We start from the raw sequence: 56,821 nt of genomic DNA, 5'->3' as shown, positions 1-56,821 counted from the left end.
GCTGCCCGACCTCGACCGCGATGCTGTCCTTGCGCATGTGGCAGTACTGGCTTTCCCAACCGCCACCGTGGTCAATCACCACTCCGTTGCCGCAATCCTGCCCATCTGAATGGTCGAACGTGGCCGAAAAAAACTGGTCCGCGCCCCCGTCACGCAGCCGACGCACCACGCCGGGTGCTACCGGGGTGACATCAACGCCCGCCTGCGCGGCCATATCCGATGTCAGCGCGATGTCCGTTCCCTGATGCCCGTCATAGGACAGCACACCGCAAGTGAAATCCGCCGCCCCATTGCTGGGGTCGGCATCCACATAGCTCTGAATGAAGCAATCTTGCCCCAGCGCGCACGCAACCGGGAAGCTGAGAACGGGATCACGCGCCGCAACCGGGGTCGCGGCGCATGTTATCAGTGTTGCAGCCCAAAGGGCGTGCATCAATCGGCGGGCAGAAGCGGGGGCTTCTTGCGGCGGCCGATGCGCGGCGCTTTGGGTTCTTCGTAGCGAAGCTCCAACTTGCCACCTTTGATGCCGACCTGAACCAAGCCACCTTTTGCCAACTTGCCGAACAGAAGTTCCTCGGCCAGCGGCTTCTTGATGTGCTCTTGGATCACGCGGCCCAAGGGACGGGCACCCATCCGGTCGTCATAGCCCTTGTCGGCGATCCATTCGGCGGCGGCTCGGGTCAGTTCGATATGCACGCCGCGGTCCATCAATTGGGCCTCAAGCTGCAGCACGAATTTCTCGACCACTTGCAGGATCACCTCTTTGCCCAGCGGCGCGAAGCTGATCACGGCGTCCAGACGGTTGCGGAATTCCGGCGTGAAGGTGCGCTCGATGGCGGCGGTATCCTCGCCCTCGCGACGGTCACGGCCAAAGCCGATGGCGGCCTTGGCTTGCTCGGACGCGCCTGCGTTCGAGGTCATGATCAGCACCACATTGCGGAAGCTGACGGTGCGGCCGTTATGGTCGGTCAGTTCGCCATTATCCATCACCTGCAGCAGGATGTTGTAGACATCCGGGTGCGCTTTCTCGATCTCGTCCAGCAGCAGCACGCAATGCGGGTGCTGGTCAACGCCGTCGGTCAGAAGACCGCCCTGATCAAACCCGACATAGCCCGGAGGCGCACCGATCAGGCGGCTGACGGCGTGTTTCTCCATATATTCGGACATGTCGAAACGTAGAAGTTCCACACCCAGATTGTCGGCCAGTTGCTTGGCAACCTCGGTCTTGCCCACACCAGTCGGCCCGGCGAACAGATAGTTGCCGATGGGCTTTTCAGGCTCACGCAGTCCGGCGCGCGCCAGTTTGATCGCCGAGGACAGAGCCTCGATCGCGTTATCCTGACCGAACACAACGCGCTTCAGCGATTTCTCGAGATCGCGCAGGACTTCCGCGTCGTCTTTCGAGACGTTCTTTGGCGGAATGCGGGCAATCTTGGCCACGACAGCCTCGATTTCCTTGGTGCCGATGGTTTTCTTGCGCTTTGAGGCGATTAGCAGATGCTGGGCCGCACCCGCTTCGTCGATCACGTCGATGGCTTTGTCCGGCAGCTTGCGGTCGTTGACATAGCGGTCCGACAGCTCGACGGCCGACTTGATCGCATCGGCGGTGTATTTCACGCCATGATGTTCCTCGAAATAGGGCTTCAAGCCCTGCAGGATCTTCACCGCGTCATCAACCGTCGGCTCGTTCACGTCGATCTTTTGGAAACGACGCGACAGGGCGCGGTCTTTTTCGAAATGCTGGCGAAATTCTTTGTATGTGGTCGAGCCCATGCAACGCAGCTTGCCGCCTTGAAGCGCAGGCTTCAGCAGGTTCGAAGCATCCATCGCCCCGCCAGAGGTCGCACCGGCACCGATCACCGTATGGATTTCGTCGATGAACAAAACGGCGTCGGGATGATCCTCAAGCTCTTTCATGACGGCTTTCAGACGTTCCTCGAAGTCACCGCGATAGCGGGTGCCAGCCAACAGCGCGCCCATGTCGAGCGAGTAGATGGTGGTTTCCGACAGGATCTCGGGTGTCTCACCGCCTACGATTTTGGTCGCCAGCCCTTCTGCAATGGCGGTCTTGCCTACGCCCGGGTCGCCCACCAGAAGCGGGTTGTTCTTGCGGCGGCGGCAGAGCACCTGAATGCAGCGTTCCACCTCGCTGTCGCGGCCGATCAGCGGATCGATATCACCCTCACGCGCCTTTGCGTTCAGATCGACGCAGTATTTCCCAAGCGCGCTGTCGTTTTCTTCGGCGGGCTGCGCGTCTTGCACGTCCTCGTCGTCGAAGTCCGGCGTGCCCGAGATCGAGCGGGACTCGCCAAAGCCGGGCTCTTTCGCGACACCGTGGGCGATATAGTTCACCGCATCATAGCGCGTCATGTCCTGCTCTTGCAGGAAGAAGGCCGCGTTCGATTCGCGTTCGGCGAAGATGGCGACCAGCACATTGGCGCCGGTCACTTCGGTCCGGCCCGAGCTTTGGACATGGATCGCGGCGCGTTGGATCACGCGCTGGAATGCGGCGGTCGGGACCGCTTCGTTGCCTTCGATGTCGGTGATCAGGGTGGTCAGTTCTTCGTCGATGAACTCGACAAGTACTTTGCGCAGCACGTCCAGATCGACCGAACACGCCTGCATTACGCGTGTCGCGTCTGGTTCGTCCAGAAGCGCCAGCAGCAGGTGCTCAAGCGTCGCAAGCTCGTGCTTGCGGTCGTTTGCCAAAGCCAATGCCTGATGGATGGCTTCTTCGAGGGGTTTTGAAAAAGATGGCATGTTGCGCACTCCTCGTAAGTTCAGCGGTGGACATCGCTGGCGATTTCTTCGCCTTTTTACCGTTGCCTCATAGTATTAAGGTTCGGTTTTCCTTGCGTCGCTATCAAGACCCTTTTGGTCAATTTCTGCTCGCACAAGCGTGATTTCTTGAGAATCGCCTTAGAAATCGTCTTTCCGGGCGCGGATCTCGGCAAAGACCTGGGCGTCGGCTGCGGCTTCCATATGTAGGGCGGCTTTGACGGACGACAAGTGCGCGCGCAGAAAAGGGTTGGTTTCCAGTTCGTCCGACAGCAGGGACGGGACGGTGGGCTGGCGCTCGGCGCGGGCGGCTTCGACCCGCTCGCGGCGTGCGCGCAGGGCGTCATTTTCCGGCTCGATGGTCAGCGCGAACGAGATATTGCCGCCGGTATACTCATGACCCGAGCAGATCAGCGTATCAGCGGGCAGCGCCATAAGGCGTTGCAGGCTGTCCCACATCTGTTCGGGACGGCCCTCAAACAAACGTCCGCAGCCCATCGCCATCAAGCTGTCACCTGTGAAAGCGGCCTTGGCGGCAGGGACATAGAACGCGATATGGCCGATCGTGTGGCCGGGCACGTCCAGCACCAGAACCTCGTGGCCTGCGAAGTCGAAACCGGTTCCTGGAACCAGGGCTTGATCTAGCGGAGGTAGGCGGTGCGCGTCGGCTTCGGCACCGATCACGCGGGCACCAGTGGCGGCAACTAGATTGGCAACACCGTCAATATGGTCCCAGTGGTGATGGGTCAGCCAGATCTCGGACAGGGTCCAGCCGCGCTGTTCCAGTTCGTCCTCGATGGGCAGGGTTTCGGGCGCATCGATCAGCGCTGTCTTCCCTGACTTGGCGTCATGTAGCAAAAATGCATAATTATCCGAAAGGCAGGGAATTGTGACGAGTTCGAGCATATTGGTTCTCCGTGGTGGTGAAACAGTCTTGCTCAAACACACCCGAGCCTCAATACTGGTAATGCGCCCGAGGGATAAAAATGGCGGGAGAAAAACCACATTCGATCGCGCATGAGCGCGGAGATGGCCGCATGTCAGCGCCATCTGCGTCTCGAAATTTGTTTCCGATTTTAGACGCCATGAGGCCATATGTGCCGAAACAAGGCGTCGCGCTAGAGCTTGCCTCGGGTACGGGCGAGCATATCGTTGAATATGCCAGACACTTTCCGGGTGTGATCTGGCAACCGACCGATGTTGACCCCGCGCGCCTGAACAGCATTGATGCATGGCGCGCCGAGAAAGGGGTCGAAAACATGCGTTTGGCGCAGTGGCTGGATGCCAGCGCTCCGTCGTGGCGCACCGGACCAATGTCGATGATCGTGACCGTAAACCTGATGCACCTGATCGATGCGCCCACCTCGCGTGCCGTGATTGCAGGCGTTGCGCGCAATCTGGCGCCCGGGGCCTATTGGTTCCTGTACGGGCCGTTCCGAACCGGTGGGGTGTTTCGCAGTGAAGGGGACGAGACATTTCATGCGTCTCTGGCAGCGCATGATCCGCAGATCGGCTACAAGGATCTTGAGAAGGTCGAGGCGTGGGCCGCGGACGCTGGGCTGCGCCGTGCCGATCTGATCGAGATGCCCGCAAACAATCTGGCACTGGTTTTGCGTCGCGCCGCGCGGTGAAGATGGCCATTCCAATTTTTGGGCGTTCGGGTAGTCTCGGCCTTGAACTGACAAGGGCCGAATGACGCGTCATGCATCTTGATGTGCAGGATCTGAGGAATTTTTATTACCGCAGCATGTTGGGGCGCGCGGCGCAAAAGGCGATCCGTGACAAAGTGGTCAGCCTGTGGCCTGAAACACAATCCAAAGGGCAAACCGTCGCTGGCTATGGATTTGCCGTGCCGTTGCTGCGCCCCTACCTGCCGACGGCGCGTCGGGTGGTCGGGTTGATGCCCGCGCCGCAGGGGGTGATGCCGTGGCCTGCGGGTATGCCCAATGTCTCGGTTCTGGTGGAAGATACCTTGTGGCCCTTGGACACCGGGGTCGTGGATCGCCTTGTGGTGATGCATGGGCTTGAGACATCTGATACGCCCAGTCAACTGCTTGAAGAATGCTACCGCGTGCTTGGCCCCGGCGGGCGTGCCATGTTCATTGCCCCGAACCGGGCCGGACTGTGGGCGCGTTCGGATGCAACGCCGTTTGGCTTTGGGCGGCCCTATTCGCTGGGGCAGCTTGAAGGCCAGCTGCGCGAGCATGGGTTCAAGATCGAACGGCACCTGTCGCTGCTCTATCAGCCGCCTTCGTCCAAGCGGTTCTGGTTGAAGACAGGGACTTTCTGGGAACGGGCAGGACACCAACTTCCCGTCATCCTTGCGGGCGGTGTCCTGATGGTCGAGGTGACCAAGCAGGTGCCGGCCCCCAAACGCCCCGGCTTGGCGCAGGCTGTGCGCCGTCCACTGAAGGTTCTGGAAGGGCTGGGCGTCCCCGAGCCCAGCACCCCGCGACAAGGACTGCTTTAAGTATAGAATCAGTCCTGTGCCGACCCAAGTTCTTTGGTCATCACGATGCCCGATCCTCCTTGATTCTCTCGCAAACCCTGTTTCGGTATGCAAATGTATTCCGTTTTATGTGGCCCGAGTTTCACCCCGTGATCGGCAAATTGTCCCTAGGGTTAAGGGGTATGCGCGGATTGGCGGCGAAATCTAACGAAACCTAAGCAGGAAATGTTGGCGATAAACCCGCGCAAGCCTGTTGCGAGGTGGGGTATTCCCTGCTACATGCGACGACGATTTAGATAGTGCGCGCGAAAGTGCGGCTTCTGTAGGCCGCCCCGGTTTGTCCAAACAAACCACAATGGGGCATAGTACATCGGAAGGGTGGACGTGTCCGAACCAGTCTCGATCTCAACTGGCATTGCCCAACGTTATGCCACGGCCATCTTTGAGTTGGCCAAAGAGGGCAAAGAACTGAAAGCAGTTGAAGCGGATGTTGCCGCTATTGATGCTGCTCTCGCCGATAGCTCTGATCTTGTCGACCTGATTAATTCGCCGGTGTACACCCGCGATGAACAGGCCGCCGTGATTGCAGCTATCGCCAAGAAAATGAAACTTTCGTCAACGGTCGCAAACGCACTGAGCCTGATGGCTCAGAAACGTCGTTTGTTCGTGCTGCCTCAGCTTCTGGACGCCATGCGCGCCCTGATCGCAGAGGATAAGGGTGAGATCACCGCAGAGGTGACCGCAGCCAAAGCCATGACCAAGGCGCAACAAGACAAACTTGCCAAGGCTTTGAAAGCCTCAACCGGCAAGGATGTAAACATCAACCTGGCCGTCGATGAAGCACTTATCGGTGGCCTGGTCGTGAAACTGGGCTCGCAAATGATCGACACGTCGGTCAAGGCCAAGCTCGATGCACTTCAGAATTCCATGAAAGAGGTCGGATAATGGGTATCCAAGCAGCAGAAATTTCTGCGATCCTGAAGGACCAGATCAAGAACTTCGGCCAGGAAGCCGAAGTGGCCGAAGTTGGCCGCGTTCTGTCGGTCGGTGACGGTATCGCTCGTGTATACGGTCTGGACAATGTTCAGGCAGGTGAGATGGTCGAATTCCCCGGTGGTATCCGCGGGATGGCTCTGAACCTTGAAGCTGACAACGTTGGTGTTGTTATCTTCGGTTCCGACCGCGACATTAAAGAAGGCGACACTGTAAAGCGCACGAACTCGATCGTGGACGTGCCCGCAGGTGACGAACTTCTGGGTCGCGTTGTTGACGGTCTGGGTAACCCGATCGACGGCAAAGGTCCGATCAAAACCAAAAAGCGCAACGTTGCTGACGTTAAAGCACCGGGCATCATCCCGCGTAAATCGGTTCACGAGCCGATGGCAACCGGCCTGAAATCGGTTGACGCGATGATCCCGATCGGCCGTGGCCAGCGAGAGCTGATCATTGGCGACCGTCAGACCGGTAAAACTGCCGTTGCTCTGGACGCGATCCTGAACCAGAAGTCGTACAACGAAGCCGCTGGCGACGACGAGAGCAAGAAGCTCTACTGCGTCTACGTAGCTGTTGGCCAGAAGCGCTCGACTGTTGCGCAGCTGGTGAAGAAACTGGAAGAAACCGGCGCGATCGAATACACGATCGTCGTTGCTGCAACCGCTTCGGACCCCGCTCCGATGCAGTTCCTGGCACCCTATGCCGCAACCGCCATGGCCGAGCACTTCCGTGACAACGGTCGCCACGCCCTGATCATCTATGATGACCTGTCGAAACAGGCTGTGTCCTATCGTCAGATGTCGCTGCTTCTGCGTCGCCCGCCGGGCCGTGAAGCTTACCCGGGTGACGTTTTCTATCTTCACTCGCGCCTGCTGGAACGTTCGGCCAAGCTGAACGAAGACTATGGCTCGGGCTCGCTGACCGCTCTGCCGGTTATCGAAACCCAGGGTGGCGACGTGTCGGCCTTTATTCCGACCAACGTTATCTCGATCACCGACGGCCAGATCTTCCTGGAAACCGAGTTGTTCTACCAGGGTATCCGCCCTGCTGTGAACACCGGTCTGTCGGTTTCGCGTGTTGGTTCGTCGGCTCAGACGAAAGCAATGTCGTCGGTTGCCGGTCCGGTTAAACTGTCGCTGGCTCAGTATCGCGAGATGGCCGCCTTCGCTCAGTTCGGTTCGGACCTTGATGCCTCGACCCAGCAGCTGCTGAACCGTGGCGCCCGTCTGACGGAACTGATGAAGCAGTCTCAGTATTCGCCGCTGACCAACGCTGAGATCGTCTGCGTGATCTACGCCGGTACCAATGGCTACCTGGACAAGATCAACGTGTCGGAAGTTGGTCGTTTTGAAGCTGGCCTTCTGAACCACCTGCGTCAGAAACACGCTGATCTTCTTGCCGACATCACCAACAATGACCGCAAGGTTAAAGGTGAGCTTGAGGACAAGGTCAAAGCAGCGCTGGACGCGTTCGCCGCTGACTTCGCTTAAGGGGGCTCAGACAGATGCCCAACCTTAAGGACCTCAAAAATCGGATCGAAAGCGTCAAGTCGACGCGGAAGATCACGAAGGCCATGCAGATGGTGGCCGCCGCGAAACTGCGGCGGGCACAGGAAGCGGCCGAAGCAGGTCGTCCCTACGCAGAGCGGTTCAACGCCGTTCTGGGTGGGCTGGCAGCTTCGTCGGGGGGCGACAGCGCTCCGAAACTGCTTTCGGGTACGGGTTCGGATCAAGTCCACATGCTTGTGGTCATGACCGCCGAGCGCGGCCTTTGCGGTGGCTTCAACTCGTCGATCGCCAAATTGGCGCGTGCGAAAGCTGAAGAGCTGATCGCTTCTGGCAAAACGGTTAAAATGCTGACCGTTGGCAAGAAGGGTCGTGAGCAACTGAAGCGCGACTTCGGAGACCAGATGGTTGACCATGTGGATCTTTCGGCTGTGCGCAATGTTGGATACGACAATGCTCAGGCAATCGCCAACGATCTTATCCATCGTTTCAACGAAGGTGAGTTCGACGTCGCGACGATCTTCTACAACAAGTTCGAAAGCGTGATCAGCCAGATCCCGACTGCCCAGCAGGTTATCCCGGCCAGCTTCGACGCCCCTGCAGAGGGTGCGGAAGAAGTGTCGACCGTTTATGACTATGAGCCGTCGGAAGAAGGCATTCTTGCAACGCTGCTGCCTTCGGGTGTGGCCACGCAGGTCTTCACCGCGCTGTTGGAAAACGGAGCCTCGGAGCAGGGCGCGCGGATGTCCGCAATGGACAACGCTACCCGCAACGCAGGCGACATGATCGACAAACTGACCATTCAGTTCAACCGTTCGCGTCAGGCCGTGATCACCAACGAACTTATCGAAATCATTTCGGGCGCCGAGGCGCTCTAAGGAACCGGAGAAACAACAATGGCTAACGCTAAAGGTAAGATCACCCAGGTGATTGGCGCCGTTGTGGACGTTCAGTTCGAGGATGAACTTCCCGCAATTTTGAACGCCCTGAACACCGACAACAATGGCAACAAACTTGTTCTTGAAGTGGCACAGCACCTTGGTGAAAACACCGTCCGCTGTATCGCTATGGACGCGTCCGAAGGTCTGGTCCGCGGTCAGGAAGTAACTGACACCGGCGCACCGATCTCGGTGCCGATCGGCAACGCAACTCTGGGCCGCATCCTGAACGTCATCGGCGAGCCGGTTGACGAAAAAGGCCCCGTGAAATCGAAAGAAAGCCGCCCGATCCACGGCGACGCGCCTGCTTTTGAAGATCAGTCGACCGAGACCGAAATTCTGACCACCGGCATTAAGGTTATCGACCTGCTGGCCCCCTACACCAAGGGTGGTAAAATTGGTCTGTTCGGCGGTGCCGGCGTTGGTAAAACCGTTCTGATCATGGAACTGATCAACAACATCGCTAAAGTGCACTCGGGTGTGTCCGTGTTCGCTGGTGTTGGTGAGCGTACCCGTGAAGGCAACGACCTTTACCACGAGATGATCGAATCGGGCGTTATCGTTCCCGACGATCTTGAGAAGTCGAAAATTGCGCTGGTCTACGGCCAGATGAACGAGCCTCCCGGTGCACGTATGCGTGTTGCTCTGTCGGGTCTGACCCTGGCGGAACAGTTCCGTGACGACACTGGTTCGGACGTTCTGTTCTTCGTCGACAACATCTTCCGCTTCACCCAAGCTGGTTCGGAAGTTTCGGCTCTGCTGGGTCGTATTCCTTCGGCGGTTGGTTATCAGCCGACGCTGGCCACCGACATGGGTGCCATGCAGGAACGTATTTCGTCGACCAAATCGGGTTCGATTACTTCGGTTCAGGCCGTGTATGTTCCCGCAGATGACCTTACCGACCCTGCACCTGCAACCTCGTTTGCTCACCTTGATGCAACCACCGTTCTCGACCGTTCGATCTCGGAAAAAGGCATCTACCCGGCGGTTGACCCGCTTGGTTCGACCTCGCGTCTGCTTGACCCGCTGGTCATCGGTGAAGAGCACTACAAAGTTGCCACCGACGTTCAGGAAATCCTTCAGCGCTATAAATCGCTGCAGGACATCATCGCCATCCTTGGCATGGACGAACTGTCGGAAGAAGATAAGCTGACTGTTGCGCGCGCTCGTAAGATCGAACGCTTCCTGTCGCAGCCCTTCGACGTGGCAAAAGTGTTCACCGGCTCGGACGGTGTGCAGGTTCCGCTGGAAGACACCATCAAGTCGTTCAAGGCTGTTGTGGCTGGCGAATACGACCACCTGCCCGAAGGCGCCTTCTACATGGTTGGCGGCATCGATGAAGTGATCGCTAAAGCCGAAAAGATGGCGGCAGACGCTGCTTAAGCTGAACCGCTGAAGGAGGGCCTCTGATGGCTGATACGATGCAATTCGACCTGGTGTCGCCCGAACGGAGCCTCGCTTCGCTTCAGGCGACTGCGGTCCAGCTGCCGGGTGCCGACGGTGACCTGACGGCGATGCCGAACCACGCACCGACGATCACGACGCTGCGTCCCGGTATCGTTCGCGTCGAGTCCCCCGAAGGCAATGCCGAGTTCGCAGTCACGGGCGGTTTCGCCGAAGTGACCGCCAACGGCACCTCGGTTCTGGCTGAACGTGCCCTGCCTGTTTCGGAAGTGACACAGGACGTTCTTGATGGCTTCGTTTCGGATGCGGCTGCCGCATCGGAAAACGCAACCGCCGAGAACTTGGACGAGCTGGCCAAACGCACGGTAGATATCGCTGCAATGGCAAGCGAGCTGGGTCTGTCCGTGAAAGGCTAAGCCCACGGAACATGATTATCGAAAAGCCCCGCCCAACCGGCGGGGCTTTTTGCATTTGCGCTTTCCCACGCTTCGGGTCACAGATATGCGCAAAGGAGCGCGACATGCAAAAACGCGGTGCAATTTGGTTCATCCTGGCCACCATCCTGCTGGATGCGGTGGGCATTGGCATCGTGTTTCCCATTATGCCGGACCTGATGGAGCGTGTTGGGGCTGCCAACACGGCTGATGGTGCGTTCTGGGGTGGCATTCTGATGGCCTCATATGCGGCAATGCAGTTTCTATTCGCGCCGATCATCGGAGGGATTTCGGACAGCCTTGGGCGTCGCCCCGTTTTGCTTCTGGCGCTGGTCGCGCTGGCAGTGGATTATGTGGTCATGGCTCTGGCCACCACGTTCTGGTGGCTGCTATTAGGGCGTGTTCTGGCTGGAATTGCTGGCGCGACCTATATCACTGCGACGGCCTATCTGGCGGACATATCGAAGCCCGAGGAACGGGCCGCAAACTTTGGATTGATCGGGGCCACGTTCGGCATCGGGTTTGTCATGGGTCCTGCAATCGGTGGACTGGTTGCCGGCATTCACATAACAGCGCCGTTCTGGCTTGCGGCGGTTTTGGCTACGCTAAACGTGGCGTTCGGCCTGTTCTTGTTGCCTGAAAGCCTGGCACCCGAGAAGCGTCGTGCCTTCACAAAGCGAGACTTAAATCCGTTCGGCTCGATCTTGGATGCATTCCGTCTGCCCGGTCTGATGCTGCCATTGATCCTGATCTTCGCATTCGAGTTTGCCAACATGGTCTATCCGACCCTGTGGGCTTTTTGGACACGAGAAGTTTTTGGTTGGGGAACCGCATTGATTGGTATCTCGCTGGCGTCGTACGGGATCGCAGTGGCCTTCACGCAAGGTGTCGTCATGCGGTTCATGCTGCCCAAGCTTGGCGAGTACCGAACCCTGATCTTCTCGATCATCTGCGCGATTGCGGCATTCGTAGCGTTCGGGCTGACTGGAAACGCCTGGGTGATGTTCTCGTTCATCATCGTCGCGGCATTAGCGGACATGGCGCCTCCGACCATGACGGCCATGATGGCCAACATGGTGTCTGAAGATCGACAGGGGTTGTTACAGGGCGTCATCGCAAGTCTTGGCTCAATCGCGGCCGTCATTGCGCCCATGGTGGTGACAGGTGTCTTTCAGTTTTTCGCGAATGCGAACGCCCCGATCTACTTGCCTGGTGCGCCATTCCTGCTGTCCGGGCTTATGGTTTTGATCCTTCTGCCCTACTTTTTACGTTTGAAAACTCAGCCTTAACTTGTTTTGAACATAGTTTTAGGCAAGAATTGTCCTAATTTTATGGACGACGTTAAATTATGAAGAGAATTAGACCCCAAATGCTGGGCGTGGATCAGGGCAGCAAAGTTCTGTTCTCGGATTTCGAGGACGATGGCGAGATGTGGACAGGCAGTGGTCCACGCAAAACGCGGATAGCGATCCGGTTTTCTGAGCCCTTCCTGACGCCACCCACAGTCACCGTGTCGATGTCGATGTGGGACATTGCTGGTGAAAGCAACCAACGGGCAGATATCATGGCCGAGAACGTGACGACCGAGGGGTTTGATATTCTGTTCCGCACTTGGGGGGATACGCGGGTCGCGCGTGTCCGCACGGACTGGCTTGCCATCGGCGAAGTTGTCGACGACGAGATGTGGGATGTTTGACGACAAACCTGACCACTAAAAAAGGGCCCCGTGGGGCCCTTTCGCGTTTCTGGCATCCAGAGTGGATCAGGAGTACATGCCTTCGTAAAGCGGCTCTAGCGTGTCGTGGTCGAACAGCGACGACACTGACGTGCCACCCCAGATGTTCAGGATCGCTTGTGCAAACATCGGGGCAGTCGGAACCACGCGGATGTTCTTAGCGTCCAGAACCGGCTGGGTCGGCTCGATGGAATCGGTGATCACCAAGGATTTCATCACCGAATTCTGAACGCGCTCGACCGCCGGGCCGGACATGACGCCATGGGTAATGTAGGAATGCACTTCCTGCGCGCCTTGCTCCATCAGCACTTCGGCTGCTTTGCACAGGGTGCCTGCGGTATCGCAAATGTCGTCCACGATGATGCAGCGCTTGCCTTCCACGTTGCCGATCACGGTCATCTCGGCCACTTCACCGGCTTTCTCGCGACGTTTGTCGACGATTGCCAGCGGGGCACCGATGCGTTTCGCCAGTTCACGGGCGCGGGCCACACCGCCCACGTCAGGCGAGATCACCATCACTTCGTCCAGGCAATCCTTGAAGTGATGCTTTACGTCCAGCGCGAAGATCGGGCTGGCATAGAGGTTGTCCACCGGAATGTCGAAGAAACCCTGGATCTGGGCGGCGTGCAGGTCCATGGTCAGAACCCGCTCGATGCCCGACTGGGCGATCAGGTTGGCCACCAGCTTGGCCGAGATCGGCGTGCGGGCCTTAGTGCGACGATCCTGACGGGCATAGCCGAAATACGGGATCACGGCGGTAGCAGACCGGGCCGACGAGCGGCGCAGCGTGTCTGCCATGATCAGCAGTTCCATCAGGTTGTCATTCGCCGGGTTCGAGGTCGACTGAATGATGAACATATCCTCGCCGCGGACGTTCTCGTAGATCTCGACGAACACCTCTTGGTCGTTGAAGCGTTCGACGCGAGCGTCGACCAAGCCGACACTCGCGCCACGATGCATGGACATGCGTTTGGCGACAGCTTCGGCCAGCGGGCGGTTGGCATTGCCCGAGATGAGTTTCGGTTCGGTGATGGAAGGCATGGCAGCAGATCCCAGAATTGCTCTGTATGACAGAATCGTGACGTTGACACCCAATAGCATCGGGATAGATTTCGGGAAACAGCATTGGCGCAACAGGAGGCCGAAAAATGGGCCATATTGACTATTATTTCACGGTACTTTCGCCGTGGGCTTTCTTTGGCGGCAAGCGGTTTGCGCAGATCGCGGACAAGCACGGGGTGTCGGTCACGTTCAAGCCGGTCGACATCGGGCAGCTTTTCACTCGCACCGGGGGGCAGTTGCCCAAGGATCGCCACCCCTCGCGCATGGAGTATCGCATGCAAGAGCTGAAGCGCTGGTCCAAGGCGCTGAACATGCCAATCAACTTTAATCCGGCGCATTGGCCGACCAATGGCGCGCCTGCGTCTTATGCGATCATTGCGGCTCAGAATGCGGGAGCCGGGGATGTCGCTGCTCTGGTCGACGCCCTAATGCGCTCGATCTGGATGGACGAGAAAGACATCGCCGAGGACGCGGTCATCAAGGACTGCCTTTCAGAGGCCGGGTTTGATCCGTCTCTGGCGGACAGCGGTCTTTTGATGGGGGCCGAGACTTATGCGCGAAACTCCGACGACGCGGTGAACGCTGGCGCGTTCGGCTCGCCCTTCTATGTCTGCGACGATGGCGAGAAGTTCTGGGGTCAGGACCGCCTTGACCTGCTGGATGCACATCTGGCCGAGCGGGGCTGAACATGCTGGAAGAACTGGGCAGCTGCCCGACCTATTGGGACCGGCAGGGTTCGGGCCCGCACGAGGCGCTGTTCATCCACTGCTCGTTGGCGCATTCCGGTGCCTGGCGCGGTGTGCGGACGGTGTTGGGCGATGATCTGACGTCGCTTGCCTATGACCTGCCGGGACATGGGCGCAGTGCGGATTGGGACGAGCAGGGTGATTATCAGGACACCGCCACGCAGGCCGCGTTGGATCTGCTGGACCGCCACGCGCATGGGCCGGTCGATCTGGTTGGGCACAGCTTTGGCGGCACGATTGCTTTGCGCGTGGCCCAGATGGCACCCGAAAAAGTGCGCAGCCTGACCCTGTTCGAACCGGTCCTGTTTGCGACCGCCAAGGACGACCCTGCTTATGTCGAGAACAACACCTATATGAATGGCGTTTTTGCGGACGCCATGCGCGCGGGCGACCGGATGGAAGCCGCCCGCCTGTTCAACTGCCAATGGGGCAGCGATGCGGGGTGGGAAGCGCTGCCCGAGCGTCTGAAAGCCGATATGGCAAAGCAGATCCACCTGATCCCGGCCGCGCGCGGTGTGACGCATGAGGACGTGCACGGGCAGGTCGCGCCGGGCGCGTTGGAGAAAGTTATCCTGCCGGTTCTGCTGCTGGAAGGTGAACGCTCGCCCGATTTGGTGCGCGCGGTTCATGATCGGATGCAGGCCCGGTTCCCAAATCTGCGCCGCAAGGTAATCGCGGGCGCAGGGCATATGGGGCCGATCAGCCATCCGCGTGAGGTCGCCGCTTGCATTCGCGAGCACGTATCGCAGGCTGAAACTGACTGACCAATGCGCGGTGCGGGATTATCCCCGCGCCAGCGCGATAAACCGATCGATATTCTCGTCCGACATCGACCAGTCGGCCACCATGCGGGCGATCAATATTTCGTCGGGGTCGTCGCCTTCCAGCTGACCTTCCCAGACATAGTACGCCGCGCCGGCGTCATGCAGGCGCTGATGGCCCGCGCGGGTCCAGCCAGCAAAGCTCATGTTGGCGTCAGGTTCATGCGGGAAGACGACGCCGTCGATCTGCTTTAGTCCGCGCACCAAACGGGCGTTCGCCGCGTTCGACTGACGTGCCAGATCAAGCCACAAATCGCCGTCCAGATAGGCCAACATCTGCGCTGCCAGATAGCGGTTCTTCGAGAACAGGTGTCCGCCGCGTTTCCGGCGGAGTTCGAATTCCCACGCGTGTTTGGGGTCGAAGAAGATCACCGCCTCGACACCCATACAGCCGTTCTTGGTGCCGCCGAAGCTAACCACATTCACGCCGGCCTTCCATGTCATCTCGGCGGGGGTACACCCCAAAGCAACGAGTGCATTGGCAAAGCGCGCACCGTCCAGATGGACGGGCAGATCATAACCCTTGGCAACGTCGCATAGAGCCTCAATCTCGGCCACGGAATAGACCGTGCCACGTTCGGTCACGTTGGTGATCGACACCGGTCCACGCTGCGGACCATGCACGCCGCGACTTTCCTCGCCCACGATAGACGCGCTCAGCGCGTCAGGCGACATTTTCGCGTGCTTGGCAGGGACCAAAGTTAGCTTTGCGCCGCCGGTGTAGAACTCGGGCGCGTTGCACTCATCCTCGTGGATATGCGCTTGCGGCGAGCAGAAGATCGTGTCGAAGGGACGTGTCAGGGTCGCCAGAGAAATCGAGTTCGCCGCCGTGCCCGTTGCCACCAGATAGACCGCCGCCTCGGGGGCTTCAAAGATCTCGCGAATGCGGGACGTGACCTGTGCCATGATGTCGTCAGCCCCATAGGGCATGGCGTAACCTTCGTTGGCGCGCGCCAGCGCGGCCATCACATTCGGGTGCACGGGCCCCGTGTTGTCAGAGGCGAAAAACATCAGTGTGGCTCCTCGATCAGGTGGTCTTCCCATTCGTCTTCCGGGACTTCGAATTCCGGCACCGTCCAGCCCTGAACGCTGCGCCCGGCCTTGTGCACGCTGTCCGGATCGCCCGACACCAGCGGGTGCCAGTCATACAAAGGCTTGCCTTCGTGACGCAGGCGATAGGCGCAGGATGCGGGCATGAAATAGGCGGTTTCGCCGATGTTCTCCGGTGTCAGATGGATGCATTCCGGCACGAATTGCAGGCGAATATCATATTGCGAACATTGGCAGGTCTCGCCATCCAGAAGGCGGCAGGCCACGCGGGTAAAGACGACCTCTCCGGTCTCTTCATCTTCCAGCTTGTTCAGGCAGCATTTGCCGCAGCCATCGCACAGTGCTTCCCATTCCTCAGGCGTCAGCTGATCCAGAGGATGTTCCCAGAATTTCTTACGCAGGGGCTTGCCCATCAGTCGGCCAGAAAATCGGCCGCAATCCGCATTTCGCGCAGGGGGCGGACGCGGGCAATCGATTCCTGATAGATCGGATGCGCCTTATAGGCGGCCAACTGGGCCTCGTCTTCAAACTCGCCATAGACGACCACGTCGGGCGAGGGGCCGGGGATCGGATCCTCGAACCGGTTCTCGGCGATTTCCAGACGGATGCAGTCGGGGATGCCTTTCAAAAGCTCCAGACCTTCGCGAACGCGGTCGCGGTCTTCGGGGCGTTTGGCAGTGAAGAAAACGATATGGCGGATCATGGGCGGCTCGGAAGTTGAGAGAGTATGTCGCGCGCACGGGCGCAGTCGGCGTCCATCTGGGCGATCAAGGCATCGAGCCCGTCGAACACCTCTTCCGGGCGCAGATAGTCGATCAAGGCAACCGACAGCTGTTCGCCATAAATGTCGCCCTTGAAATTGAAAATGAAGCTTTCGATGTTGGGCAGGTTTTCCCCAAACATCGGGCGCGTCCCCATCGAAGCCGCGCCGCCATAGACGCCCTGATGCGGGCCGGTCAGGATCTCGACCTCGACCACATAGACGCCGAATTTCGGTGGGTGCAGACCCGCGATGGACATGTTTGCGGTGGGATATCCCAGATCGCGACCACGCTGGTCGCCTCGGATCACTTCGCCGTCGATGCGATGCCAGTGGCCTAGCATCCGGGCCGCATCACCCGGGCGGCCCTCGGTCAGGGCTCTGCGGATCGCGGTCGAGCTGACCTCGCCCACATCATCTGACATGAGCGGCGCAACGGTGACACCAAAGCCCAGCTCTTTGCCAAGCGCCACGAGCACTTCGGGTGTGCCAGCGCGATCCTTTCCGAAATGGAAATCTGCGCCAACAAAGACATGGGTCAGGCCCAGCCCGTCGACGATCACGTCACGGGCGAACTCTTCGGGTGTCAGGGCGGACAGGGTGTCGTTGAAGCTGAGTTCAAACAGCGCCTCGATCCCCAGCTTCTCAAGCCGGTGCGCGCGCGTGTCGGCGTTCATCAGGCGAAACGGAGGGGCCTTCGGCGCGAAATACTCGCGCGGGTGGGGTTCGAACGTCATCACGCCCAAAGGAGCGCCCAGTTCGGCTGCTTTCTGACGGGCGATGTTGATCACATATTGGTGGCCCAGATGGACACCGTCGAAATTGCCGATGACGGCTGTGGCGCCTCGGTCAGATGGGTCTACAAACTGATAGTCACGAATGATCCGCATATGCTGGCCTTAGCGGTCTGGCGGGGCCTGTGCAAGCCCAAGGCGGCTTGCAGACCGAATTCGTGAGAACACCTGCCCACTGTCGCAGCATAGCCGTGCTTCGCCCGGCAGATTTAGTGCCTCCGGCGGGGATACTTACGACAAGAAAAAAGCGGCGCATTTTCTTGTTTCAAATATCTTGGGGTGAGAGCCGCAGGCTCGAGGGGCAAAGCCCCTGATCCATCAGTCCAGCTTGGCGGACGGCGCCAGAACCTTGGCCTCGCCCTTCAGGACAGGCTTGCCATCGACCAGACATTCGGTCTTCAGCGTCACGCGACGTTTGGCATGGTCGATGTCCATCACGGTCACTTCAGCGCGCACGACGTCACCGGGGCGCACAGGGGCCAAGAAGGTCAGTTGCTGGCCCATATAGATGGTGCCGTGCCCGGGCAGCTGTTCGCCAATCACGGCCGAGATCAGGCCAGCGCTAAGCATCCCGTGGGCGATACGGCCCTGAAAGATCGTATCTTTCGCAAAGTCGTCATCCAGATGCACCGGATTGCGGTCGGTCGAGACCTCGGCAAACAGTTCGATGTCACGGTCGGTCACCTCTTTGACGATGTGGCGCGACATACCGATTTCCAGCTCTTCAATGCAGATCGTTCCGCGCGGGAAATTGTCCAACATTTTGTCCTCCGGGTAACAAATGGACGAATTGTCGTCCGTATCGGTAATAACATTACTTTGCAGTTGCAGAAAAAATCAAGGGGTAATCTGCGTAGAAATACCGCATGACGCCCGCGTCAGGTGGACGCAGTGGCGCGGAAATCGACCGGACGGATCGAGAGGAATAGTTTTAAATCAGGTGCTTAAGTCAGCGCAGATAGCCGATTGCATATGTCGGTGTGATCATCTGCGACTGGATATATTGATCCAATGCGTCTGGATCGGGCTGCGCGCGGGTTTTCGTCTCGTCCCGCGCGAGGCCGCCGGTGATGAAAAGAGAATCGATATCTTCGCCCAAGGCACCTTTGATGTCGGTCGCGATGCCGTCGCCGATGGCAAGGATGCGGTTGTCCGGTGTCGACCGACCTTCGGCCACCATGCGGCGGTGGGCGAGGTCATAGATCGGCGGGTGAGGTTTGCCGAAATAGAGGCTTTCGCCACCCATCTCAGAATACATCTGCGCGATTGCGCCCGCGCACCATTCGCGGGCTTCGCCACGGTCCACAATGATGTCGGGGTTTGCGCAAAGCAGCTTGGCCCCGCGCTGTTTCGCCATCAGCAGGTCTGCGCGCCATGTGTCAGGATCCGCCATCGGGTCGAAGGGGCCACAGCAGACGATACCCTCGGCCTCGGCCACGGGGACGCGCGTGATCTCTACCGGGGTGTGGATTACTTCCATCGGCTCGAAGAAACCTGCGTCGCGTTCCCACTCGCCCATGAAATAGACCTTGTTGCCCACCGCACCCGTGAACATCGCCGCCCGCGCGCTGTCGCCAGACGTGGCGATGGTGTCATAGCAATCCGAGGGCACGCCGAATTCCGGCAGCTGCTCCATCACGCCCGCGCGGGGTTTGGGCGAGTTTGTGACCAAGATCACATAGCCCCCATTCGCGCGATAGGCGCGCAGGGCGGCCACAGCCTCGTCAAACGCGGTGATCCCATTGTGCACACAGCCCCAGAGGTCGACGAACAACGCGTCGTAGTTCGCGGATATCTCGGACAGGCTGGAAATGATACGGGTCATGGCGCGGTCTCCTTAGTTGCCGGAGATATGGCAGAGGGGAGGCGGGGAGGCTAGGGGGAGTTGTGCCGAATCCGTATCCGGACCTATGCTGCACTTGCGAGGATTTCATTTTATCAGTGAACAGCGAGGATTAGGTCAAGTGGCATTTACGCTGGACACATTGCCGAATGGCAAAAAGAACTTGGAGTTCGAGGTTAGTGACATTCCGATGTTAGTAGACACAATTGCCGAACTATTCGGGAAGCCGAAGGTAAGCCAGAGGACTTATATCAGCGAGCTTTGGGAGTTCGGGGGCGGAAAGTTCGAATACTCAAATGAATGGAGTGAACCTTGCCTGATTGCTCACAGAAACTCGGATAACAAGGTGCTCCAGAACCTGTATGAGAAGTTACGAGAAGGTTTGCCGGATCAAAGTGCTGATCAGGTGTAAGTGATATCCCGCCCGGCATCGCCGGGCAGCGCCCGACCGCCCCGTAATGCCGGAGGCAAACCTTTGGCTTGACGGGCGGGCGCTTCACGTCCACCCGCGGTCAGGCGATGCCCTTGTTTACTCGTGGGGTTGGTAGGTTCATTCGAAGACAATCACCCTCGTAGGTGAGGTGTAGTTCCGACCCATTGGAAAGCCCCAAACGGATTTCTTCACTATGTTGAGTTTTCCTAATCGTAACGTCACGAACGACGGCAGTGCGTGTGGCTTCATGGTCGCTAATAGGAAGGATAAGCGTTCTGCCATACTCTGCCATGTCGACTGCAGTCTGCGTCTCTTTCTCAATGGTTAGTTGGTCCGCGCTACTGTTTCCTCGAACTAGAGTTGAAACAGACGAGGTTGGCGACTTGAACGCTAGCGACATTAGTTCATCACTAATGTTTCCGCTGCCGATCGGGTGCTCATGAACTTCAATTGAAAACGCTGAAAGCTCTAGACCGATCGCCTCGTTTAAAAGTGCTTGGTGTCGTGTTTTCATCACAAATGCCTGAATCAAAATGGCCCGCACTAATGTACGGGCCATGATCTAACATGTGAACAGACTTAAACAGCCAGGTTCGGAATAATCTGCTTTTTGCGGCTCATGATGCCGGGCAGGACGACGGCGTCGCCCTCGACGGTGGCACCAAAGCTTTTCTCGGCCACGCCCTTCACGACGTCGTTCGGGATCAGCAGGGTGGCTTCTTCCTTCAGGATGTCCACGACGAACAGCAGAACCTCGTCCACGCCGTCTTCGGCGGCGACGGTTTTGAAGGTTTCCATCAGGCTTTCTTTACGGCCCAGCGGGATTTCCGGTGCGGTGGTTTCCAGAACCGATACGCGGAACTTGGTGCCCGACACTTCGTATTCTTTCGAGTCCATGCGGATCAGTTCAGCGTCCGAGAACTCGGACACGTCCGACTTGGCGGCGAACATCTCGGCTGCATATTCAGTGACGTTCACGCCCAGATCAGCGGCCAGAGCGGCAACGACTTCGCGGTCGCGGTCGGTGGTGGTGGGCGAGCGGAATTCCAGCGTGTCCGACAGGATGCAGGTCAGGGCAGCGCCTTTGATGTTCTCCGGCATCTTGGCCACGTCGTCGCCCATCAGGTCGTACATGATGGTCGCGGTGCAAGCCAGCGGACGGATGGTGATGTCGATCGGGCCTTTGGTTTCCAAGCCGCCAACCAGTTTGTGGTGGTCGATGATGGCCTGAACGTCTGCGCCATTGATGTTGGCGGGCAGCTCGGCGGGGTTGTTGGTGTCGACGATGACGCAAGGCTGATCGTCGGCCACGTCGTCGATGATGTCCAGCATGTCAAAGCCCCAGCGTTCCAGCATGAAGGCAGCTTCGGTGTTGGGCTGGCCCAGCAGAACCGGCTTGGCGTCAACGCCTTTCACTTCATTCAGGTACCAAGCCCAAACCAGCGGCGAGCCGGTCGAGTCGGTGTCAGGCGATTTGTGGCCGAATACGAGGGTGGTCATATGCATCATCCGTCTATGTGTGATCGTGTTTGCGAGCCTTATAGAAAGGCCGATGCGCCTTGTCATCCCTGATAGGGCCAACATCTGTGCAGTTGCAGAAAACCTGTCATGTGTTGCGCGCAAGCCCCTTGCGGTTCCGGCGTTGCGTGGTGAAACTGTCGGGACCTCCGTTCGAAAGAGTGACCCTTTGAGTAAGCCCGCCGAAACCGATCTGTATGCGCCCGTCAAATCTTGGCTTGTGGGTCTTGGCTATGAGGTCAAGGCCGAGGTAGGCACAGCGGATGTGGTGGCCCTGCGTGATGGCGACAGCGCACCGGTCATTGTCGAGCTGAAGGCGGGGTTTTCACTGACCCTGTTGCAGCAGGCCGTTGCCCGGCAGGCGATCAGCGATCTGGTCTATGTGGCGGTGCCGCGCTGGGCGGGCAAGCCGGGGTGGCGGGCGTTCAAGGGGAATGTCGGGTTGTGTAAGCGGCTGGGGCTGGGCGTCGTCTCGGTTCGGCTGAAAGATGGCTTTGTGCAGGTGCATGCCGATCCGGGGCCGTTCCAGCCACGCAAGTCCAAGGTGAAGACCGGGCGGCTGTTGTCCGAGTTTGCCCGGCGCGAGGGGGATCCGAACACTGGCGGCACCAACGGCAAGCTGATCACAGCTTATCGTCAGGACGCCGAGAAGCTGCGCGCCTATTTGGCCGAACACGGCCCCAGCCGCGGGGCCGAAGTTGCCAAGTCCACGGGGGTGGGCAAGGCGACCAACATGATGGCAATCAATCACTATGGGTGGTTTCAGCGGGTCGAGCGCGGGGTGTACGATCTAACGGAAGCGGGGCGGTCTGTGTGAACGCTTTGATTTGGACAACAAGCGGATGGTCGCGCTTGCTGTCTGGATAGACCACCAAAGGGGGCGGCGGTGTGAGGTGCCACTTGGATCAATGCCCAGCAAGGCTGATGCGGGTCAGGGTCCAGCCGTCATCCGCAAACATGGATAGCAATCCGTTTTCTCGCGGCAGGTGGGCCGCGCCGACCGCGATCACCACATGCTCCATTGCGTCCTCGGCCAAAATTCGGACCATCCAGTCTCGATTGCGCTGGTCCAGAAGCGTGACCATCATTTCGTCGATTGCGGCCTCTAGCCACTCTTCACGCTTAAGTTCTTTTGCTTTCTCGCGCCCGGCCTGAAAACCATATTCCCATCCCAGCATGAAATTCTCCTGAAAATACGTGTCTATCAGGGTCACGATGATTGCAGGGTCGTGGTCCAGCATCAGGATGGATGCCTCGAAATCCTTGACCTGTTCATCCAAGGGATCCCCCGAAAACATGTCCAGCAGCGCAGCCGGATCATCCAGACTTGTACGTTCGACACCCAGTTCTTGCGCGATGGTTTCGATCTGGTGATCAAGACCCTGCTGGCCTTGCATCATGCTTTCGAACGCGCAGGGCGAGAGCGCCAGATTGAGACCCAGGAACCAAGGTTGCACACGAGGCAACGCTTCAGGGGGAATGCCAAGATGCGGCAACGCTTCCATTGTATGGACAAGCTTGTTCCACGAATCTTCGGAGAGGCGTTCATCAAGTCCGGGTCCGTCGGTAATCACCATGCGATTTGGATCTGACACCAGCATCATCTGAAAGTCGGTGGCGTCTTCGGATGCCAGTTCCAACATCAACAGATCCGCCTCTTGCAGATAGGATTTGACCTGAGTGGCGACAGCTTCAAGGCGGGGATCATAAATGTGTATGGTGCCAACGATTGTCCGCACTTTGTTGTCTTTTCGCGCTTGCCAGATGACGCCTTCCGAATACGGAGTGTCGTCGACTTTTGAGCGGATCGCGTCTTGGGCGGTTTGCGGTAAGTTTTCAAAGCCATTTTCGCCTGTGCATAGGGCCGATGCCGGAGAAGAAAGCAGAAACGCGGCAATGGTCGCGGCAAGGGGTAAAAAACGCATATGAAACTCCTACACTACTCTGGGTGACATTAGGGGGCTGCGCTGCGACTGCAAGTGGTGATTGCGAGATTGCTGCGATGCGGCGACGAAAGTTTCCGCACATTCATTGACTCCCCCCAACGCCAGTCCTAACTATGCGCCGTTAGCACTCGCATCAGGTGAGTGCTAATGGAATGTTAACTGAGCTTAGGGAGTCTCAGAAATGGCTTTTACCCCGCTGCATGACCGCGTGCTTGTACGCCGCGTTGAGAGCGACGAAAAAACCGCTGGTGGTCTGATCATTCCGGACAGCGCCAAAGAAAAACCTGCTGAAGGTCTGGTTGTGGCTGTTGGCGCTGGCGCCAAAGACGACGACGGCGATCGCATCGCAATGGACGTCAAAGAAGGCGACAAGATCCTGTTCGGCAAGTGGTCCGGCACCGAAATCACCGTCGACGGTGAAGAGCTGCTGATCATGAAAGAAGCTGACATCATGGGCATCCTGTCCTGATCGTCTGCTGACTGAACTATCTGATTTACACGAATTTACTGGAGTAAGCTAAATGGCTGCTAAGGACGTAAAGTTCGCTACCGATGCCCGCAACTCGATGCTGCGCGGCGTAAACATCCTGGCTGACGCTGTCAAAGTGACCCTGGGCCCGAAAGGCCGCAACGTGGTTCTGGACAAGTCGTTCGGCGCCCCGCGTATCACCAAAGACGGTGTTTCGGTTGCCAAAGAGATCGAGCTGGAAGACAAGTTCGAAAACATGGGCGCGCAGATGGTGAAAGAAGTCGCCAGCCGCACCAATGACGAAGCCGGCGACGGCACCACCACCGCTACCGTTCTGGCCCAAGCCATCGTGCGCGAAGGTCTGAAGCAGGTTGCTGCTGGCCTGAACCCGATGGACCTGAAGCGCGGCATCGACCTGGCAACTGCCAAGGTTGTTGACGGCATCAAGGACATGGCCCGCGAAGTCAAAGACTCGGCAGAGGTTGCCCAGGTTGGCACCATCTCGGCCAACGGTGAAGCTGAGATCGGCCGTCAGATCGCAGACGCGATGCAAAAAGTTGGCAACGAAGGCGTTATCACTGTTGAAGAAAACAAGGGTCTGGAAACCGAGACCACTGTTGTTGAAGGCATGCAGTTCGACCGCGGCTACCTGTCGCCCTACTTCGTGACCAACCCCGACAAGATGATTGCTGATCTGGACGACTGTCTGGTTCTGCTGCACGAGAAGAAACTGTCGTCGCTGCAGTCGATGGTTCCGCTGCTCGAGCAGGTAATCCAGTCGCAAAAGCCCCTGCTGATCATCGCTGAAGACGTTGAAGGCGAAGCTCTGGCAACTCTGGTTGTCAACAAGCTGCGCGGCGGCCTGAAAATCGCTGCTGTCAAAGCTCCGGGCTTTGGTGATCGTCGTAAAGCCATGCTGCAGGACATCGCGATCCTGACCGGTGGTCAGGTGATCTCGGAAGATCTGGGCATGAAGCTTGAGTCCGTGACCATGGACATGCTGGGCACCGCCAAGAAAATCGAAATCACCAAAGACGAAACCACCATCGTCGACGGTGCTGGCGAGAAAGCCGAGATCGAAGCACGCGTTGCTCAGATCCGCGCCCAAGCTGAAGAAACCTCGTCGGATTACGACCGTGAGAAGCTGCAAGAGCGCGTTGCCAAACTGGCAGGCGGTGTTGCTGTGATCCGCGTTGGCGGCATGACCGAAGTCGAAGTGAAAGAGCGTAAGGACCGTGTGGACGATGCTCTGAACGCGACCCGCGCTGCTGTTCAAGAAGGCGTCATCGTAGGTGGTGGTGTTGCTCTGGTTCAGGCTGGCAAGGTTCTGGAAGGTCTGGAAGGCGCAAACGCTGACCAGAACGCAGGTATCCACATCGTCCGCAAGGCGATCGAAGCCCCGCTGCGTCAGATTGCCGAAAACGCAGGCGTCGACGGTGCCGTTGTAGCTGGCAAAGTGCGCGAGTCGGACGACACCTCGTTCGGTTTCAACGCTCAGACCGAAGAATATGGCGACATGTTCTCGTTCGGCGTGATCGACCCGGCCAAAGTAACCCGTACCGCTCTGGAAGATGCGGCATCGGTTGCTGGTCTGCTGATCACCACCGAAGCCATGGTTGCTGACAAACCGTCGAAAGACGGTGCCGGCGCCGGCATGCCCGACATGGGCGGCATGGGCGGCATGGGCGGCATGATGTAATCAGAATTCGCTCAGCGAATTCTGATGGCGTCAGGCGAATTCCCAACGGGAAATCGCCGAGAGCTACCCGGCGACAGGCGATTGGCCGTCAGGCCAATCTGCCGAGAGCCAAACAGCCCTACGAAATCAAGCAAAGGCGTCCCTTGGGGCGCCTTTGTTGTGTTTAAGGGGCTACCCCCTTTCTTTCAGATTGATGCGGATGGTGCTGTCTGAAAATCCATTGGAATTCTTACGATCCTCTCTTACAAATCTGATGACACCTCCTATGTTAAGGTTGATAACATCAATTCTATTGGCAAGGGACAGCCATGTTTCGTTCATTCCTTCTTCTTTGCGCCACACTGATCGCAACCCCCAGCCTCGCGGACGAGGTGTATCGCTTTGGCGATGACGCCTATATTGCCGGGGACAACGTGACCCTGTCGGGTGAGGCCGTGGATGACGCCTTTGTTGCGGGCAATACCGTGGTGATCTCGGCGCCTGTGAGTGGCAGTGCGCATGCGGGCGGTCGTTCGGTGTCGATCTCGGCCCCTGTGGGGCAGAGCCTCTATGCGGCGGGGATGAATGTGAATGTCTCGGCCCCGGTCGGCGGAGACGCGCAGCTTCTGGGTGATACGGTTCTGGTCACGGCGCCCATCTCGGGTGATCTGCGCCTTGGTGCGCAGCGGGCCGAAATTACGGCGGCGATTGGTGATGACGCGCTGATTGCCGCCGAACACATCCTGCTGACGGAAACCATCGCCGGCGATGCCAGCCTGTCCACGAAAACCATCAGCTTCGGCGAAAATGCCCGGATTGAGGGCACCCTGTATCTGTATGCTGATGACCCCGAGGCGATTGAGATCCCGGCACATGTCGTACCCGCAGATCGGATCGAGCGTCACGACGCGGATGCATTCGACCCCACAGCGGACCCTGAAGGTGGCGCGACTGCAGAAACCACCGGCGGCTGGATGTCGTGGCTGGGCGGCAAAGTGACGTCGATTCTGATCCTGACTGCGCTGGCAACGCTGACCGCAGGCCTGGCCCCCGCATTCCTGATGAACCTACGCGAACGCACGTTGGAAACGCCGATGCGCGCCTTGTGGATGGGCTTTTTGTCAATCTCAGCGCTGGCTGGGTCGCTGTTCCTGTTTGCTTTGACGGGCTATGGCATCCTGCTGGTTCCGGCCTCGATCGTGTTGGCGGTGTTGCTGGGCGTGGCCGGATATGTGATTGGCGCCTATATTCTGGGTGTGGGCGTTATGAGCGCGCTAAGCCGCCCGCTGCCGGAAACCCTGTCCGAACGCGCCATTGCTGCGGCCGTGGGCGCGCTGGCTGTTACCGTGCTGGCATTGATCCCCGTGATCGGTTGGATCGGCGTGCTGGGTGTGGCCGTTGCAGGGGCAGGCGCATTGATCATCCGCTGGTTTGCGCCGGGCTTCCACACCGAGGTGCGCTAAACCGTGCCCATCGGGCGCGCGTCTGGCCAATCGGCTCGAACCCCTGTGTTGATGCGAGTATCCTGAAGCCATGAGAGTAACCGCTGTTATTGCCCTTCTGATGACGCTCATCAGCGCGCTTCCCGCCCGTGCGGATTGCGTGGTGCTGCTTCATGGGCTTGCGCGGTCGGCCTCGTCCATGTGGGTGATGGAGGAAGCGCTTGAGGCCGAGGGATATAAGGTCATCAACCTTGGCTATCCCTCGACCAAAGCCGAAATCCCCGTGCTGGCAAACCTTGCCATCCCCCCTGCGGTTGCTGCCTGCGGGGACGAGCGTCTGCACTTTGTGACACATTCGATGGGGGGCATCCTTGTGCGTGTCTGGCTGGACGACAATCGGCCCAAAAATCTGGGCCGCGTCGTGATGCTTGCCCCGCCCAATCAGGGGTCAGAACTGGTGGACGAGTTTGCAGAGCTTGAGCCGTTTGAATGGATCAATGGCCCGGCTGGACTGCAACTGGGTACGGGTGAGGATTCGGTCCCCAATCAAACGGGTCGCGCCCGGTTCGAACTGGGCGTGATCGCCGGAAACCGGTCCCTGAACCCGATTTATTCAGCGGTGATCGACGGCGCGGATGACGGGAAGGTTTCGGTTGAAAGCACTCGGGTCGAAGGGATGGATGACCACATCACCCTTCCCGTGACCCACACCTTCATGATGGTGAACCCGCTGGTCATTACGCAGGTCGAAAACTTCCTGCGCGATGGTGCGTTTGAACACGGGCTGACCTTGGGCGAGGTGCTGGACCGTATCGCCATCGAAGCGGGCTATCGCAAGAAGTCGCCGTAACGGCGTCCATTGTCGGAAGATAGATCAGGCGACGATTACACCGCCTGACTATGTCCGCTTTCATTCATCTCGTATGCGTCAAAGTGGCGGGCGATGATGCGTGCAAGCGGACGGGATTCGTCGCGGATGGTTAGGACGTTATCCGCCAGATCCGTGGTGCCGGGCATCGCGGCCTCAAGCCCATCTACCCACCCCAGAAGAGTCTCTATCGGAAGGGATTGTTCCTTGGCCAGCGCCGCAAGGTCTGCGCGGAAATAGCACAGAAGGTCTTCGATCACGCGGCCGCGCGCGATGTCGTCACCTTCAAACGTGTGCCCCTTGGCGGCGGTCAGCTGCCCGTCACGCGCGGCAGCTTGATACTTGGCGGTGGCGGGTTGGTTCTGCACATAGCCCTGCGGGTAACGCGCGATCGAGCTTGCACCCACGCCCATCAGCACTTCGGACGCATCCTCGGTATAGCCTTGGAAGTTCCGCTTCATCGTGCCGGCTTTGTGCGCCTTCGCCAGCCCGTCCGTGGGCCGGGCAAAATGGTCGATGCCGATCTCATCATAGCCGCTGGCAACGAACAGGTCGCGGGCGGTGTTGAACAGCTCCAACCGTTCCTCGGCAGACGGCAGGGCTTCGGTCGGGATCAGGGTCTGGCGGCGCGCCATCCATGGGACGTGGGCATAGCCAAACAGCGCCACGCGATCAGGACCAAGACTGATCAGCTTCTCAACCGAATCCGTGACGCGTGCGACGTTCTGGTGCGGCAGGCCATACAGGATATCCATGTTCAGGCTGTCGATTCCGCGGGCGCGCAGACCATCCACGGCGTCTTTGGTGATTTCATAGCTTTGCGGGCGACCGATGACCTCTTGGATCATCGGGTCGAAATCCTGCACGCCAATTGACGCGCGGTTCATTCCGGCCGCAGCCAGCGCGTCCAGACGGGCGTCGTCGACTTCGGAGGGATCAATCTCGACCGAGAATTGCGCACCTTCGGCAAGGGGCATCGTGTTTAGGATGGCATCGGTCAGATCGGCGATCAATTCGGGCTGTAGCAGGGTAGGAGTCCCGCCGCCCCAATGCAGATGCTCGATCTCGATCCCGGGGGCCAGTAGCGATTTGATCGTTGCAAGCTCGTCCTTCAGGCTGTCCACATAAGCGGCTACGGGTTCGGCGGTCGACGTGCCTTGCGTACGGCAGGCGCAGAACCAGCACAAACGGCGGCAAAACGGGATGTGCACATAAAGAGAGACTTTGTTGCCCGAAGGAATCGCGCTGATCCAATTGGCAAGCGTCTCGGGGCCGAAGCCCGCCTTGAAATGCGGGGCGGTCGGGTAGCTGGTGTAGCGGGGGACGCGCGCGTCAAAAAGACCGAGGCGTTTGAGTTGCGTAAGTGTCTGCATTCGAATACGCTGTAACACCAATCGCGCCAGTTACTTTGATCAGGATCAAAGCAAGATACTTCTCTTGTTCAGGAAACCATGAACGATACCAGTTTCAACCCTAGGGATTGCGGAACGTGCCCGATTCGCCACCGTGCCGTGTGTTCGCGCTGCGAGCCGGATGAGTTGGATCATCTGGACGACATCAAGTATTACCGCACCTATGAAGCAGGCCAGCCTGTCATCTGGGCAGGCGACCCGATGGAGTTCGTGGCCAGCGTAGTCACCGGGATCGCAACCCTGAGCCAGACGATGGAAGATGGGCGGACCCAGATGGTTGGTCTTTTGCTGCCGTCGGACTTCATTGGCCGCCCGGGACGCGAGCATGCGCCGTTTGACGTGGTGGCCGTGACCGACCTGACCCTGTGCTGTTTCCGTAAGAAACCGTTTGAGGATCTGATGGGGTCGACGCCGTCAATCGGTGGGCGGTTATTGCAGATGACGCTGGACGAGCTGGACAGTGCGCGGGAATGGATGTTGGTGCTGGGGCGCAAAACTGCGCGTGAAAAGATTGCCAGCCTTCTGATGATCATCGCGCGCCGCGATGCCGCGCTGCACAAGCGGCTGCCCAAGGATGGGGTGGAATTCGATCTGCCGCTGACGCGCGAAGCGATGGCGGACTATCTTGGTCTTACGCTGGAAACGGTCAGCCGCCAGATTTCGGCCCTGAAAAAGGTTGGGGTGATCCAGCTTCAGGGAAAACGCCAAGTGCACATCCCCGACCTGCAAAGACTGGTGTCCGAGACTGGGGATGATATGGACGGCGGTCACATTTTCTGAACCGCCGCCTGTCTGGTTTTAATGTGCCATCAGCACCGGAACCGCTGCAATTTCAAGCATATGTCGGGTCGCGCCGCCCAAAATGGACTCGCGGAACCGCGAATGCCCATAGGCCCCCATCACGATCAGGTTTGCATTCTTGTCGCTGGCGTGGCGGTTCAGGATGTCGGCGATGCGCGGCATGGTTTTTGCCAGAACCGAAACTTCGGCCCTGATGCCGTGTCGTGCCAGCATCTGGCTGAGCGCCCCACCTGGATCCGAACGTTCTGGTCCATGCTGCGGCGGGTCGATTACAGCGATCGAGACTGATTCGGCGGCCTTCAGGAAGGGCATGGCCGCGCGAATCGCTCGCAGCGATTCGGTGCTTTCGTTCCAAGCGATCACCACATTGGCCGGGGGGGTCGACATCGTCACGTCATCTGGCAGCACAAGAACTGGCACACCGCCGTCAAACATGGCGCTTTCGATAATGGCCTCGGCATTGTGGCCACGACCTTCGCCATAGGGGCGGGGCAGGATGACAAGATCCGCGAATCGAGAGCGATGCGACACCACATGGTTCAGCGTGATCGTTTGGGTGGCCAGTGCCGTAGTTGACCAAGGCGTTACATTCGAAGCAAGAATCTGCCTGATGTCTTGCTCGAGCGCTTCAATGTCTTCGCGGACCTGCGCTATGTTATCCTGCACCATCATCGCGGAGGCCCCAGCATAGTAAAACCCTTGCTGTGAAGGGTCGATGCCAAGGCACAAGGCCTCAAGATGCGCGTCGAAACGCTCGGACAGACAGCGTGCAGTATCCAGCGCAGGGCGGAACCGCGTGTCGTCTGATATGATTGTCATAATCGTTTTGTAGTCCATGTCGGGCCTCCAGCGAGTATCACTGAAAGGGTGCCAAGCCTTCCCGTGTGGCGCTTTGACATGGGTCAAGCGCCGAAATCTGCCTGGGTGCGGCAAGTTTTGACATGGATCAAGGCGGGGGAAGGGGGTTAAGTCCAAACCGACGAAAGTCGAAAGGTGCCCCGAGTCTATTTAGGGTCAAGTGGGCATAAGACAATGACGAAGGGACGCAAAATGTGGGATTACCTCAAACTGGTGATTTTCGCGCTGATAACAGTATTGGCCGCAATCGCCGCTAGCTATGCCCGCGACGTAGCCTACCAAGTACATGCTATTCTGGTAGTTCTGATCGCGGCTGGCCTGTTCGTTTACACACTTCGCGGTGTGGGAAGCGAAAAGGTCGTTGAAACCGGATATATGGATGGGCCCATTCGCGTGGGTGCTGCCTTGACCGCCTTCTGGGGCGTCGTGGGCTTCTTGGTCGGGACGTTCATCGCGTTCCAGCTGGCCTTCCCTGACCTGAACTTTGCCTGGGCCGAGGGTTATTTGAACTTTGGACGCCTGCGCCCACTGCACACTTCTGCAGTGATTTTTGCGTTTGGCGGTACAGCTCTGATCACCAGCTCGTTCTACGTGGTACAGCGTACCTCGGGCGCGCGCCTCTGGGGCGGCAACCTGGCGTGGTTCGTGTTCTGGGGTTACCAGATCGTAATCCTGCTGGCCGCAACCGGTTACCTGCTTGGGGCAACTCACGGCAAGGAGTATGCCGAGCCCGAGTGGTACACTGACCTGTGGCTGACCATCGTTTGGGTCGCGTACCTGCTGGTGTTCCTGGGCACGCTGATGAAGCGGAAAGAACCGCACATCTATGTTGCCAACTGGTTCTTCCTGTCCTTCATCGTCACCGTTGCCATGCTGCACGTTGTGAACAACCTGGCTGTTCCCGTGTCGATCTTCGGTTCGAAATCGGTACAGCTGTTTGCTGGTGTACAAGACGCCATGACGCAATGGTGGTATGGCCACAACGCAGTTGGCTTCTTCCTAACCGCTGGCTTCCTGGGCATGATGTACTACTTCGTTCCCAAGCAGGCTGAACGCCCTGTCTTCTCGTACAAACTGTCGATCATCCACTTCTGGGCCCTGATCTTCCTGTACATCTGGGCTGGTCCGCACCACCTGCACTACACCGCTCTGCCGGATTGGGCTTCGACCCTTGGTATGGTGTTCTCGATCGTACTGTGGATGCCCAGCTGGGGTGGTATGATCAACGGTCTGATGACCCTGTCGGGTGCATGGGACAAACTGCGCACCGACCCGGTTATCCGTATGATGGTTGTGTCCATCGGCTTCTACGGCATGTCGACCTTCGAAGGTCCGATGATGTCGATCCGCGCCGTGAACTCGCTGTCGCACTACACTGACTGGACCATTGGTCACGTACACTCGGGCGCTCTTGGCTGGAACGGTATGATCACCTTCGGGATGCTGTACTTCCTGGTCCCCAAACTGTGGAACCGTGCAGGCCTTTACAGCCTGAAACTGGTCAGCTGGCACTTCTGGCTCGCCACCATCGGTATCGTGCTCTATGCCGCGTCGATGTGGGTAACTGGTATCATGGAAGGCCTGATGTGGCGTGAAGTTGATGCGCAGGGCTTCTTGGTGAACTCGTTCGCTGACACTGTTGCCGCGAAGTTCCCGATGTATGTGGTCCGTGGCCTGGGCGGGGTTCTGTTCCTCGGTGGTGCTCTGATCATGTGCTACAACCTCTGGATGACCGTGAAGCGTGCACCGGCTGCTGAAGCAGCAGGCGACGCAGCAGCGGCACCGGCAGAATAAGGAGGGAATGACTAATGGGAATTCTCGACAAACACGGCGTCATTGAGAAAAACGCCACAATCCTTCTGGTCGGTAGCCTTTTGGTTGTGACCGTGGGTGGCATCGTAGAGATCGCACCGCTCTTCTACCTCGAAAACACGATCGAGGATGTTGAAGGCGTGCGCCCCTACTCGCCGCTCGAGCTTGAGGGCCGGAACATCTATATCCGCGAGGGCTGCTATGTCTGCCACTCGCAGATGATCCGCCCGATGCGCGACGAAGTTGAGCGTTATGGCCACTACAGCCTTGCTGCTGAAAGCCAGTACGACCACCCGTTCCAGTGGGGCTCCAAGCGGACGGGGCCTGACCTTGCCCGCGTCGGCGGCCGCTACTCGGACGAATGGCATGTGGATCACCTTGCTGATCCGCAGTCGGTCGTGCCGGAATCGGTGATGCCGAAATACGCTTTCCTTTTGGACAAGCTGATCGAGCCGAAATACATCCAGGACGTGATGAAGACGAACCGGATCGTGGGTGTGCCTTACACCGACGAACAGATCGCAAATGCGGAAGCAGATTGGCTAAGCCAAGCTGATCCCGATGGCGACAATTCGGACGTCGACGCGCTCCAGGCACGCTATCCGAAAGCGCAAGCGCGCAACTTCGATGGCAAGCCGGGTGTGTCCGAAATGGACGCTCTGATCGCCTATATGCAGATGTTGGGTACTCTGGTCGATTTCTCGACTTTCACACCTGACGCAAGCCGGTAAGGAGCTGGGATGATGGATACCTATGGAATTATGCGAGCTTTCGCTGACAGTTGGTTCCTTATCGCGATGTTCGCCTTTTTCATCGGGGCAGCTTTATTTGCGTTCCGCCCGGGATCGAACAAAGTCCACAAGGACATCGCGAACATCCCCTTCCGCCACGAAGACAAACCTGCCGGTGACCGGGACTAATGTTCCCGGGCGCTCAGCTCAAAAGGAGTTGCGGCAATGAGTAAAAAACCTGTTGAAAAGAAAGATCCCGAAACGACGGGTCACGAATGGGACGGCATTCAGGAGTTTAACAACCCGCTGCCCCGTTGGTGGGTCTGGGTATTCTACCTGACCATCGTTTGGGGAATCTGGTACACAATCGCCTATCCTGCTTGGCCGATGATCAAAGGGGCCACCGCTGGCTACCTTGGGTATTCGACCCGCGCGGAAGTTGCTGAAGAAATCGAACGCTTCAAGGGCATGAACAGCGAACTGGAGGCCCAACTGGCGTCTGCTGACCTGAACACGCTTACCCCGGGTTCGGATCTGCACAACTACGCCATTCAGTCGGGCCGTGCGACCTACGCCACTTGGTGTTCGCAGTGTCACGGCTCCGGTGCGAACGGGGCCGTTGGCTATCCCAACCTCTTGGACAACGATTGGCTCTGGGGTGGTGCGTTGGAAGACATCCAGATGACGGTTGCCTACGGTATCCGTTCGGAAGACAACGACGATACCCGCTATTCGGAAATGCCTGCCTTCGGTGAAGACTATCTGAGCGACGAAGAAATCGCACAGGTTGTGGCCTACGCCATGTCGCTGTCGCCGGTAACCAAAGACGCGGCTGACATGTCGCTGGTTGCTGATGGTGCAGTGGTCTTCGCGGACAACTGTTCGTCGTGCCACATGGAAGACGGCACAGGTGACCGTAGCCAAGGTGCACCGAACCTGACCGACGCCATCTGGCTGTTCGGCGAGGACAAAGCCGCGATCACCGCGGTGATTTCGGAAGGCCCCTACGGCGTTATGCCGGCCTGGAGCGGCAAGCTGACCGACAGCCAGATCAACGCTGTCTCGGCTTACATCCACCAGCTGGGCGGCGGCGAATAAGCCACCGTCTCTGGACCACAATATTCGTCTGAGCGTCTGCGCTCGGACGGCCCAAGATCCGGGGCCTCACTCCCCGGTCAAAGGCACCGACCTCTGATCCTGTTCGCGCGTTTCTCCGAGGTCGGTGCCGCCAAATTTCGAAACCCGGGTGCGTGGCGCTCGGGTTTCTTTTTGGGACGAAAGGAATCAGGATTTCGTGCGCAATCTAGAATTCGCCCACATCCCCTGCGACCTTTTTGCACTGCGACACTGTGCAAACTCGTCCTTTCTCAGGGGCTTAGATAGGCAGTCGGAAAAAGACCTCAGGAAAAGTCTTGATCCACATCAAGGCTTAGATCTGGAATAGTTCCTAAGTGGAACCTCAAGCGAAACACAGGATCCGAGAAACAGTCATGTCTGACGCCCCAGAACAGCTATACGCCCCGCGCGAGCCAGTCTTCCCGAAACGGGTAAAAGGCACCTTCCGCAGCCTTAAGTGGTGGATCATGGGGATCACCCTTGGCATCTACTATCTTGCCCCGTGGATCCGTTGGGATCGTGGCCCGAACCTGCCCGATCAGGCGATCCTTGTGGACATGGCCAACCGCCGGTTCTTCTTCTTCTGGATCGAGATTTGGCCGCATGAATTCTACTTCATCGCGGGTCTGTTGATCATGGCGGGGCTTGGGCTTTTCCTGTTTACCTCGGCCGCGGGTCGGGTGTGGTGTGGCTATGCCTGCCCACAGACCGTGTGGACCGACCTGATGATCCTTGTGGAGCGCTGGATCGAGGGTGACCGCAACGCGCGCATCCGCCTGCACCGCCAGAAATGGAATGCCGAGAAGATTCGCAAGCGTTTGGTGAAGTTCACCGCCTGGATTCTGATCGCGGTCGCGACTGGCGGCGCGTGGGTGTTCTATTTTGCGGATGCCCCGACGCTGCTTATGGATCTTTTGACCATGCAGGCGCACCCCCTGGCGTACTCGACCGTGCTGGTGCTGACCCTGACCACTTTCTTTTTCGGCGGCATCGCGCGCGAACAGATCTGTATCTACGCCTGCCCCTGGCCGCGTATTCAGGCCGCGATGATGGACGAAGACACCATCACCATCGCCTATCGCGAATGGCGGGGTGAGCCGCGGGGGCGCGGTAAAAACCGGGACGATCTGGGCGACTGTATCGACTGTAACGCATGTGTTGCCGTCTGCCCGATGGGCATCGACATTCGCGATGGACAGCAGATGGAATGCATCACCTGTGGTCTGTGCATCGACGCCTGTGACGAAATGATGGTGAAGGTCGGCAAGGAACGTGGCCTGATCGACTATCTTGCATTGAAGGACGAAACGCACGAACGCGCCGGGAACGTGAAAATTCCGGTGATGAAGCACCTGCTGCGTCCGCGCACCATTCTTTACACCTCGCTTTGGGCGCTGGTTGGGGTCGCACTGACCGTGGCCGTGTTTGCGCGTCCCAAGGTCGACGTCACCATTCGCCCCGTCCGTAACCCCACCTATGTGACGTTGTCGGATGGCTCGATCCGCAACACCTATGATGTGGGTGTGCGGAACCGCCACGGCGAAGAATGGCCCTATTACTTCACCCTGACCGATGGCAGCCCGCTGACGGTAGAACTGGAAGGCACGGACAAACTTGTGCTAGTAGCTCCGCCTGACACCGAGGCAAAACAGCGTGTCTATGTTGTTGCACCTCCGGGAACGGAAGCCGCCAGGCTGGACCGTACTGATCTGCGCATCTGGGTCGTGGATGGCGTGACCGGAGACCGTGCCCACCTTGACACTGTCTTTAATGGAAGAGGGCGCTAAGCCATGACTGAGAAGTCTGAGAAGAAAGAGTTCGAACTGACGGGCAAACATGTTCTGGCCATCGTGGTCACGGCATTCTCGGTCATCATCGCAGTGAATGTTTTCATGGCCTACTCGGCTGTGGGGACATTCCCCGGTCTGGAAACCAAGAACTCCTATGTCGCAAGTCAGAAATTCGACGCCCAGCGTACCGCACAAGAGGCGTTGGGCTGGGACGTGTCCGCCCAGATCGAGGGCGAGACGCTGGTCTTGGACATCAAGGATGCTGCTGGTGACCCAGTGGCGGTGAAATCGCTTTACGGCCTTCTGGGTCGGGCGACCCATGTGAACGAAGATCAAGAGCCTGAGTTCAGCCAAAACTCGACCGGCGCCTATGTTGCGCAGGTGGGCAAGCTGGGGGATGGCAACTGGAACCTGCGGATGAATGCGGTGGCGGAAGACGGCACCAGCTTTCAGCAACGCATTCCGATCTTTCTGAAAGCCAACTAGGTTTTCTTCTGACGCGCGAACAAGGAATACATCATGGCTGCTCCGATCTCTGCCTGTCCGGCCTGTGACGCTGCCCCGCTTGCTGAAGCACAGGCGGGCAAGGGCTATGGTGGCAATGGGATGGAAGCGAAGCGGATCATGCTGTCGCTGCCCCAGATTTATTGCGCGGCCTGTATCGCGGGCGTGGAACGCGGTCTGGCCAAGCAGGACGGTGTGCGGGCCGCGCGTGTGAACCTGACCTTGAAACGCGCCGTTGTGGACGTGGATCCCGATATCGAGGCACAAACGCTGGCCGACTATCTGACCGGCATCGGGTTTGAAGCCTACGAGCTGGATCCGGGCCAGTTGAAAGCCACCGCCACAGACAAGCATGGCAAAGACCTTCTGATGCGTCTGGGCGTGTCGGGGTTTGCGATGATGAACGTGATGCTGTTGAGCGTCGCGGTCTGGTCGGGCGCCACCGACGCCACCCGCGATCTGTTCCACTGGATCAGCGCAGGCATCGCCATTCCAACCGTGGGCTTCTCAAGCCAGGTGTTCTTCAAATCCGCATGGTCGGCGCTTCGCGTGCGCCGCTTGAACATGGACGTGCCGATCTCTCTGGCGATCCTTCTGGCGCTGGGCATGTCGATTTACGAGACGATGCATTCGGGAAAGCACGCCTATTTCGACGCAGCGCTGTCGCTGACCTTTTTCCTGCTGGCGGGCCGCTATCTGGACTACCGCACCCGTGCTGTGGCGCGATCCGCAGCCGAAGAGCTGGCCGCGCTTGAAGTCCCGCGCGCGCTTCGTGTGGTTGACGGCCAAGCCGACGAACAGGTTCCTGTCTCGGAACTGGAGCCGGGTCAGATTGTGCGCGTGGTGCCGGGATCTCGTGTGCCTGTGGACGGCATCGTCACCGGCGGCGAAAGCGAACTGGACCGCTCGCTTCTGACCGGCGAAAGCCTGCCCGTGGCTGCGTCGCCGGATAGCATCGTATCCGCAGGCGAGGTCAACCTGACTGGCCCCCTGACCGTGCGTGTGACGGCTGCTGGCCGTGACAGCTCGCTACACCGGATGGCCGATCTGGTCGCCATCGCTGAAACGGCGCGCAACCGTTATACGTCGCTCGCCGACAAGGCCGCTGCCGTCTATGCGCCCGTTGTACACCTTCTGTCCTTCGCCGCGTTCCTGTTCTGGTTCTGGTATTCCGGCGACTGGCGCATGTCGATGAACATCGCCGTGGCCACACTGATCATCACCTGTCCTTGTGCGCTGGGTCTGGCTGTACCTGCTGTGACCACGGCCGCCTCGGGCCGTTTGTTCAAGCAAGGGATGCTGTTGAAATCCGCCACCGCGATGGAACGTCTGGCCGAGGTCGATCACGTCGTGTTCGACAAGACCGGCACACTGACTGAAGGCAAGCCCGCGCTGGATGCGCTGGCCCGCCACAAGGATCGTGACTTGCAGGTGGCGCTGGCGCTGGCCGAAGGATCAAGCCACCCTCTGGCGCAATCCCTGACCCAAGCCGCCCGTGCCGCTGGCGTGCAACCCGCCGAAGTTGCGCAAGTCACCGAGGTTCCGGGCAAGGGCATCGAAGGGCAGTGGAACGGCAAAACCGTCCGCCTTGGCCGCGCAGAATGGCTGGGCGCCAACGCTGTTGGGCAGACCGCGACATATCTGTCGATCTCGGGTGCCAAACCCGTGGCCTTCACCTTCACTGATGCGCTGCGTCCGGGCGTGGAAGAGGCGATCACCGCCCTGAAAGCCAAGGGCATGGGTGTCACGCTGATTTCGGGCGACGTGCCCGCCGCTGTGGCCGACATCGCGGGCCGTGTGGGCATCGAAGACTGGCAGGCCGACACGCTGCCTGAAGACAAAGCCGAGTTCGTAGCCCGTCTGGGAAAATCGGGCCGCAAGGTGCTGATGGTTGGTGACGGCCTGAACGACACGGCGGCACTCGCAGCCGCGCACGTCTCGATCTCGCCCGCCTCTGCGCTTGAAGCTGCTCGCGTTGTTTCCGACATCGTGCTTCTGGGCAAATCGATGGAGCCGCTGGCCGGTGCCATCGACATGTCGAAATCCGCCACCCGCCGGATCAAGGAAAACTTTGCCATCGCGGCAGGCTATAACGCCATCGCCATTCCGGTGGCCTTGATGGGCTTCGCGACGCCTTTGGCCGCAGCCCTTGCCATGTCGACCTCATCGGTGACAGTGTCACTAAACGCTTTGCGTCTGAAGAAAGGCTAAGCCGATGAACGTGCTTGTTTACCTGATCCCGATTTCCCTGCTTTTGGGAGCGCTGGGTCTGGCTGCGTTCTTTTGGACCTTGAAGACGGAACAGTATGACGATCCCGATGGGGACGGTCAGCGTATTCTTAGCGATCGGTGGGACGACGAGCCGCCGGAAGAGTAAACGGGCTACACGATCCCGTTGCGTAACGCGATCATCGCGGCATGGGTGCGGTTTTTCGCACCCAGCTTGGTAATGATCGACCGCATATGCATCTTTACTGTGACTTCCTGGATGCCAAATATATGGGCGATTTCTTTGTTCTGCCGCCCCGCGCACAGGCTATCCAGAATCTGCATCTCGCGCCGCGATAGACCGGTCTTTTCCCGATCAAGATTTGGCTTATGAGTGACGGGATAAACCATCAGGCCAAGATCTTCACTGATCAGGGTCAGGATGCTGGCCAGTGCCGTTTCCGAAATCTCGACCGGAGCCCCCACGCAGGCACCTGTTCGCAGCGCTTGTCGCAGAAGGTCTATTTCCTTCTCGGGCAGCAAAAGTGCGACTGCCAAATGCCTGTCTCGTCGGCACAGTTTTTCGATGGTCTTAAGGCCTCCGAGGTCAGGAAGCCGATAGTCGATGACGGCACAGTCAAATCCCGGCGCCTTTCCAAGCGCGTCCAAGGTACGCTGCATGGTGTCGAACCCGGCCGGAGCCGGATTGCCGCATGTATCGGCTGCGGTAAGCGCCTTACGCTGTAGCGCAGGATCGTCAGAGGCAACTAGTATTCTCAAAGCGGAACCCCGCACCTTTGCGTCGAGCGTCAGGGCTCGACCTGCTACAACGAGTTGCTAATTGGCACAGCCACGAAAACCCGCATAGGTGTCTCAAGGAATAGGTTTCATGCGGGTCACCCGTCAGAAACCCCGCGACTTTACACGCGCAAAGCAAAAGCGCAGTCGGGGATTTATCGCACTAAGGATACCACAGAAGGGACTATTTTGTCCACGATCAGGGCAACGCCTTTCTGGTTGGGGTGCAGCCCGTCGGCCTGAAGATACAAGCGCCTGGCGTCGGAAAACGACCCGGCAGTGGCGATGCCTTCCAAGAAGTTTGGGAACAGACCGACGCTGAACTCTTCCGCAAGATCCGGGAAAACTTGTTCGAAGTCAGCGCGATAACCTTCACCAAAATTAGACGAGGCAAGGACGCCGATCAGTAGGGTGGGAATGCCTTTGTCCTGCAGCTTGGTCAGGATCGCGGCAAGATTGCTCTGTGTTTCTTCCGGCGAGATACCGCGCAGCATGTCATTTCCGCCAAGCGCAACCAGTGCAACGTCAATGTCGTCGGTCAGGATCCAGTCAAGGCGTGCGGCCCCCCCGGCAGAGGTGTCCCCGGACACGCCCGCATTGACGATCTGGACGACCAGACCGTGCTCGATCAGCGCGGCTTCCAGTTGCGGCACGAACCCCTCACCCTGCGGCAAGCCGTAACCCGCCGTCAAACTGTCCCCCAGCGCCAAAATCTTAGTGGTTTCCGCCTGTGCGGCACTGGCCATGAAAACTGTCAAGAATAGCCCCTTGAGACCACGGGTGAAAACCCCATATGCAGCTGATATCATGCCATTCTCCTAAAGAAGGTCCGCCCCATGACGACCCCGGTTCTTTCCTTGCGCGACGTGCGCCTGACGCTCGGCAATAATGCAGGCCGGACTGAGATCCTCAAGGGCATTGACCTAAATGTGACTGCGGGCGAGACCGTGGGGCTGACCGGACCGTCGGGTTCGGGAAAATCCTCGCTTCTCATGCTGATGGGCGGGCTCGATCAGGCCACAGGTGGGGCCGTTCAGGCACTGGGTCAAGACCTTGGGGCGATGAATGAAGACCGGCTGGCGCGGTTTCGACGCGATCATATGGGGGTGGTGTTTCAATCCTTCCACCTGATCCCCACCATGACCGCGCTGGAAAACGTTGCCACGCCGTTGGAATTGGCCGGTGTGGCCGACGCCTTCGACCGCGCCGAACAAGAGCTTGAGGCCGTTGGCCTATCGCACCGTCTGCATCACTATCCCAGCCAAATGTCGGGCGGCGAGCAACAGCGTGTTGCCTTGGCCCGTGCCGCCGCCCCCCGGCCCGAGATCCTGCTGGCGGACGAGCCCACCGGGAATCTGGATGGCGCGACCGGGGCGGCCATCATGGACCTGCTCTTTGGCCTGCGCGACCGTCATGGCTCGACGCTGATCCTTGTCACCCACGCCCCTGAATTGGCCGAACGCTGCGACCGCGTGGTTCACATCCAAGACGGGCGGCTGGCATGATCCAGAACATGGCCATGGCATGGCGCCTGACCCGGCGCGAGCTGCGCGGCGGGATCAAGGGCTTCCGCATTTTCCTTGCCTGTCTGATCTTGGGCGTTGCCGCCATTGCCGCTGTCGGATCGGTGCGCGAAGCTTTGCGCGCGGGCCTCTCCAGCCAAGGTGCGGTGCTTCTGGGGGGCGATGCCTCGATTTCGTTCACCTATCGCTTCGCGGATGACGCCGAATTGGCCATGATCACCGATGCAGCAGACGACCTGTCGGCCGTCGCTGATTTCCGGTCGATGATCGTGGTAGGGGAAGAACGCGCGCTGACGCAGGTGAAGGCTGTCGATGACGCCTATCCGCTTTATGGCGCGGCGCGACTGGACCCGCCAATGCCCATGGCGACCGCTCTGGACGGTGTGAACGGACAGCCCGGGATCGTCATGGATGACCTGCTGATCGACCGTTTGGGTCTGCAAATCGGCGATAGTCTGACACTGGGAGAGATCCCCTTTGTCCTGATGGCCGAGCTGGCCAGCGAACCCGACAATGCCTCCGGCGGGTTCGGCCTTGGCCCACGCTCGATCCTCCGGCGCTCTGCGCTGGATGGCTCCAGCCTGCTGTCAGAGGGTACGCTGTTTGACAGCCACTATCGCATGCGCCTACCCGAGGGTGGCATCGGCCCCGCCTACGGCGCGCTGATGCCCGCGCTTGAACCCAACGGCGCACGCTGGCAAGACGCCCGAGACGGTGCGCCCGGAATGCGGCGCCTGATCGACCGATTGGGTGCATTCCTTGTGCTGGTCGGTTTGGCGGGGCTTGCCGTCGGGGGCGTCGGCATCTCGGCCGCGATCCGATCTTATCTGGACGAGAAAACCGGCACGATCGCGATCCTGCGTGCTCTTGGGGCCGAACGCCGCGTAATCTTCCTGACCTATTTCCTGCAGATCGGCATCCTGACTGTGCTGGGGCTGGCGCTGGGCGTGATCCTTGGCGCGGTGATCCCAGCCTTGCTGGTCCCCGTCATCGCACAGTCGCTTCCGGTGTCGGCCGAGCTGACCGTCTATCCTCGCCCGCTGGCCGAGGCTGCGCTGTACGGCGTCCTCGCGGCGCTCCTGTTCACCCTCTGGCCCCTTGCCCGCACGGAAGAGGTCAAAGCCGCCGACCTGTTCCGCGACGCAGCCCTTGGGTCGAACCGCCTGCCGCGCCCACTGTTCATTGGGCTCTGCGTTGCCATTCTAGCGCTGCTGGTCTGGGTGGCGGCAAGGTTCTCGGGCATGGCGCCCTTGGCGATGTGGAGCTTCATTGGCCTTGGCGGCGCCTTTGCTACGCTGGTCCTGACTGGGATCGCGGTGAAATACGCGGCCCGTTGGCTGGGCCACCGCCAAATCCTGCGTCGCGTACCGACCCTGCGTATGGCCTTCACCGCTGTTGGCGGCCCGGGGGGAGAGGCAGGGGCCGTCGTCCTTTCGCTTGGCCTTGGGCTGGCGGTGCTGGCCGCCGTCGGGCAGATCGACAACAACCTGCGCGGCGCGATTTCCCGCGACCTGCCGGACGTCGCCCCCAGCTTTTTCGTCGTGGACATCCAGCCCGACCAGATCGACGCCGTAAAGGCGCGTCTGGAAGGCGACCCTTTCGTCAGCCGTATCGACACCGCGCCGATGCTGCGCGGCGTGATCACCAAAATCAATGACCGCGCTGCGCGCGAAGTGGCGGGTGGTCACTGGGTTATTCGCGGCGACCGTGGCCTGACTTATTCCGCCCAGCCCACCCGTACCACGGTGGTCGAGGGCGAATGGTGGCCCGAGGACTACCAAGGCCCACCCCAAATCAGCTTCGCCGCCGAGGAGGCGCGCGAGATGGGGATTGGCATCGGAGATCAGCTGACCATCAATATTCTGGGCCGTGATATCACCGGCGAAATCACCTCACTGCGCGAGGTGGATTTCAGCCAGGCGGGCATGGGCTTTATCCTGACCATGAACCCATCGGCATTGGCAGGCGCCCCGCACAGCTATATCGCGACGATTTATTCCGAGCAGCAGGGCGAGGCCGCGATCCTGCGTGATCTGGGCAACGCGCATCCGAACATCACCCTGATCTCGGTCCGTGACGCGATCACCCAGATCACTGGGCTGATGGGACAGGTGGCCGCCGCGATCACCTATGGGGCGCTGGCCACGCTGGTGACCGGCTTCGTGGTGCTGATGGGCGCCGCCGCCGCCGGCGAACGCGCCCGGACCTACGAGGCTGCGATCCTGAAAACCCTCGGCGCCACCCGCGCTGGCATCTTGCTGAACTTCGCCATTCGCTCAGCCGTTCTGGGCGCAGCGGCAGGTATGGTGGCCGTGGTGGCTGGTGGTATCGCAGGCTGGGCGGTGACCCACTACATCATGGAAGAAAGTTACGCGTTTGACCTGCCAAACGCCCTTGCCATCGTGTCCGGCGGCGTCGCCGCCACCGTCCTCGCCGGCCTCTTTTTCGCCTACCGTCCGCTCTCGGCCAAACCCGCCCGCGTCCTGCGCGCCCGCGAGTAACGCCGCATTTTCTTGCCATAAATATCCCGGGGGAGCCTGAGCGGACAACGTCCGGTCAGGCGGGGGCAGCGCCCCCCTTGTCCTGTCCCAGCAGCTCTTTCAACACCAACGCCATGACGCCTGCGCTGTCGATCATGTCCTGCACGCCCACCCACTCATCGGGCTGATGCGCCAGATCCAGAATGCCAGGCCCATAGGCGATGCAGTTCTTCAGCTTACCGATGCGGTCGATATGCTTCTGGTCATAGGTGCCGGGGCTGACAACATAGGACGGCTGCGCGCCTAAAACCTTCTCGATCGCCGCCGCAGTCGACGCCACAACCGGCGCGTCCTTGTCGGTCATCGACGGAATGACCTCGTGCATGTCGCGGATCTCGTACTCGAAATTGGGACGCTCGGCGCGGATCGCTTCCAGCATCCGGCTGACCTCGGCCTTCACCTCGATGATGTCCTCTTCCATCAGAAAACGTCGGTCGATCACGATGCGGCAGCGGTCGGCCACGCATGGCGCGGGCAAGCCGGTGAAATCGGGGCCCTGCTCAGGCTCGCCTCCGTGGATCGAGTTGATGTTCAGCGTTGACTGCTTCGCGCCCTCGGGCACCACGGGCATATCCGTGCGCTTGGTGGCGAGAAGTGGGAACAGATGGCGCTCCATCTCTTCCAATACCGCGCCCATGTGGCGAATGGCGCTGTCGCCAAGGAATGGCATCGAGCCATGGGCAATCCGGCCCTTGGTCTCGATCTCGGCCCACCAGACGCCGCGATGGCCAAGACAGATGCGGTCTTTGTTCAGAGGTTCCGGGATGATCACATGTTGCACGCGGTCAGGGTTGAAATAGCCTTTCTCGGCCAGATAGGCGACGCCGCCATAGCCGCCTGATTCCTCGTCAGCCGTGGCGCTGATTTCTACGGTGCCGTGGTGGTCGGGGTGGAGCGCCACGAACGCCTCGGCAGCGATGATTGACGCCGCCAACCCGCCTTTCATATCGCACGCCCCGCGCCCATAGATGCGCCCGTCTTCCAGCTCGCCGCCGAATGGATCCTTTGTCCAGCCGTGTCCGACTTCGACCACGTCATGGTGGCTGTTAAAGTGCACGCATTCGCCCGACGCAGCCCCTTCGTGACGGCAAATCACATTCCAACGCGGATACGTGTCGCTGTCCCCCGGAGTGCCCTCGGCGCGGATCAATTCGACCGTCCAGCCCTGCGTGCCCATACGCTCGGCGATATAGGTGCAGATCGTCCGATACTCGCGGCCCGGAGGGTTCAGCGTCGGGATGCGGATCAGGTCTTGGGTCAGCCGGATCAGGTCATCCTGCCGGCACGCAATTTCGGTCAGAAGCGGGTCGATTTCGTCGGTCATGCCAAGACCCTAGGCCCCCTGCGCGCGTATCTCAATGGTGGAGTTCTGCCCCGTCTATTTTCGCCGAAAACGCGAAGGAAAACGCTGTTGCGGGGCTTTAAATCGCGGTAAGCTCAACCTAAATAGAGATGTAACAGTGATTAACATACTTCGCGCGGGCGGAAAGACCTGACCGAAGATTTGGTGGATAGAAGGAGGGCACATGTCCAGTTTTGACAAGCAGATTCGTGAAAGCCAAGCGCAGGTTGAAGAGGCGCAGGCCAAGATTTCCGAACTGACCACACGGATCGAAACCGCGCGTGCGAAAGCCGCCAGCGGGGAAGACATCTCGATCGACATCGAAAATGCAACGCTGGACGATGTACACGCCCACACCAAAGCGATGAACGCCAATATCGCCGAACTGATCATGGGCTTGGACGACGTGACCTCGGGCTTTTCAACTGATTTCGACCAGATGCGGTCGAAAACGGGTTGGGAAAGCTTTGTGGGCATCTTCTCGAAGGCGAAGTCGGAAAGCATGCGTCAGGAACGGATGCGCACGGCCTCGATCGACGACAAGCTGCAAGAGCTGATCGCGCAGTCGGATTCGATTGTGAATCTTCTGGAAGGTCAGCTGGCCATGCTGAACGAGCAGAAAGAAAAGGTCGGTGCCAACCTGTCCACCACGCTGGACGAGCGCGAATTGACCGTGGGCGAGTTGGAAAGCCTGCGCGCCGAGATCCTGGGCATGGACCCCAAGATCATCGAGCTTGAGAACAAGATCGCCAACGAACAGGACGCCGCCAAGCGCACGCAGCTTGAGACCGAACTGGCCGACCTGAACAGCCAGTACAACGAGATGGTGCAGGAAGAGCAAGTGAAGCTTGCCAAGTCGCAAACGCTTGAGCGCTATATCGAGAAGGGCAAAACCTGGGTCGACAGCTTGCAGAACCAAGCCGCGACGCAGATGGTGCTGATCAACAAGCTGCAAACCGACACCAAGCAACGCGTGGTGCTGTATGATGCGCTGACCAAGTCATTGAAGACCGCGCAACAGCAGGACGTTGCGCACCGGATCAACGAAATCGGCGTCGAAACCGACAAGGAAGCCCAAGCTGCCATGGCCGCGATTGGCACGGCGACGAACCAGCGCATGGCCGACATGATGGAAGCCCACGAAGACCAGATGGTCTTTGCCCGCGACGTGTTGGAGCAGAAGGCCAAAGCCGACGAACGCTTCGCCCGCCGCTTCGCCGAGATCGTCGAGAAGCACGACAAGAACCTGTATGGGGGGTGAGGCCTTCCGCCCGGCCGACAGGCCGGGCAGCGCCCGACCCTCCCCACGGGAGGGCGCTTCGCACCCACCCAGGGTCAGGCGCCGCCCTCCTCGGTTTGATTGGAAGCTATGACGAACGATACAAAGGCAACTGGACGCTCATCCGCGTGGCTCTTTTCCAAGTATACGATCCTGATCACAGCAGTGGTCGCTGCGTCGTTTGCATTGGAATGGCTGCTGTATGGCTCAATCCAGCTAGACAGTCTTTGGACTGCCCTGCGGGGGCTTTGGATTGCGTATTTGCTGTTTAGTGAAGCCCTCTATTATCTGCAGCTACTTTGGGATTTTGTGAAATGGGTTTGGTCTTGGTTCGTACCTCAGAAGGAAACCGATGAGCGATAACATCAAAACCTCAGAACGCGCCTCGGCTGGCTTCGCCCCCCGCGACCATGCCGAGCTGACGGATACGCAGATCACGCGGCGGTATTTTTCGAAGTTCGAGAAGATCACCGCGCATCTGGCCCGTGTGGCCGGACAGATGGAGGTCGAGGGTAAGCTGACCCGTGACGAGGTCGATGTGCTGGCCCGTTACGTCATCAAGCTGGGCCTCACTTTCAAGGCGCTGGCGAACAAGTACCACATGTCCGAAACGGCCTATGGGCTGGGCGGCAAAACGCTGACCTTTGATCGGCGCGACAGTGGGTTTCCCATCCATGCCGAGCTTTTGCAGATGGCGTCCGACGCGGCCCAAGCGGGTACACATCTGAAGGGCATGGCCACCGCTTCCGATCTGAAAAGCCAGATGGTCAGCCAGATCGTCGGAGACCTGACCGTCCCGAAACGGCTGCAATACGCCCTGTCGCAGAGACTCTATTACGAGGAACTCCAGCGTGGCGACCTCTTCTGGCCGCAGATGCATCCCGACGTCATCTGGCGTCACAACAAGGGCGAAGGTCGCGATACCCGTCGCGTCTATCTGGCCCATTGGGCGGTCTATGACAGCGAGGTCAACCTGCCCACCATCTATCTGATGGAGCTTGAGGACACGGGCCGCACCGCGCTGCCCAAGGACGAACGTCGCTGGCCTCAGGTTCAGTCGCATCTGATGGCGCAGTCGATGGCGGGTTTGCAGCTGGTGACCATCGCCACCGGGTTCGACAAGGATTTCGACGACCTGCACCCGAAACGTCTGCGTCGCTTCCACGTGGGCCCGATGTACAGCCACACCTTTACCCGCCAGACCGGTCCGCTGCGCGAGGTGTTGGAGCAGGCGAAAAGCCCCCCCGGTGAAGACTGGGCGCTGGCCTGGACTGTGGAAGAACTGAAAAGCGCGTCGGTGAAGGAAGAGAAGTCCGGCTGGTTCGGCAAAGTCGAGCGCGAGATCTTTGCATTGGATCCGTTTGCGGGCTCCGGCTCGAACATCGGCGCGACCAGCATGGAACGCGCGATCATCATGCCCGAGCGCCCGTTTCAGGTGCTGGCAGAAAAGAACCCTGCCGGGTTCCACGATGTGCGCAAATTTGTTGTCAGCCCGGGTGGCCGGGTACTGTCTTACCGTTGATTTAGGAGTTTTAGATGTCTCACCCCGCTGATCTGATGGAGCTTCGCGAAGAAGAAATCCGTGCGCATTACGGCGCTGCTGCGGGGCATCTGGACGGGTTTGATCACACGCCCCGGATTGCCAAGCCGAAGGAAGCGCCTAAGGCAGAGCGCAGCCCCGGTATCGGGCGCGCGCGTCGGTTTCGGTCGACCACGCCGGGTCTGGTGACACGGTCGACGGCGCGACCCGAAGGCGTGCATCTAGTTGAACGGATTGAAGGATCAGACGGGGACGATCCGCTGGTGTCTCCGCTTCAGGCGACGGTTCTGCACACGCTGCGCCGCGCCATCGCGATTGCGCTTGCGGTGGGCGAAGGGTTCGCCGAACAAACTGAACTTGCCGCCCTGCGCCGCGCGAACCTTGAGGGCCGACTGGGCGCGGACAAATCCGCTGCGTTTTCCGAACTTTTGACCGCCGAGGCGCTGATCGTCCTTTATGTTTTCGGCAACGCGACATCGTATCTGCTGGCCGACCACGCCAGCGAAACCCCGATCGAGGTCGGCGCGGTCGAAGAGATCCTGACCGACAACGCGCCCCTTGCCCTGAACGGCGCCCTGTGGGAGCTGGATCAGGAGTTCGCAACCTTCGTGACCTCCGAAGACAAACTGGTCCCGACCGTTCTGGCCTTTGTCGAACAGCTGATGGAGAAGGTCGCGCTGCGCGCCCAGACCGCCAGCCACCTTGGCCCGTTTACCTCGGCCAACTACCGGGTCGAGGCAGACGATCTGACCATCTCGGGCTTCACGCCGTCCCGCGCGCATCGCGGCTCGAAGCTGACGATGACCTTCAAGAAACCGAATGAGGTCGTGGGCAACCACATCGCGAAATATCAGGCGATGAAGCTCAGCAAGATGCTGATGGCCTATGACTTCGACCGCAAGCTGAACCCGTTCGCGGAACTGGGCGGTTTCATCTTCACCTTCATGGGCGACGGCAAGCCGGGCACCGGGAAAACCACGCTGATCCAGATGATGGCCGGGCTGATCAATGATTACTGCGCGGTGGCGGGTTATCCGTTCCGCTATCAGAACTTCGGCATCGACAATATCGACAGCTATCAGGGCAAATCCGGCCAGAACGCGAAGGCGTTCATCAACAATGTGCTCGACCCCAATGTGATCGGCTTTGGCACCGTGGATGACATCGACCAGATCGCCGGTAAGCGCGGGGATCGCCAATCCAGCGCGGGCCAGCAAGAGGTCACAGCCGTCCTGATGGAAAGCTTCGCGGGCGCCAATACCGTCGTGCGTGGCAACTGCACCTTCGGCATGTTCTCGAACTATCCCGAGAATGTGGACGACGCGCTGCGCCAACGCGCCGGCGCGCGCTTCTTGGTGGACGGTCCCCAAACGCGCGAGGACTATATCGACATCCTGCATCTGCTGATGGGCAAGAACCACGACATCCCGTTGGGCAAGCATGACCTTTATGGCGCGCAGGAAATCAAATCCGCCGTCGCCCGGTCGTTCGAGGCGCATAACAAGCCGCAGGAAACGGGCCTGATGAACGTCTTTGACAAGGTCTATGACCAGATCGGAGAGCTGGACGATATCGCCAAGATCGGCACCTATCTGAAAGGTATTCAGGAGGCCGACGAACGCTTCACGGGCCGCTCGATCAAGAACATCACCGACGCGGTGAAAGTCCGCGCGATGGACTTTGAACTGCCCGACGAATGGATGGAAAACCCCGAGCTGTTCTTGGTCAAAGACTATGACACCAAGAAAGACATGATCGCAGACCTGCGCGTGCCCATCACCACCGAGATGGTGATCCAAGAGGTCAACCGCTATGCCGATTCAGAGTTCCGCTATGCCGACAAGTCGGACGAGGTCGCCATCGAAGCGATGGTCCGTGACTTCGGCCGTCAGGAAGAGGCGAAGAAGCGCTATTTGGAGGGGAAGTGAGTATCTGCCGAGACATAAGGGGCGCGTCTGACCCGAGGGTGGGCGTTCACGCCCGCCCTGTGGGGCGGGTCGGGCGTGACCCGGCGACAAGCGCCGGGAGGGTTGCTAATTGATGGACGTTCTTTCCAATTTTACTGGCTGGCTCAAAAAGCACTGGAAGGACGTGAAGTCCAACTGGCGTAATACAGACGATCCAATGTCGCTCGGTCTCGCTTGGTCAAAAGCTTTCGTGGCGTTTGTTGTTCTGCTTGCTGTTTTGCCCAACTCTGCCGATGACGGTTGGGAGTTCCGTTTGTGGACGTTCATTACGTCCCCGCCAAATGAAATCGGGGATACACTTGCTGGCATTGCCGGAGCATTAGCTTTTCTTTGGATCATCGTGACGGTTCAGTTGCAAAGCAAAGAACTAAAGGCGCAACGTGAAGAGTTGGAACTTGCGAGAGGTGAGTACGCCAAGATGGCTGAAGCCCAAGGAGAGCAAGTAAAGTTGATGACTGCGCAAGCGGAAATATTCAAGAAGGAGCAGCAACAAAGAGAAGAAGCGCGTGCTGAGCAGTTGCTCAACGAGAAGTTGAGGTCATTTATTGTTGGATTGGTTGAAAGCCCTTCGAAAGGGTTATGCTGGGTGTTCTCTAGTGACACGATACACGATGAGTTTGGTGGCTTTGGTGACATCCATAATGTCTCGTTGAGCAGCGATAAATATGAAAACCAAACGGTGGATGAAGCGACTATCGATTTTCGTCGGAGGCTTCCACATATACGCGAGTCCCTTTGGGACCTACTACACCAGTCAGCAGACTATCGTCTGCCGGACCGAGCGGAAGATATTCAAAATCTGGCTCATGATCTGGAAAGCATCCTTGCGATGGAGCAAAATCTTTCGGCACCCCAAAAGGAACGATTGTCTAGGCTTAGGATACCTGAGATCGTAGATCAGCCACAACGGCTAGATGCAACACCAGAGCTTTGGAAGGAGGCCCCCCAATGAAACGCCTCATCCAACGCGGCCTCATGTTTGGCAATCTGATCCGGGTCGACAGCCCGGCGCTGATCGAGCGGTACAACCGCGCGCTTCATTCTCTTGCGGGCAAGCAGACGAAGCTGACCGAATTTCACATCGACATTTCCGGCTTCTCGCCCGAGGTGGGCGAGGAACTGGACGATCCGCTCTACCTCAACCCCAATGGCTGCAACCGGCAGTTCATCATTCTGACGGTGGACCAGAAGAAGGCGCCGCTGTTGGGTGCCATGTTCTCGACCTCGCGCGGCATTCTGCGGCAGTTCATTGCGGATAACGAGGCGAAGCTTTTTGCGCTGACCGCCCATGACGCGGTGGCGGGCGAGCTGATGAACTCGGTCTATGACATCTCGGATCCCGCGCGTCTGTTCGACATCCGCAAGATCGTGATCGAGGCCGATACGACCCAAAGCCACGTGAAAAACGCCCGCGAATTGGCCGAGAAGATCGACCATTTCCAGACCGCTGAAAACGCGTGGTATGACGACGATCTGATTGCCGAAATGATTGTTCTGGCCCGCGAAACCGGGGACGTGACCAAGGTTCCGGTCGATCTGGGCGTGCAGGAATACGAGCAGGGCAATTTCTGGACCGCGCATTTCGGCGGGCTGTATATCTTCCGCGATGTGGAAAGCCCCTGCGTGGTGGTCTCGGGTGACAAGGACCGGATGGAGCGCTATCCGCACCTGCCTTTCGTCGACACAACCGAGCCCAACCGCATCGCCAGTTTCCTGCGCAAGAACGATCTGGTCGAGCCTTTGGTAAAGGAACGCGGCGCGTCGGGCGCGCGGATTCTGCGCCAGAAGATGGAGTTCATTTTGGTGGACGCCGCGACCTCGGCCGGGATGGAGCTGGGCGACATGTCCTCGCGCACTCTGCGGCATGTGGCGCAGCGGTTGGGGCGGGATCTTCCGCAGGCCTTCAACGGGCTGGCAGCACTTGTGCGCTGGGCCGAGGCGGGCGGGCAGTGGCCGCGGATCGACAGCCGTCACCCGGCCTATTTCTACACCCTGCGTGCGCGTCCCGATCACCCGGATCGCGACCTGATCAACCGGCTGCTGTCAGAACTCGCACCGATGGATTTCCGCCAGCTGTTCATCTGCCACAAAGAGATGTTCTATGCTTCCTACGCCACATGGCCGGATGAAAAGCGCGAGTTTGTGGCAGAGTTCCTGCATCGTGACTATATGGCCAATAAGGCCGGTGCCCGTGATAAGCTGTTTGGTGGGCGTCGGGACGCGCTGAAAGTACCGACGACAACGCGCAAACGCACCCGCGAACAGGTGATCGAAATGGTCGGCCCTTGGGGTGCGGTGAAAGGAAGGTAGGGATGGGGTTTCTACGTCTGATCATTTTTGGCTTTATCGGGCTCAGCATCATCTATCTGCTGGTCAGCCTCTACTCCCGCTCGGTCCGGTTGGAGAAGCTGGAAGAGCAATGGGCCGAAGAACATCCCAACGGCAATGAAAGCGACCGCGAAGTATGGTTGCGCGAAGGGATGGAGGACTATCAGAAAAGCTTCCGCCCCAAGCTGATCTTGCTGGTTTATGTGGTGCCCGCGCTGCTGGTACTGCTATCGATTATACTTATTAACTGAGGTTAAATATGCGCCGTTTCCGTATCATCATCCGCAGCCTGATCGCGCTGATCCTGTTTGGCGTGCTGCATTATACGCTGCCGCAACATGACGTGGTGCGTGTTGTGAACACCTATCAGGAACGTCAGGATCTGGACGACTGGACCCGGATTTTCTGGGCCAAGCCGGATGACCAGTCAGCGGGGCTGATCAACCGCGATGTGCAGTTTGTACAGAGCGTGAAAAAGAAGACCTACTTGCTGGGCTTCATCCGCACAGATGCGGACGAGGTCATGGTGTATCGCAACGAAGACACCGGCTGGTCGTGGCCGTTCTATTTCAAGTTCGATACCGCCAGCCTGCAGACCGAGGTCGACGACCTGCGCTCGACTGCTGAAGAACCCAAATGGGCGGTGGTCACGCATTACGGCTGGCGGAACGAGCTGCTGTCGACCTTCCCGAATGCCGTGGGCATCCGCCCGGTGGCTGGTCCGGATGTGACGATCATCCCATGGTTCAACATTGCCTTCTTCCTGTTCCTCGCCGTTGCGCTTGGCTTTATGCGGGCGCTGTGGCGTCAGTTCCGACAGCGCTCGATCGATCCCGCGATTGAGGATGCGACCGAAGCGTGGGACGCCGTGGACGCCCGCGCAGACGAAGCCAAGGGACGCGTATCCCGCTGGCTGGGGACGTGGCGCAAGAAGAAGTAAGTTCTTCGGCAGAAACGAAAAAAGCGCCGCGCGAGGGTCTCTCACGCGGCGCTTCTAATTGATGTGGGTTGGGTTATTCCCCGTAGGGCACCCAGACGGTTTTCACCTCGGTCGCGTGGCCTAGGAACTCGCGGCCTTCGCCGTCTGCGCCCATCCAGTCGCGCGCGCGGGCGTTGTTGACCCAGCTGCGTTTCAGGTTGCCCGCGCTTTCCAGCTCGATCGTGGTCGAGATGTCGGCACCTGAATGCGACCAGACCGCATCCACGCCCAAGTGACCGGCCAAAGGAGCGGCCAGCGTGGCGTGATCTCCGGTGACGATGTTCACTACGCCGCCGGGGACGTCCGAGGTTTCCAGCACTTGGTAGAAATCCGTCGCGGCCAGCGGATAGGGTTGTGATGCTGCCAACACCACGCGGTTCCCCATCGCAATTGCAGGCGCCATCAGCGACACCAGCCCCAAAAGCGGCGCCTCATCCGGGCAGAACCCGCCGATCACGCCGACTGGTTCGTTCATCGCCAGCGCCACGCCGCGCATCGGCACGGGCTTGGCGGCGCCGTCGAACTTGTCGGCCCACGCCGCATAGGTGAACAGGCGCGAGATGGCGGCGTCGACCTCTTTCGCGCCGCTGCGTCCGCCGGTCATAGCGTCGATCCGGGCGGCGAACTCGTCGGCACGCGCCGAGAGGTTTTCGCCGATGTAATACAGGATCTGTGCACGCGCATGGCCGGTTGTCTTGGCCCACCCGCTGGCCGCCGTCGCGGCCTCAACCGCGTTGCGGATGTCCTTGCGGTTGGCGATGCCCACATGGCCCAGAAGCGCGCCGGATTTGGACCAGATCGCTTGGCTATAGCCGCCATCCGGGCGTGCCTGCTTGCCGCCCACATAGAACTTGGCGGTGCGGTCTAGCGCATCCACCTTGGCATCTTTCGGGGCAGACACGGGCGCGATCGGCTTCAACGCCACAGCTTTGCCGCGCGGTTTGGTATAGGCTTGCAGCCCTTCCCATCCACCTTCGCGCCCAAAGCCGCTTTCGCGCACGCCACCAAAGCCGGCAGCAGCGTCGAACATGTTGGTCCCGTTAACCCAGACCACGCCCGCGGCCAGTTTAGGCGCGATGTCCAGTGTCAGGTTCACGTTTTCCGACCAGACGGAGGCCGCCAGCCCGTAGCGGGTGTTGTTGGCAATCTCGACCGCTTCACCCGGTGTGCGGAAGGTGGTTGCGGCCAGTACCGGGCCGAAGATCTCTTCCTGCATCAGGGTCGAGGCCGAGGACAATCCGGTGATCAGCGTGGGCGGATAGAAGCAGCCTTGATCGGGAAGCGGGCAGGGGGCTTGGTACAGCTCGCCCTCACCTGCACCTGCATTCACCATATCAGTGATCCGTTGATGCTGAATCGGGTCGACCACGGCGCCGACGTCAATGGATTTGTCCAGCGGGTCGCCAATCCGCAGCTTGCCCATGCGGGCCTTCAGCTTGGCATAGAAGCGATCGGCAATGCCTTCCTGCACGATCAGGCGCGAGCCTGCGCAGCAGACTTGGCCCTGATTGAACCAGATTGCATCGACCAGACCCTCGACCGCGCTATCTAGATCCGCGTCGTCGAAGACGATGTAAGGCGACTTGCCGCCCAGTTCCAAGGTCAGCGACTTGCCCGACCCGGCGGTTGCGCGGCGGATGTGACGCCCCACATTGGTAGACCCTGTGAAGGCGATCTTGTCGATGTCTTCATGGGTCACAATGGCCTCGCCCACGCGACCGTCACCGGTCACGATGTTCACGACACCCTTGGGCAGACCAGCCTCGTCACAAATCTGCGCGAACAGCAGCGCGGTCAGCGAGGTATACTCGGCGGGCTTCAGCACCACCGTGTTGCCCATCGCAATTGCGGGCGCGATTTTCCACGCGAGCATCAGAAGCGGGAAATTCCACGGGATAATCTGGCCGCAGACGCCCAAAGCTTCGCGATCCGGAAACTCGGCGTCCTGAAGTTGCGCCATACCCGCATGGTAATAAAAGTGACGCGCGACCAGCGGAATGTCGATGTCGCGGCTTTCGCGGATCGGTTTGCCGTTGTCCATGCTCTCCAGCACGGCGAAAAGGCGCGCGTGCTTCTGCACCAGACGCGCCAGCGCATAGAGGTATTTGGCGCGCGCATGGCCGGGCAGAGCCCCCCAGCTTTTTTGCGCCTTGCGGGCGGAGATTACCGCCACGTCCACATCATCTGCGCTGGCTTGCGTGACCTGCGCCAGAACCTCGCCCGTCGCCGGGTTGCGGCTGTCGAACAGCGCGCCCGGTTTGGTCATCGCGCCATTGATATAGAGGCCAAACGCACCGTCGCGCGCCGCGATCCACTCTAACGCCTCGCCCGCGCTTTCCGGTGCGGGACCATAATCCATGCTGTCGAATTTTTCTTTCACGGTCATGTCTGTGTCCTTATCCCATCGGATGGCGGTAGGTGGCCGAGTAGTGGCCGGTCACGTGGTGTTCCAGCTGGCGCTCGATGTCGCCCAGAAGCGAGCTGGCGCCGAAGCGGAACAAATGCGGGTCCAGCCAGTCATCGCCCAGCTCTTCCTTGATCAGCGACAGGTAAACCAGCGCGTCCTTGGCCTTCGAGATCCCGCCGGCGGGCTTGTAGCCCACCTTGTATCCGGTGGCGTCAAAATAGTCGCGAATGGCGCGGATCATCACCAGGCTGACGGGCAGGGTGGCGTTCACGCTTTCCTTGCCGGTCGAGGTCTTGATGAAGTCAGCGCCCGCCATCATGCAGACCAGCGAGGCGCGCGCGACATTGCGCAGGCTTCCCAGTTCCCCGGTCGCCAAAATGGCTTTTACGTGGGCATCGCCGCAGGCCTCACGGAAGTCCCGCATCTCGTCATAAAGCGCCTGCCAATTCCCGGTCAGCACGTGGCGGCGTGAAATCACGATGTCGATTTCTTCAGCCCCGGCGCGCACACTTTCGCGGATTTCTTCGACCCGCAGGTGATAGGGGCTGAGGCCAGCCGGAAACCCGGTCGACACGGCGGCAACCGGCATGGATACGCCAAGCGCTTTCAACTGGGACACGGCGGTCTCGATCATGTCGTGATAGACACAGACAGCACCGGTGGTCACGGGCTCCATCCCAAGGGCGGCCATGATCTCGGGCCGGACGGGCTGGGCCGCTTTGGCGCACAGACGGCGCACGCGGCCCTCGGTGTCATCGCCAGACAATGTGGTCAGGTCGATCATGGTGATCGCCTTCAGAAGCCACGCGGCCTGATAGTCCTTCTTCACGCTGCGCCGCCCCGATAAGGTCGCGCAGCGGCGTTCAATGGCGGATGTGTTGGCCTGCACGGCCCGCACCCAGTTCATGTCCAAATCCATCCCCGGATTGCGGGGCAAGGCCAGTTGCGGCAGCTGGTCGGACGACGCTTTCAGCCCCTCGTCCGAGGATGTCTGCGGTTCGCTTTTCACGGATTTCACCCCTTGGGCATGTGTTGTGGTCAAAGTTTTACCAAATGGTCGCACGCGCGGCCGGGAATGGCAATAATCACCGTTGATCAGCCCCACCTAAATGGTCCAGTTTGAATGTTAGTGCATGATTGGCGTTTGTTCCATCGGGACGATGGTTTCAGGGGCCGGTGGGCGGTAGCCCAGAGCACTATGCGGTCGTTTGGTGTTGTAG

The 56,821-nt window shown here is 59.3% G+C and carries 56 protein-coding genes (1 of these 56 cut by a window edge); 36 read left to right on the top strand and 20 right to left on the bottom strand.

Features of this window, described 5'->3' with window-relative positions:
- The 3 genes from MWU53_RS14540 to gloB all read right to left on the bottom strand — a co-directional run.
- Positions 1-433, bottom strand: partial view of a M23 family metallopeptidase gene (locus MWU53_RS14540; protein ID WP_247094374.1) — the 5' portion only. The gene continues 539 nt to the left of window position 1, outside the view; the window shows 433 of its 972 coding nt (coding positions 1-433); it begins with the start codon at positions 431-433; its stop codon lies beyond the left edge, outside the window.
- Complete coding sequence (clpA, locus tag MWU53_RS14535) at positions 433-2,760, bottom strand: ATP-dependent Clp protease ATP-binding subunit ClpA (RefSeq protein ID WP_247094373.1); 2,328 nt, start codon at positions 2,758-2,760, stop codon at positions 433-435. The genes MWU53_RS14540 and clpA overlap by 1 nt, the downstream gene beginning before the upstream one ends.
- A gap of 159 nt (positions 2,761-2,919) precedes the next feature.
- On the bottom strand, positions 2,920-3,684 hold the full coding sequence (gene gloB / locus MWU53_RS14530; RefSeq protein WP_247094372.1) for a hydroxyacylglutathione hydrolase: 765 nt from the start codon (positions 3,682-3,684) through the stop codon (positions 2,920-2,922).
- An 80-nt stretch (positions 3,685-3,764) separates the two neighbouring features.
- On the opposite strand from gloB, the gene MWU53_RS14525 reads away from it, so the two are divergent.
- The 9 genes from MWU53_RS14525 to MWU53_RS14485 all read left to right on the top strand — a co-directional run bounded on the left by MWU53_RS14525 (position 3,765) and on the right by MWU53_RS14485 (position 12,197).
- Entirely contained in the window at positions 3,765-4,409 is a 645-nt protein-coding gene (locus MWU53_RS14525) for a DUF938 domain-containing protein (RefSeq protein WP_247094371.1), read from the top strand.
- Positions 4,410-4,480: 71 nt separating this feature from the next.
- A complete protein-coding gene (locus MWU53_RS14520; RefSeq protein WP_247094370.1) occupies positions 4,481-5,248 on the top strand; it encodes a methyltransferase domain-containing protein in 768 nt (255 codons plus the stop codon).
- A 363-nt stretch (positions 5,249-5,611) separates the two neighbouring features.
- Positions 5,612-6,172 carry a F0F1 ATP synthase subunit delta gene (locus tag MWU53_RS14515; RefSeq protein ID WP_247094441.1) on the top strand — a complete coding sequence of 187 codons (561 nt, stop codon included), beginning with the start codon at positions 5,612-5,614 and terminating at the stop codon, positions 6,170-6,172.
- The gene (gene atpA, locus MWU53_RS14510) at positions 6,172-7,710 is read left to right on the top strand and encodes a F0F1 ATP synthase subunit alpha (protein WP_247094369.1); all 1,539 of its coding nucleotides are present in this window, start codon (positions 6,172-6,174) and stop codon (positions 7,708-7,710) included. The genes MWU53_RS14515 and atpA overlap by 1 nt, the downstream gene beginning before the upstream one ends.
- Before the next feature lie 14 nt (positions 7,711-7,724).
- Positions 7,725-8,603: a F0F1 ATP synthase subunit gamma gene (locus MWU53_RS14505; RefSeq protein ID WP_247094368.1), complete on the top strand. Its 879-nt coding sequence runs from the start codon at positions 7,725-7,727 to the stop codon at positions 8,601-8,603.
- A gap of 18 nt (positions 8,604-8,621) precedes the next feature.
- Positions 8,622-10,046 (top strand): F0F1 ATP synthase subunit beta, encoded by a 1,425-nt coding sequence (gene atpD, locus MWU53_RS14500; protein WP_247094367.1) that lies wholly within the window; start codon positions 8,622-8,624, stop codon positions 10,044-10,046.
- Between the two features lie 26 nt (positions 10,047-10,072).
- On the top strand, positions 10,073-10,483 hold the full coding sequence (locus MWU53_RS14495; protein ID WP_133485625.1) for a F0F1 ATP synthase subunit epsilon: 411 nt from the start codon (positions 10,073-10,075) through the stop codon (positions 10,481-10,483).
- Positions 10,484-10,587: 104 nt separating this feature from the next.
- Positions 10,588-11,790 (top strand): TCR/Tet family MFS transporter, encoded by a 1,203-nt coding sequence (locus MWU53_RS14490; RefSeq protein ID WP_247094366.1) that lies wholly within the window; start codon positions 10,588-10,590, stop codon positions 11,788-11,790.
- Positions 11,791-11,849: 59 nt separating this feature from the next.
- Positions 11,850-12,197, top strand: a complete 348-nt coding sequence (locus MWU53_RS14485) for an H-type lectin domain-containing protein (protein WP_247094365.1) — start codon at positions 11,850-11,852, stop codon at positions 12,195-12,197.
- A 66-nt stretch (positions 12,198-12,263) separates the two neighbouring features.
- Here the strand turns inward: MWU53_RS14485 and MWU53_RS14480 are convergent, their stop codons facing one another.
- A complete protein-coding gene (locus MWU53_RS14480; RefSeq protein WP_247094364.1) occupies positions 12,264-13,277 on the bottom strand; it encodes a ribose-phosphate pyrophosphokinase in 1,014 nt (337 codons plus the stop codon).
- 107 nt (positions 13,278-13,384) lie between these two features.
- Between MWU53_RS14480 and MWU53_RS14475 the strand changes: the two genes are divergently transcribed.
- Both MWU53_RS14475 and MWU53_RS14470 read left to right on the top strand, forming a co-directional pair.
- Positions 13,385-13,984 carry a 2-hydroxychromene-2-carboxylate isomerase gene (locus MWU53_RS14475; RefSeq protein WP_247094363.1) on the top strand — a complete coding sequence of 200 codons (600 nt, stop codon included), beginning with the start codon at positions 13,385-13,387 and terminating at the stop codon, positions 13,982-13,984.
- A 2-nt stretch (positions 13,985-13,986) separates the two neighbouring features.
- Positions 13,987-14,808 (top strand): alpha/beta hydrolase, encoded by an 822-nt coding sequence (locus MWU53_RS14470; RefSeq protein ID WP_247094362.1) that lies wholly within the window; start codon positions 13,987-13,989, stop codon positions 14,806-14,808.
- Between the two features lie 18 nt (positions 14,809-14,826).
- Here MWU53_RS14470 and MWU53_RS14465 read toward each other — a convergent pair whose 3' ends face one another.
- From MWU53_RS14465 to MWU53_RS14440, 6 genes are all read right to left on the bottom strand, one after another.
- Positions 14,827-15,876 (bottom strand): beta-eliminating lyase-related protein, encoded by a 1,050-nt coding sequence (locus MWU53_RS14465; RefSeq protein WP_247094361.1) that lies wholly within the window; start codon positions 15,874-15,876, stop codon positions 14,827-14,829.
- Positions 15,876-16,328: a YcgN family cysteine cluster protein gene (locus MWU53_RS14460; RefSeq protein WP_247094360.1), complete on the bottom strand. Its 453-nt coding sequence runs from the start codon at positions 16,326-16,328 to the stop codon at positions 15,876-15,878. Before MWU53_RS14460 ends, MWU53_RS14465 begins: the two co-directional genes overlap by 1 nt.
- Positions 16,328-16,618: a Dabb family protein gene (locus MWU53_RS14455; RefSeq protein WP_108855420.1), complete on the bottom strand. Its 291-nt coding sequence runs from the start codon at positions 16,616-16,618 to the stop codon at positions 16,328-16,330. Before MWU53_RS14455 ends, MWU53_RS14460 begins: the two co-directional genes overlap by 1 nt.
- Complete coding sequence (locus MWU53_RS14450) at positions 16,615-17,565, bottom strand: bifunctional riboflavin kinase/FAD synthetase (RefSeq protein ID WP_247094359.1); 951 nt, start codon at positions 17,563-17,565, stop codon at positions 16,615-16,617. Before MWU53_RS14450 ends, MWU53_RS14455 begins: the two co-directional genes overlap by 4 nt.
- 222 nt (positions 17,566-17,787) lie before the next feature.
- Positions 17,788-18,231, bottom strand: coding sequence for a MaoC family dehydratase (locus tag MWU53_RS14445; RefSeq protein ID WP_133485644.1), 444 nt, complete (start codon positions 18,229-18,231; stop codon positions 17,788-17,790).
- A 187-nt stretch (positions 18,232-18,418) separates the two neighbouring features.
- On the bottom strand, positions 18,419-19,294 hold the full coding sequence (locus MWU53_RS14440) for a TIGR01459 family HAD-type hydrolase (RefSeq protein ID WP_247094358.1): 876 nt from the start codon (positions 19,292-19,294) through the stop codon (positions 18,419-18,421).
- 139 nt (positions 19,295-19,433) lie between these two features.
- Between MWU53_RS14440 and MWU53_RS14435 the strand changes: the two genes are divergently transcribed.
- Positions 19,434-19,724: a hypothetical protein gene (locus MWU53_RS14435; protein ID WP_247094357.1), complete on the top strand. Its 291-nt coding sequence runs from the start codon at positions 19,434-19,436 to the stop codon at positions 19,722-19,724.
- Positions 19,725-19,824: 100 nt separating this feature from the next.
- Here the strand turns inward: MWU53_RS14435 and MWU53_RS14430 are convergent, their stop codons facing one another.
- Together MWU53_RS14430 and MWU53_RS14425 are read right to left on the bottom strand one after the other, a co-directional pair.
- Entirely contained in the window at positions 19,825-20,304 is a 480-nt protein-coding gene (locus MWU53_RS14430; RefSeq protein WP_247094356.1) for a hypothetical protein, read from the bottom strand.
- Positions 20,305-20,324: 20 nt separating this feature from the next.
- Complete coding sequence (locus MWU53_RS14425; RefSeq protein ID WP_247094355.1) at positions 20,325-21,245, bottom strand: manganese-dependent inorganic pyrophosphatase; 921 nt, start codon at positions 21,243-21,245, stop codon at positions 20,325-20,327.
- A 187-nt stretch (positions 21,246-21,432) separates the two neighbouring features.
- On the opposite strand from MWU53_RS14425, the gene MWU53_RS14420 reads away from it, so the two are divergent.
- Positions 21,433-22,080, top strand: a complete 648-nt coding sequence (locus MWU53_RS14420; RefSeq protein WP_247094354.1) for a DUF2161 family putative PD-(D/E)XK-type phosphodiesterase — start codon at positions 21,433-21,435, stop codon at positions 22,078-22,080.
- A gap of 88 nt (positions 22,081-22,168) precedes the next feature.
- On the opposite strand, the gene MWU53_RS14415 is transcribed toward MWU53_RS14420, so the two are convergent.
- Positions 22,169-23,188 (bottom strand): TraB/GumN family protein, encoded by a 1,020-nt coding sequence (locus tag MWU53_RS14415; RefSeq protein ID WP_247094353.1) that lies wholly within the window; start codon positions 23,186-23,188, stop codon positions 22,169-22,171.
- A gap of 202 nt (positions 23,189-23,390) precedes the next feature.
- Here MWU53_RS14415 and MWU53_RS14410 point away from each other — a divergent pair, with 202 nt between their 5' ends.
- The 4 genes from MWU53_RS14410 to MWU53_RS14395 all read left to right on the top strand — a co-directional run bounded on the left by MWU53_RS14410 (position 23,391) and on the right by MWU53_RS14395 (position 27,648).
- Positions 23,391-23,678, top strand: coding sequence for a co-chaperone GroES (locus tag MWU53_RS14410; protein ID WP_247094352.1), 288 nt, complete (start codon positions 23,391-23,393; stop codon positions 23,676-23,678).
- A 52-nt stretch (positions 23,679-23,730) separates the two neighbouring features.
- Entirely contained in the window at positions 23,731-25,377 is a 1,647-nt protein-coding gene (gene groL / locus MWU53_RS14405; RefSeq protein ID WP_247094351.1) for a chaperonin GroEL, read from the top strand.
- Between the two features lie 308 nt (positions 25,378-25,685).
- A complete protein-coding gene (locus tag MWU53_RS14400; protein WP_247094350.1) occupies positions 25,686-26,819 on the top strand; it encodes a hypothetical protein in 1,134 nt (377 codons plus the stop codon).
- Between the two features lie 100 nt (positions 26,820-26,919).
- On the top strand, positions 26,920-27,648 hold the full coding sequence (locus MWU53_RS14395) for an alpha/beta fold hydrolase (protein ID WP_247094349.1): 729 nt from the start codon (positions 26,920-26,922) through the stop codon (positions 27,646-27,648).
- Positions 27,649-27,683: 35 nt separating this feature from the next.
- Here the strand turns inward: MWU53_RS14395 and hemN are convergent, their stop codons facing one another.
- Entirely contained in the window at positions 27,684-29,039 is a 1,356-nt protein-coding gene (gene hemN, locus MWU53_RS14390) for an oxygen-independent coproporphyrinogen III oxidase (RefSeq protein WP_247094348.1), read from the bottom strand.
- A 78-nt stretch (positions 29,040-29,117) separates the two neighbouring features.
- Here hemN and MWU53_RS14385 point away from each other — a divergent pair, with 78 nt between their 5' ends.
- Positions 29,118-29,858, top strand: coding sequence for a transcriptional regulator FnrL (locus MWU53_RS14385; RefSeq protein WP_247094347.1), 741 nt, complete (start codon positions 29,118-29,120; stop codon positions 29,856-29,858).
- Between the two features lie 18 nt (positions 29,859-29,876).
- Here the strand turns inward: MWU53_RS14385 and MWU53_RS14380 are convergent, their stop codons facing one another.
- A complete protein-coding gene (locus tag MWU53_RS14380; protein WP_247094346.1) occupies positions 29,877-30,716 on the bottom strand; it encodes a universal stress protein in 840 nt (279 codons plus the stop codon).
- A 213-nt stretch (positions 30,717-30,929) separates the two neighbouring features.
- On the opposite strand from MWU53_RS14380, the gene ccoN reads away from it, so the two are divergent.
- The 8 genes from ccoN (at position 30,930) to ccoS (ending at position 39,067) form a co-directional block, all read left to right on the top strand.
- Positions 30,930-32,531 carry a cytochrome-c oxidase, cbb3-type subunit I gene (gene ccoN, locus MWU53_RS14375; RefSeq protein WP_247094345.1) on the top strand — a complete coding sequence of 534 codons (1,602 nt, stop codon included), beginning with the start codon at positions 30,930-30,932 and terminating at the stop codon, positions 32,529-32,531.
- Positions 32,532-32,545: 14 nt separating this feature from the next.
- Complete coding sequence (gene ccoO, locus MWU53_RS14370) at positions 32,546-33,280, top strand: cytochrome-c oxidase, cbb3-type subunit II (RefSeq protein WP_247094344.1); 735 nt, start codon at positions 32,546-32,548, stop codon at positions 33,278-33,280.
- A 12-nt stretch (positions 33,281-33,292) separates the two neighbouring features.
- Complete coding sequence (locus MWU53_RS14365) at positions 33,293-33,469, top strand: cbb3-type cytochrome c oxidase subunit 3 (RefSeq protein ID WP_247094440.1); 177 nt, start codon at positions 33,293-33,295, stop codon at positions 33,467-33,469.
- A 36-nt stretch (positions 33,470-33,505) separates the two neighbouring features.
- Positions 33,506-34,378, top strand: a complete 873-nt coding sequence (gene ccoP, locus MWU53_RS14360) for a cytochrome-c oxidase, cbb3-type subunit III (protein WP_247094343.1) — start codon at positions 33,506-33,508, stop codon at positions 34,376-34,378.
- Between the two features lie 392 nt (positions 34,379-34,770).
- On the top strand, positions 34,771-36,183 hold the full coding sequence (gene ccoG / locus MWU53_RS14355) for a cytochrome c oxidase accessory protein CcoG (RefSeq protein WP_247094342.1): 1,413 nt from the start codon (positions 34,771-34,773) through the stop codon (positions 36,181-36,183).
- Between the two features lie 3 nt (positions 36,184-36,186).
- A complete protein-coding gene (locus tag MWU53_RS14350) occupies positions 36,187-36,672 on the top strand; it encodes a FixH family protein (protein WP_247094341.1) in 486 nt (161 codons plus the stop codon).
- Positions 36,673-36,705: 33 nt separating this feature from the next.
- The gene (locus MWU53_RS14345) at positions 36,706-38,901 is read left to right on the top strand and encodes a heavy metal translocating P-type ATPase (protein ID WP_247094340.1); all 2,196 of its coding nucleotides are present in this window, start codon (positions 36,706-36,708) and stop codon (positions 38,899-38,901) included.
- Between the two features lie 4 nt (positions 38,902-38,905).
- On the top strand, positions 38,906-39,067 hold the full coding sequence (gene ccoS, locus MWU53_RS14340; RefSeq protein WP_247094339.1) for a cbb3-type cytochrome oxidase assembly protein CcoS: 162 nt from the start codon (positions 38,906-38,908) through the stop codon (positions 39,065-39,067).
- Positions 39,068-39,072: 5 nt separating this feature from the next.
- On the opposite strand, the gene MWU53_RS14335 is transcribed toward ccoS, so the two are convergent.
- Complete coding sequence (locus MWU53_RS14335; RefSeq protein ID WP_247094338.1) at positions 39,073-39,678, bottom strand: response regulator transcription factor; 606 nt, start codon at positions 39,676-39,678, stop codon at positions 39,073-39,075.
- 173 nt (positions 39,679-39,851) lie between these two features.
- Positions 39,852-40,454: an arylesterase gene (locus tag MWU53_RS14330; RefSeq protein WP_247094337.1), complete on the bottom strand. Its 603-nt coding sequence runs from the start codon at positions 40,452-40,454 to the stop codon at positions 39,852-39,854.
- 78 nt (positions 40,455-40,532) lie between these two features.
- Here MWU53_RS14330 and MWU53_RS14325 point away from each other — a divergent pair, with 78 nt between their 5' ends.
- Both MWU53_RS14325 and MWU53_RS14320 read left to right on the top strand, forming a co-directional pair.
- Positions 40,533-41,201 (top strand): ABC transporter ATP-binding protein, encoded by a 669-nt coding sequence (locus MWU53_RS14325; protein ID WP_247094336.1) that lies wholly within the window; start codon positions 40,533-40,535, stop codon positions 41,199-41,201.
- Positions 41,198-43,720 carry an FtsX-like permease family protein gene (locus MWU53_RS14320; RefSeq protein ID WP_247094335.1) on the top strand — a complete coding sequence of 841 codons (2,523 nt, stop codon included), beginning with the start codon at positions 41,198-41,200 and terminating at the stop codon, positions 43,718-43,720. The genes MWU53_RS14325 and MWU53_RS14320 overlap by 4 nt, the downstream gene beginning before the upstream one ends.
- Positions 43,721-43,775: 55 nt before the next feature.
- Here MWU53_RS14320 and MWU53_RS14315 read toward each other — a convergent pair whose 3' ends face one another.
- Positions 43,776-45,083 carry an acetylornithine deacetylase/succinyl-diaminopimelate desuccinylase family protein gene (locus MWU53_RS14315; protein ID WP_247094334.1) on the bottom strand — a complete coding sequence of 436 codons (1,308 nt, stop codon included), beginning with the start codon at positions 45,081-45,083 and terminating at the stop codon, positions 43,776-43,778.
- A 202-nt stretch (positions 45,084-45,285) separates the two neighbouring features.
- Between MWU53_RS14315 and MWU53_RS14310 the strand changes: the two genes are divergently transcribed.
- From MWU53_RS14310 to MWU53_RS14275, 8 genes are all read left to right on the top strand, one after another.
- The gene (locus MWU53_RS14310) at positions 45,286-46,362 is read left to right on the top strand and encodes a hypothetical protein (RefSeq protein WP_247094333.1); all 1,077 of its coding nucleotides are present in this window, start codon (positions 45,286-45,288) and stop codon (positions 46,360-46,362) included.
- A 108-nt stretch (positions 46,363-46,470) separates the two neighbouring features.
- Positions 46,471-46,743, top strand: a complete 273-nt coding sequence (locus MWU53_RS14305) for a hypothetical protein (RefSeq protein ID WP_247094332.1) — start codon at positions 46,471-46,473, stop codon at positions 46,741-46,743.
- A complete protein-coding gene (locus MWU53_RS14300) occupies positions 46,733-47,902 on the top strand; it encodes a hypothetical protein (protein WP_247094331.1) in 1,170 nt (389 codons plus the stop codon). The genes MWU53_RS14305 and MWU53_RS14300 overlap by 11 nt, the downstream gene beginning before the upstream one ends.
- Before the next feature lie 14 nt (positions 47,903-47,916).
- The gene (locus MWU53_RS14295; protein ID WP_247094330.1) at positions 47,917-49,848 is read left to right on the top strand and encodes an ATP-binding protein; all 1,932 of its coding nucleotides are present in this window, start codon (positions 47,917-47,919) and stop codon (positions 49,846-49,848) included.
- 109 nt (positions 49,849-49,957) lie between these two features.
- Positions 49,958-50,839 (top strand): hypothetical protein, encoded by an 882-nt coding sequence (locus tag MWU53_RS14290; RefSeq protein WP_247094329.1) that lies wholly within the window; start codon positions 49,958-49,960, stop codon positions 50,837-50,839.
- Entirely contained in the window at positions 50,836-52,197 is a 1,362-nt protein-coding gene (locus tag MWU53_RS14285) for a DUF6638 family protein (protein WP_247094328.1), read from the top strand. Before MWU53_RS14290 ends, MWU53_RS14285 begins: the two co-directional genes overlap by 4 nt.
- 2 nt (positions 52,198-52,199) lie before the next feature.
- The gene (locus MWU53_RS14280; RefSeq protein WP_247094327.1) at positions 52,200-52,466 is read left to right on the top strand and encodes a hypothetical protein; all 267 of its coding nucleotides are present in this window, start codon (positions 52,200-52,202) and stop codon (positions 52,464-52,466) included.
- A gap of 8 nt (positions 52,467-52,474) precedes the next feature.
- The gene (locus MWU53_RS14275; protein WP_247094326.1) at positions 52,475-53,155 is read left to right on the top strand and encodes a DUF1523 family protein; all 681 of its coding nucleotides are present in this window, start codon (positions 52,475-52,477) and stop codon (positions 53,153-53,155) included.
- Between the two features lie 73 nt (positions 53,156-53,228).
- Here MWU53_RS14275 and MWU53_RS14270 read toward each other — a convergent pair whose 3' ends face one another.
- Positions 53,229-55,580 (bottom strand): aldehyde dehydrogenase family protein, encoded by a 2,352-nt coding sequence (locus tag MWU53_RS14270; protein WP_247094325.1) that lies wholly within the window; start codon positions 55,578-55,580, stop codon positions 53,229-53,231.
- Between the two features lie 10 nt (positions 55,581-55,590).
- Entirely contained in the window at positions 55,591-56,574 is a 984-nt protein-coding gene (deoC, locus tag MWU53_RS14265) for a deoxyribose-phosphate aldolase (protein WP_247094439.1), read from the bottom strand.
- Positions 56,575-56,821: the final 247 nt, after the last annotated feature.

The organism is Aliiroseovarius sp. S1123 (genome assembly GCF_023015885.1).
Lineage (GTDB): Bacteria > Pseudomonadota > Alphaproteobacteria > Rhodobacterales > Rhodobacteraceae > Aliiroseovarius.
This window is presented reverse-complemented; position numbering and strand designations above follow the sequence as displayed.

Bases quoted from the DNA above. Each gene is read 5' to 3' on its own strand.
- groL (WP_247094351.1), top strand. From the start codon at position 23,731: ATGGCTGCTAAGGACGTAAAGTTCGCTACCGATGCCCGCAACTCGATG.
- MWU53_RS14525 (WP_247094371.1), top strand. From the start codon at position 3,765: ATGGCGGGAGAAAAACCACATTCGATCGCGCATGAGCGCGGAGATGGC.
- MWU53_RS14365 (WP_247094440.1), top strand. From the start codon at position 33,293: ATGGATACCTATGGAATTATGCGAGCTTTCGCTGACAGTTGGTTCCTT.
- MWU53_RS14465 (WP_247094361.1), bottom strand. From the start codon at position 15,876: ATGTTTTTCGCCTCTGACAACACGGGGCCCGTGCACCCGAATGTGATG.
- MWU53_RS14485 (WP_247094365.1), top strand. From the start codon at position 11,850: ATGAAGAGAATTAGACCCCAAATGCTGGGCGTGGATCAGGGCAGCAAA.
- MWU53_RS14385 (WP_247094347.1), top strand. From the start codon at position 29,118: ATGAACGATACCAGTTTCAACCCTAGGGATTGCGGAACGTGCCCGATT.
- MWU53_RS14445 (WP_133485644.1), bottom strand. From the start codon at position 18,231: ATGTTGGACAATTTCCCGCGCGGAACGATCTGCATTGAAGAGCTGGAA.
- MWU53_RS14520 (WP_247094370.1), top strand. From the start codon at position 4,481: ATGCATCTTGATGTGCAGGATCTGAGGAATTTTTATTACCGCAGCATG.
- MWU53_RS14350 (WP_247094341.1), top strand. From the start codon at position 36,187: ATGACTGAGAAGTCTGAGAAGAAAGAGTTCGAACTGACGGGCAAACAT.
- MWU53_RS14470 (WP_247094362.1), top strand. From the start codon at position 13,987: ATGCTGGAAGAACTGGGCAGCTGCCCGACCTATTGGGACCGGCAGGGT.
- ccoO (WP_247094344.1), top strand. From the start codon at position 32,546: ATGGGAATTCTCGACAAACACGGCGTCATTGAGAAAAACGCCACAATC.
- MWU53_RS14430 (WP_247094356.1), bottom strand. From the start codon at position 20,304: ATGGCCCGTACATTAGTGCGGGCCATTTTGATTCAGGCATTTGTGATG.
- MWU53_RS14460 (WP_247094360.1), bottom strand. From the start codon at position 16,328: ATGGGCAAGCCCCTGCGTAAGAAATTCTGGGAACATCCTCTGGATCAG.
- MWU53_RS14475 (WP_247094363.1), top strand. From the start codon at position 13,385: ATGGGCCATATTGACTATTATTTCACGGTACTTTCGCCGTGGGCTTTC.
- ccoN (WP_247094345.1), top strand. From the start codon at position 30,930: ATGTGGGATTACCTCAAACTGGTGATTTTCGCGCTGATAACAGTATTG.
- MWU53_RS14495 (WP_133485625.1), top strand. From the start codon at position 10,073: ATGGCTGATACGATGCAATTCGACCTGGTGTCGCCCGAACGGAGCCTC.
- MWU53_RS14415 (WP_247094353.1), bottom strand. From the start codon at position 23,188: ATGCGTTTTTTACCCCTTGCCGCGACCATTGCCGCGTTTCTGCTTTCT.
- MWU53_RS14455 (WP_108855420.1), bottom strand. From the start codon at position 16,618: ATGATCCGCCATATCGTTTTCTTCACTGCCAAACGCCCCGAAGACCGC.
- MWU53_RS14315 (WP_247094334.1), bottom strand. From the start codon at position 45,083: ATGACCGACGAAATCGACCCGCTTCTGACCGAAATTGCGTGCCGGCAG.
- MWU53_RS14425 (WP_247094355.1), bottom strand. From the start codon at position 21,245: ATGACCACCCTCGTATTCGGCCACAAATCGCCTGACACCGACTCGACC.
- MWU53_RS14305 (WP_247094332.1), top strand. From the start codon at position 46,471: ATGACGAACGATACAAAGGCAACTGGACGCTCATCCGCGTGGCTCTTT.
- MWU53_RS14480 (WP_247094364.1), bottom strand. From the start codon at position 13,277: ATGCCTTCCATCACCGAACCGAAACTCATCTCGGGCAATGCCAACCGC.
- MWU53_RS14505 (WP_247094368.1), top strand. From the start codon at position 7,725: ATGCCCAACCTTAAGGACCTCAAAAATCGGATCGAAAGCGTCAAGTCG.
- MWU53_RS14270 (WP_247094325.1), bottom strand. From the start codon at position 55,580: ATGACCGTGAAAGAAAAATTCGACAGCATGGATTATGGTCCCGCACCG.
- MWU53_RS14395 (WP_247094349.1), top strand. From the start codon at position 26,920: ATGACGCTCATCAGCGCGCTTCCCGCCCGTGCGGATTGCGTGGTGCTG.
- ccoP (WP_247094343.1), top strand. From the start codon at position 33,506: ATGAGTAAAAAACCTGTTGAAAAGAAAGATCCCGAAACGACGGGTCAC.
- MWU53_RS14440 (WP_247094358.1), bottom strand. From the start codon at position 19,294: ATGACCCGTATCATTTCCAGCCTGTCCGAGATATCCGCGAACTACGAC.
- MWU53_RS14410 (WP_247094352.1), top strand. From the start codon at position 23,391: ATGGCTTTTACCCCGCTGCATGACCGCGTGCTTGTACGCCGCGTTGAG.
- MWU53_RS14275 (WP_247094326.1), top strand. From the start codon at position 52,475: ATGCGCCGTTTCCGTATCATCATCCGCAGCCTGATCGCGCTGATCCTG.
- MWU53_RS14400 (WP_247094350.1), top strand. From the start codon at position 25,686: ATGTTTCGTTCATTCCTTCTTCTTTGCGCCACACTGATCGCAACCCCC.
- hemN (WP_247094348.1), bottom strand. From the start codon at position 29,039: ATGCAGACACTTACGCAACTCAAACGCCTCGGTCTTTTTGACGCGCGC.
- MWU53_RS14300 (WP_247094331.1), top strand. From the start codon at position 46,733: ATGAGCGATAACATCAAAACCTCAGAACGCGCCTCGGCTGGCTTCGCC.
- clpA (WP_247094373.1), bottom strand. From the start codon at position 2,760: ATGCCATCTTTTTCAAAACCCCTCGAAGAAGCCATCCATCAGGCATTG.
- MWU53_RS14490 (WP_247094366.1), top strand. From the start codon at position 10,588: ATGCAAAAACGCGGTGCAATTTGGTTCATCCTGGCCACCATCCTGCTG.
- MWU53_RS14450 (WP_247094359.1), bottom strand. From the start codon at position 17,565: ATGCGGATCATTCGTGACTATCAGTTTGTAGACCCATCTGACCGAGGC.
- MWU53_RS14295 (WP_247094330.1), top strand. From the start codon at position 47,917: ATGTCTCACCCCGCTGATCTGATGGAGCTTCGCGAAGAAGAAATCCGT.
- atpA (WP_247094369.1), top strand. From the start codon at position 6,172: ATGGGTATCCAAGCAGCAGAAATTTCTGCGATCCTGAAGGACCAGATC.
- ccoG (WP_247094342.1), top strand. From the start codon at position 34,771: ATGTCTGACGCCCCAGAACAGCTATACGCCCCGCGCGAGCCAGTCTTC.
- MWU53_RS14310 (WP_247094333.1), top strand. From the start codon at position 45,286: ATGTCCAGTTTTGACAAGCAGATTCGTGAAAGCCAAGCGCAGGTTGAA.
- gloB (WP_247094372.1), bottom strand. From the start codon at position 3,684: ATGCTCGAACTCGTCACAATTCCCTGCCTTTCGGATAATTATGCATTT.
- atpD (WP_247094367.1), top strand. From the start codon at position 8,622: ATGGCTAACGCTAAAGGTAAGATCACCCAGGTGATTGGCGCCGTTGTG.
- MWU53_RS14380 (WP_247094346.1), bottom strand. From the start codon at position 30,716: ATGGACTACAAAACGATTATGACAATCATATCAGACGACACGCGGTTC.
- MWU53_RS14345 (WP_247094340.1), top strand. From the start codon at position 36,706: ATGGCTGCTCCGATCTCTGCCTGTCCGGCCTGTGACGCTGCCCCGCTT.
- MWU53_RS14325 (WP_247094336.1), top strand. From the start codon at position 40,533: ATGACGACCCCGGTTCTTTCCTTGCGCGACGTGCGCCTGACGCTCGGC.
- MWU53_RS14280 (WP_247094327.1), top strand. From the start codon at position 52,200: ATGGGGTTTCTACGTCTGATCATTTTTGGCTTTATCGGGCTCAGCATC.
- MWU53_RS14320 (WP_247094335.1), top strand. From the start codon at position 41,198: ATGATCCAGAACATGGCCATGGCATGGCGCCTGACCCGGCGCGAGCTG.
- MWU53_RS14285 (WP_247094328.1), top strand. From the start codon at position 50,836: ATGAAACGCCTCATCCAACGCGGCCTCATGTTTGGCAATCTGATCCGG.
- ccoS (WP_247094339.1), top strand. From the start codon at position 38,906: ATGAACGTGCTTGTTTACCTGATCCCGATTTCCCTGCTTTTGGGAGCG.